Origin of the sequence: Halomonas marinisediminis (assembly GCF_004347715.1) — a bacterium.
Classification (GTDB): Bacteria; Pseudomonadota; Gammaproteobacteria; order Pseudomonadales; family Halomonadaceae; genus Halomonas; species Halomonas icarae.
Genome location: NZ_SLTR01000025.1, coordinates 1 through 46,875, shown reverse-complemented (window position 1 = coordinate 46,875; position 46,875 = coordinate 1). Strand labels below are relative to the sequence as shown.

The 46,875-nt window shown below is 65.3% G+C and carries 35 protein-coding genes and 1 tRNA gene; 11 read left to right on the top strand and 25 right to left on the bottom strand.

Translation table 11 applies throughout. The features are described 5' to 3' along the window. Nucleotides 1-194: 194 nt before the first annotated feature. Nucleotides 195-1,064, bottom strand: coding sequence for a CDP-diacylglycerol--serine O-phosphatidyltransferase (gene pssA / locus E0702_RS14890; protein ID WP_132045236.1), 870 nt, complete (start codon nt 1,062-1,064; stop codon nt 195-197). A 161-nt stretch (nt 1,065-1,225) separates the two neighbouring features. Then, a complete protein-coding gene (gene ilvC / locus E0702_RS14885; protein WP_132045234.1) occupies nt 1,226-2,242 on the bottom strand; it encodes a ketol-acid reductoisomerase in 1,017 nt (338 codons plus the stop codon). Between the two features lie 189 nt (nt 2,243-2,431). On the opposite strand from ilvC, the gene ilvY reads away from it, so the two are divergent. Continuing rightward, nucleotides 2,432-3,319 carry an HTH-type transcriptional activator IlvY gene (ilvY, locus tag E0702_RS14880; protein ID WP_132045232.1) on the top strand — a complete coding sequence of 296 codons (888 nt, stop codon included), beginning with the start codon at nt 2,432-2,434 and terminating at the stop codon, nt 3,317-3,319. Nucleotides 3,320-3,470: 151 nt separating this feature from the next. Here the strand turns inward: ilvY and ilvN are convergent, their stop codons facing one another. The 5 genes from ilvN to rluD all read right to left on the bottom strand — a co-directional run bounded on the left by ilvN (nt 3,471) and on the right by rluD (nt 10,973). Next, nucleotides 3,471-3,962, bottom strand: a complete 492-nt coding sequence (gene ilvN / locus E0702_RS14875) for an acetolactate synthase small subunit (RefSeq protein ID WP_132045230.1) — start codon at nt 3,960-3,962, stop codon at nt 3,471-3,473. Then, complete coding sequence (locus E0702_RS14870; RefSeq protein ID WP_132045228.1) at nt 3,962-5,686, bottom strand: acetolactate synthase 3 large subunit; 1,725 nt, start codon at nt 5,684-5,686, stop codon at nt 3,962-3,964. Before E0702_RS14870 ends, ilvN begins: the two co-directional genes overlap by 1 nt. A 495-nt stretch (nt 5,687-6,181) precedes the next feature. Further along, complete coding sequence (clpB, locus tag E0702_RS14865; RefSeq protein ID WP_132045226.1) at nt 6,182-8,818, bottom strand: ATP-dependent chaperone ClpB; 2,637 nt, start codon at nt 8,816-8,818, stop codon at nt 6,182-6,184. Between the two features lie 413 nt (nt 8,819-9,231). Then, nucleotides 9,232-9,987 carry a peptidoglycan editing factor PgeF gene (gene pgeF / locus E0702_RS14860; RefSeq protein WP_132045224.1) on the bottom strand — a complete coding sequence of 252 codons (756 nt, stop codon included), beginning with the start codon at nt 9,985-9,987 and terminating at the stop codon, nt 9,232-9,234. Between the two features lie 26 nt (nt 9,988-10,013). Next, nucleotides 10,014-10,973: a 23S rRNA pseudouridine(1911/1915/1917) synthase RluD gene (gene rluD / locus E0702_RS14855; RefSeq protein ID WP_132045222.1), complete on the bottom strand. Its 960-nt coding sequence runs from the start codon at nt 10,971-10,973 to the stop codon at nt 10,014-10,016. Between the two features lie 135 nt (nt 10,974-11,108). Here rluD and E0702_RS14850 point away from each other — a divergent pair, with 135 nt between their 5' ends. Continuing rightward, a complete protein-coding gene (locus tag E0702_RS14850; protein WP_132045220.1) occupies nt 11,109-11,993 on the top strand; it encodes an outer membrane protein assembly factor BamD in 885 nt (294 codons plus the stop codon). A gap of 116 nt (nt 11,994-12,109) precedes the next feature. Here the strand turns inward: E0702_RS14850 and E0702_RS14845 are convergent, their stop codons facing one another. Beyond that, nucleotides 12,110-13,741 (bottom strand): NAD+ synthase, encoded by a 1,632-nt coding sequence (locus E0702_RS14845; RefSeq protein WP_132045218.1) that lies wholly within the window; start codon nt 13,739-13,741, stop codon nt 12,110-12,112. 96 nt (nt 13,742-13,837) lie between these two features. Between E0702_RS14845 and E0702_RS14840 the strand changes: the two genes are divergently transcribed. Beyond that, complete coding sequence (locus E0702_RS14840; protein ID WP_132045216.1) at nt 13,838-14,134, top strand: PP0621 family protein; 297 nt, start codon at nt 13,838-13,840, stop codon at nt 14,132-14,134. 52 nt (nt 14,135-14,186) lie between these two features. On the opposite strand, the gene E0702_RS14835 is transcribed toward E0702_RS14840, so the two are convergent. The 8 genes from E0702_RS14835 to E0702_RS14800 form a co-directional block, all read right to left on the bottom strand. Then, a complete protein-coding gene (locus E0702_RS14835; protein WP_132045214.1) occupies nt 14,187-16,013 on the bottom strand; it encodes a DEAD/DEAH box helicase in 1,827 nt (608 codons plus the stop codon). Between the two features lie 130 nt (nt 16,014-16,143). Further along, nucleotides 16,144-16,734, bottom strand: coding sequence for a HupE/UreJ family protein (locus tag E0702_RS14830; RefSeq protein WP_132045212.1), 591 nt, complete (start codon nt 16,732-16,734; stop codon nt 16,144-16,146). 92 nt (nt 16,735-16,826) lie between these two features. After that, nucleotides 16,827-17,579 (bottom strand): urease accessory protein UreG, encoded by a 753-nt coding sequence (ureG, locus tag E0702_RS14825; protein WP_132045210.1) that lies wholly within the window; start codon nt 17,577-17,579, stop codon nt 16,827-16,829. A 22-nt stretch (nt 17,580-17,601) separates the two neighbouring features. After that, on the bottom strand, nt 17,602-18,459 hold the full coding sequence (locus E0702_RS14820) for an urease accessory protein UreD (protein ID WP_165927538.1): 858 nt from the start codon (nt 18,457-18,459) through the stop codon (nt 17,602-17,604). 85 nt (nt 18,460-18,544) lie between these two features. Continuing rightward, nucleotides 18,545-19,219 (bottom strand): urease accessory protein UreF, encoded by a 675-nt coding sequence (locus E0702_RS14815; protein ID WP_132045206.1) that lies wholly within the window; start codon nt 19,217-19,219, stop codon nt 18,545-18,547. Between the two features lie 12 nt (nt 19,220-19,231). Then, on the bottom strand, nt 19,232-20,941 hold the full coding sequence (locus tag E0702_RS14810; protein WP_132045204.1) for an urease subunit alpha: 1,710 nt from the start codon (nt 20,939-20,941) through the stop codon (nt 19,232-19,234). Next, complete coding sequence (locus tag E0702_RS20095) at nt 20,934-21,419, bottom strand: urease subunit beta (RefSeq protein WP_306766920.1); 486 nt, start codon at nt 21,417-21,419, stop codon at nt 20,934-20,936. Before E0702_RS20095 ends, E0702_RS14810 begins: the two co-directional genes overlap by 8 nt. 38 nt (nt 21,420-21,457) lie before the next feature. Further along, nucleotides 21,458-21,760, bottom strand: coding sequence for an urease subunit gamma (locus E0702_RS14800; protein WP_132045202.1), 303 nt, complete (start codon nt 21,758-21,760; stop codon nt 21,458-21,460). Between the two features lie 285 nt (nt 21,761-22,045). Here E0702_RS14800 and E0702_RS14795 point away from each other — a divergent pair, with 285 nt between their 5' ends. Next, on the top strand, nt 22,046-23,194 hold the full coding sequence (locus E0702_RS14795; protein ID WP_132045200.1) for a PQQ-dependent sugar dehydrogenase: 1,149 nt from the start codon (nt 22,046-22,048) through the stop codon (nt 23,192-23,194). A 177-nt stretch (nt 23,195-23,371) separates the two neighbouring features. Here E0702_RS14795 and purL read toward each other — a convergent pair whose 3' ends face one another. Further along, nucleotides 23,372-27,334 (bottom strand): phosphoribosylformylglycinamidine synthase, encoded by a 3,963-nt coding sequence (gene purL, locus E0702_RS14790; RefSeq protein WP_132045198.1) that lies wholly within the window; start codon nt 27,332-27,334, stop codon nt 23,372-23,374. 176 nt (nt 27,335-27,510) lie between these two features. On the opposite strand from purL, the gene mltF reads away from it, so the two are divergent. Continuing rightward, nucleotides 27,511-28,941, top strand: a complete 1,431-nt coding sequence (mltF, locus tag E0702_RS14785; RefSeq protein WP_132045238.1) for a membrane-bound lytic murein transglycosylase MltF — start codon at nt 27,511-27,513, stop codon at nt 28,939-28,941. Nucleotides 28,942-28,944: 3 nt separating this feature from the next. Here mltF and tadA read toward each other — a convergent pair whose 3' ends face one another. Then, nucleotides 28,945-29,403, bottom strand: a complete 459-nt coding sequence (gene tadA, locus E0702_RS14780; RefSeq protein ID WP_132045196.1) for a tRNA adenosine(34) deaminase TadA — start codon at nt 29,401-29,403, stop codon at nt 28,945-28,947. Between the two features lie 87 nt (nt 29,404-29,490). Between tadA and E0702_RS14775 the strand changes: the two genes are divergently transcribed. The 3 genes from E0702_RS14775 to E0702_RS14765 all read left to right on the top strand — a co-directional run bounded on the left by E0702_RS14775 (nt 29,491) and on the right by E0702_RS14765 (nt 34,158). After that, complete coding sequence (locus E0702_RS14775; RefSeq protein WP_132045194.1) at nt 29,491-30,318, top strand: acyl-CoA thioesterase; 828 nt, start codon at nt 29,491-29,493, stop codon at nt 30,316-30,318. A 35-nt stretch (nt 30,319-30,353) separates the two neighbouring features. Beyond that, nucleotides 30,354-30,429 (top strand) — tRNA-Thr (locus tag E0702_RS14770). Nucleotides 30,430-30,561: 132 nt separating this feature from the next. Further along, nucleotides 30,562-34,158 (top strand): EAL domain-containing protein, encoded by a 3,597-nt coding sequence (locus tag E0702_RS14765; RefSeq protein WP_132045192.1) that lies wholly within the window; start codon nt 30,562-30,564, stop codon nt 34,156-34,158. Here E0702_RS14765 and E0702_RS14760 read toward each other — a convergent pair. Next, nucleotides 34,119-36,791 carry a bifunctional diguanylate cyclase/phosphodiesterase gene (locus E0702_RS14760; RefSeq protein ID WP_132045190.1) on the bottom strand — a complete coding sequence of 891 codons (2,673 nt, stop codon included), beginning with the start codon at nt 36,789-36,791 and terminating at the stop codon, nt 34,119-34,121. The two genes, E0702_RS14765 and E0702_RS14760, sit on opposite strands and share 40 nt — an antisense overlap. A 142-nt stretch (nt 36,792-36,933) precedes the next feature. Between E0702_RS14760 and E0702_RS14755 the strand changes: the two genes are divergently transcribed. Beyond that, nucleotides 36,934-38,214, top strand: a complete 1,281-nt coding sequence (locus E0702_RS14755; protein ID WP_132045188.1) for an MgtC/SapB family protein — start codon at nt 36,934-36,936, stop codon at nt 38,212-38,214. Between the two features lie 118 nt (nt 38,215-38,332). Here the strand turns inward: E0702_RS14755 and E0702_RS14750 are convergent, their stop codons facing one another. Continuing rightward, nucleotides 38,333-38,782, bottom strand: a complete 450-nt coding sequence (locus tag E0702_RS14750; RefSeq protein WP_132045186.1) for an META domain-containing protein — start codon at nt 38,780-38,782, stop codon at nt 38,333-38,335. A gap of 153 nt (nt 38,783-38,935) precedes the next feature. After that, nucleotides 38,936-40,126: a M24 family metallopeptidase gene (locus E0702_RS14745; protein ID WP_132045184.1), complete on the bottom strand. Its 1,191-nt coding sequence runs from the start codon at nt 40,124-40,126 to the stop codon at nt 38,936-38,938. Nucleotides 40,127-40,262: 136 nt separating this feature from the next. Between E0702_RS14745 and E0702_RS14740 the strand changes: the two genes are divergently transcribed. Continuing rightward, the gene (locus tag E0702_RS14740; RefSeq protein WP_132045182.1) at nt 40,263-40,988 is read left to right on the top strand and encodes a YebC/PmpR family DNA-binding transcriptional regulator; all 726 of its coding nucleotides are present in this window, start codon (nt 40,263-40,265) and stop codon (nt 40,986-40,988) included. A gap of 89 nt (nt 40,989-41,077) precedes the next feature. Here E0702_RS14740 and E0702_RS14735 read toward each other — a convergent pair whose 3' ends face one another. The 3 genes from E0702_RS14735 to E0702_RS14725 form a co-directional block, all read right to left on the bottom strand. Continuing rightward, complete coding sequence (locus E0702_RS14735; RefSeq protein ID WP_132045180.1) at nt 41,078-41,980, bottom strand: PA4780 family RIO1-like protein kinase; 903 nt, start codon at nt 41,978-41,980, stop codon at nt 41,078-41,080. A 68-nt stretch (nt 41,981-42,048) separates the two neighbouring features. Further along, a complete protein-coding gene (gene dbpA / locus E0702_RS14730) occupies nt 42,049-43,452 on the bottom strand; it encodes an ATP-dependent RNA helicase DbpA (protein WP_240721774.1) in 1,404 nt (467 codons plus the stop codon). Nucleotides 43,453-43,622: 170 nt separating this feature from the next. Beyond that, nucleotides 43,623-44,015 (bottom strand): HIT family protein, encoded by a 393-nt coding sequence (locus E0702_RS14725; protein ID WP_132045176.1) that lies wholly within the window; start codon nt 44,013-44,015, stop codon nt 43,623-43,625. Nucleotides 44,016-44,210: 195 nt separating this feature from the next. On the opposite strand from E0702_RS14725, the gene E0702_RS14720 reads away from it, so the two are divergent. After that, nucleotides 44,211-44,528, top strand: a complete 318-nt coding sequence (locus E0702_RS14720; RefSeq protein ID WP_132045174.1) for a hypothetical protein — start codon at nt 44,211-44,213, stop codon at nt 44,526-44,528. A gap of 250 nt (nt 44,529-44,778) precedes the next feature. Here the strand turns inward: E0702_RS14720 and E0702_RS19065 are convergent. Then, nucleotides 44,779-46,875, bottom strand: a 2,097-nt coding sequence (locus tag E0702_RS19065; protein ID WP_165927537.1) for a hypothetical protein, incomplete at its 5' end; no start/stop codon positions are given.

Below are 46,875 nucleotides of genomic sequence, written 5' to 3'. Positions count from 1 at the left end.
GACACCTTCCGAAAAACCCATTGCAGAACAGTCACTTCTGCCACATTCACCGCCGGTAACGTTTGCCCGTCGCCGGCAGCGGATGCGTACTTTACGGTTTTACCGGCAGGCCCGCAAGCCCTTCCTGTAAAAAAGTTTCAAAACCGACGACGCCCGCACGGGGCGGGCGTCGATATATGCGGCGTGAGCGCGGATCAGCCCGATGGAGGCGCATGACGCAGCTTGCGCATCGTCGCCATCAACGGACCCGAGGTGACATAGGCCCCAAACAGCAGCAGCAGCATCACGGAGGGCTCCAGGGAGATCACCACGAAGCCCAGCACGATGGCGAGCAGCACCACGAAGGGGACCGGTCCCTTGAAGTCCACATCCTTGAAGCTGTAGTAGCGAATATTGCTGACCATCAGGACCCCGGCGGCACCGACGATCACCAGCATCAGCAACTTGTAGCCGAAGGCCTCGGCATCGAAACTATGGAAGGTCCAGACACTGGCCGCCACCAGCGCCGCTGCCGAGGGGCTGGGCAGGCCGATAAACCACTTCTTGTCGACGCTGCCGATCTGTACATTGAAGCGGGCCAGCCGCAAGGCGGCACAGGCAACATAAAGAAAGGCCACCACCCAGCCGGTCTTGCCGATATCCTGAAGAATCCAGGTAAAGGACACCAGCGCCGGCGCCACTCCGAAGGAGAGCATGTCGGAGAGGCTGTCATACTCGGCCCCGAAGGCACTCTGGGTGTTGGTCATCCGGGCCACTCGGCCATCCAACCCATCGAGTACCATGGCGATAAAGATCGCCACGGAAGCCGCGGCAAAGTCGCCATTGATACCGGCGACAACGGCGAAGAAGCCGGCGAACAGGGCCGAGGTGGTAAAGAGATTGGGCAACAGGTAGATACCCTTGCGCCGGACGGTGCGTCCATCCTCTTCGGCTTCCTCGATCACCTCCGTCTCGCGCAGAAAGACCGACGCCAGGTCCTCCTCCCGTTGGACGCCCTGCTCTTGGGGCGGGCCCTCGCCATGCGGCGTGTCAATATGCTCGTTGTTACGGGAATCCTGACTCATTGTCCCACCCATTGCCTGGAAGTCATGCCGGTCATTCTTGCACGACCACCCGCAAGCGCAAAGCCGGGTCGCTGTCATTCGGCGTCGGCCACACGAAAACGACCAGGGGCGCGGTCACCCGCGCCCCTGGTCGTGTTGCCGCTCTCGACCGAGCCGATCGATCAGTTCTTGGTCTTGTCGACCAGCTGGTTGGCGGCGATCCACGGCATCATGCCGCGCAGCTTGGCCCCCACCTGCTCAATCTCATGCTCGGCGTTAAGGCGACGACGGGCGGTCATCGAGGGGTAGTTGCTGTTGCCCTCGTTGATGAACATCTTGGCATACTCGCCGGTCTGGATACGCTTGAGAGCATTGCGCATGGCAGCACGCGACTGCTCGTTGATCACCTCGGTGCCGGTAACGTATTCGCCATACTCCGCGTTGTTGGAGATGGAGTAGTTCATGTTGGCGATGCCGCCCTCGTACATCAGGTCGACGATCAGTTTGAGCTCATGCAGACACTCGAAGTAGGCCATTTCCGGTGCGTAGCCTGCCTCGGTGAGGGTCTCGAAACCGGCCTTGACCAGCTCGACGGCGCCACCGCACAGCACGGCCTGCTCGCCGAACAGGTCGGTCTCGGTCTCATCCTTGAAGGTGGTCTCGATGATACCGCTGCGACCACCGCCGATGGCTGCCGCGTAGGAGAGCGACAGCTCCTTGGCGTTGCCGGTAGCGTCCTGATGAATGGCGATCAGGTCGGGGATGCCGCCGCCACGCACGAACTCGGAGCGCACGGTATGGCCCGGGGCCTTGGGGGCGATCATCACCACATCCAGGTCGCTGCGCGGCTCGATCTGGTTGTAGTGGATATTGAAGCCGTGGGCGAAGGCCAGGGTCGCGCCCTGCTTCAGGTTGGGCTCGACCTGGTTCTCGTAGATCGCCTTCTGGTTCTCGTCAGGCGCCAGGATCATCACCACATCGGCGCTCTTGCACGCCTCCTCGACGGAAGCCACCTTGAGGCCAGCACCCTCAGCCTTGGCGGCAGAAGAGGAGCCTTCACGCAGGGCGACGGTAACGTCGACACCCGACTCCTTAAGGTTGTTGGCATGGGCATGGCCCTGGGAGCCGTAACCCACGATGGTGACCTTCTTGCCCTGGATAAGGGAGAGATCGCAATCCTTGTCGTAATAAACGTGCATCTCGTGCTCCTGGAAACGTGATCTGGAAAACATGGTTGAGTAATGCGTGTCAGCGTCGATGGCCACCCGCCCCGTCTATCGCAGGGCTGGGCTTGCGGCATCCGATGACCCAACCATACGTCAGCCCAGCCATTGCGTAAAACGCTATATTTGCAACGACACATCCCGATTTATGCAATAATAATGGCCATGGACATGCGCCCCCTCAACCACTTCCTCGCCCTGGCGGAATCCCTGCACTTCGGGCGCGCCAGCGAGGCGTGTCACATCAGCACCTCCACCCTCTCCCGCTCCATCCGACATCTGGAGGAGAGCCTGGGTGTCACCCTCTTCGAGCGCGACAATCGCCACGTGGCTCTGACCCGTCAGGGCGAGATCTTCCAGCACTATGCCCGCGAGACCCTCGAGCGCTGGGAAGAACTTCGCCAATCGCTGATGAGCGAGGCCCGACGATTGACCGGCAAGATCAGCGTCTACTGCTCGGTCACCGCCAGCTACAGCTTTCTCTACGAGCTGCTTAGCGAGTTTCGCAGCCACCACCCCGGCATCGAGCTCAAGCTGCACACCGGTGATCCCGCCGAAGCCATGAACCGGGTCCTGGCCGGTGACGAGGACATGGCGATCACCCCTCGCCCGCGCCAACCCCCGGAGGCCCTCGCCTTCAAGTCGCTGACCCGAGCCCCGCTGGTGTTCATCGCCCCCAGGGAGGCACCGGAGTGGATCCCCTCCAGACCCGAGACGCCCTGCGCAGAGCAGTGGCGCGAGGTACCGATGATCCTCTCCGAGGCGGGGCTCTCGCGCAGCTACGCCGATACCTGGTTTCGCGCCCTGGGCATCGTGCCGAGGATCTATGCCCAGGTCGCCGGACACGAGGCGATCGTCAGCATGGTCGGCCTGAGTTTCGGCATCGGCGTGGTACCTCGGATCGTGCTCGACAACAGCCCGCTGCGTGAGCGGGTCCGCGTGCTGCCCGTGAAACCGGAACTGCCCCATTACGACGTCGGCCTCTGCGTGCTGGAACGGCGCCTGAAGAGCCCGCTGATTCGGGCGCTCTGGGATGAAGTGGCGGAAAGGTAGGAAATGGTGGAAAGGTAGACGAGGCAGGAAAGCCCAGAGGGTGAAATGATGATGAGGTGGGATGATGGGTGAGCTGGAAAGGGACGGCCCAAAAAGCAGAAGGCCGCCTCTCGAGGCGGCCTTCGCATACCAGCAACAACCAGGAGTCGAGCTAGAGGCTCAACACCTTGTCGCCCCGGGCAATCCCCGATACCCCGGTACGCGCCACCTCCAGCACCCCGACTGGCTCCATGGCCTGCAGGAAGGCGTCGAGCTTGCCGGCATCGCCGGCGATCTGCACGGTGAACAGGCTCGGGCTCACATCGACGATCTGCGCACGGAAGATATCCGCGGTGCGCTTGACCTCGTCGCGGTTCGCCCCCAATGCCTTCACCTTCACCAGCATCAACTCCCGCTCGATATGGTTGCCCTCGGTGAGGTCGACCAGTTTGACCACATCGATCAACTTGTTGAGATGCTTGGTGATCTGCTCGACGACCCGGTCGTCTCCCACGGTCGTGACCGTCAGGCGCGACAGGGTCGGGTCCTCGGTGGGCGCCACGTTCAGCGTCTCGATATTGAAGTTACGCTGAGAGAAGAGCCCCACCACGCGAGACAGGGCGCCCGGTTCGTTTTCCATCAGAATCGAGATGATATGGCGCATCAGGTCCGCTCCGTCTTGGAAAGCAGCATGTCACGCATGGAGCCAAGGGGCACCTGCATCGGATAGACGTGCTCGTGCGGGTCAACCGCAACGTCGAGGAACACCAGCTCGTGCGGATCGGCGAAGGCACGCTCCAGTGCCGGCTCGAGCTCGTCAAGGGTCTCGACCTTCAGCGCAGTGAAGCCATAGGACTCGATCAGCTTCTGGAAGTCGGGCAGCGACTCCATGTAGGAGTGCGCATGACGCGACTTGTAGTTGAGGTCCTGCCACTGGCGCACCATGCCCAGTGACGCATTGTTGAGGTTGACGATCTTCACGCCGCCCCCGAACTGCTTACAGGTGGAGAGCTCCTGCATCATCATCTGGAAGCTGCCCTCCCCGGTCACACAGATCACCTGCTCATCCGGGAAGTTCTGCTTGATGCCCATGGCGGCCGGGAATCCGAAGCCCATGGTGCCAAGCCCCCCCGAGGTAATGAAGCGGTTGGGCTTGTCGAACTTGTAATACTGGGCCGCGAACATCTGGTGCTGACCAACATCGGTGGTCACATAGGCCTCGCCGCGCGTCACCCGGCACAGTGCCTCGACCACCTCCTGGGGCTTGAGCGTCTCACCGGGCCTGGAGGGCTCATAGAGCTTGCCCGCGCGCTCTTCGCGCCAGCCTTCGATCTTCTGCCACCACTCCTCGAGGGCCTCCGGATTGGCGATCTCCTTGCCCTGCACCAGGCTGATCATCTCGCTGATCACGCTGCCCGCCGGCCCCACGATGGGCACATCGGCTCGCACGGTCTTGGAGACCGAGCTGGGGTCGATATCCACATGAATGACCTTGGCGGTGGGACAGAACTTCGAGGTGTTGTTGGTCACGCGGTCGTCGAAACGCGCGCCAATGGCGATCACCAGATCGGCATGGTGCATGGCCATGTTCGACTCATAGGAGCCGTGCATGCCCAGCCACCCCAGGCACTGACGATCGCTCTGGGGGTAGGCGCCGATGCCCATCAGGGTGGTGGTGATGGGGTAGCCCAGTCGCTTGACCAGGTCGGTCAGGCCTTCGCTGGCCCGCCCGGTAATCACACCGCCGCCGGTGTAGAACACCGGGCGCTTGGCCTTGAGCATCAGCTCGACGGCCTTCTTGATCTGACCGCTATGGCCGCGGGTCACCGGATTATACGAGCGCATCTTGACCTTCTTGGGGTAGACGTACTCGTAACGCTCGGTGGGGGCCGTCATGTCCTTGGGAATATCCACCACCACCGGGCCAGGACGCCCGGACGCGGCCAGGTAGTAGGCCTTCTTGAGGACTTCCGGAATTTCGGTCGGGTGCTTGATGGAGAAGCTGTGCTTCACGATCGGCCGAGTCACGCCGATGATGTCGGTTTCCTGGAAGGCATCATCGCCGATCAGGTGACTCATCACCTGGCCACACAGCACCACCATCGGAATCGAGTCCATGTAGGCGGTGGCGATGCCGGTGACGGCGTTGGTAGCGCCGGGACCGGAGGTCACCAGTACCGTACCTGGCTTGCCGGAGGCTCGCGCATAGCCATCGGCGGCATGGGTGGCGGCCTGTTCATGGCGTACCAGGATGTGCTTGACCTTGTCCTGGCGGAACAGGGCGTCATAGATATGCAGCGCCGCGCCACCGGGATAACCATAGATATATTCGACGCCCTCATCCTGCAGGAAGCGGGCGATCATGTCCGCGCCGGAAAGCAATTCCACGTGTTTTTCTCCCCTGGAGGTCTCGAGTGCGATCCGTCACCACTTGGGGCAACGGTGTCGAGTGCGGCGGTATGCCGCTGCCGGAAACACCGGCACCTGATGCCAAACCCTGGCAAGAAGCCCTGTTAGGGCCTGCACTCTCATCACGGCGGTTTGCCGCGTCGGGGCGTTGGCCGACCCGGGCGGTGAGCCCGCAATCGGAAGTCCTTCGGCGAGTAGAGGCCACTGGCCTACCCGTCACACGGTAAAGGGGGATTGCCCGCTGGGTCCGTGTCCGTATCAGGAAGGGTCAAGATTCCATTAGCGCCAAGGGCGTGTCAACCGCGGAAACAGCGTGGGTAGCCCATGGCAGGGCATTCAGCAAGGCTGAGCTTGTGAGCCGACGTCGAAAAAAGCCCGCACTCTCGGGGTGAGAGGCGGGCAAGGAGGTTACAGGACGCAACCTATCAATCAGTCTAGACCGTCAGGCCCAGGTGGCGAGTGCCGACAACCGCCTCAGCGTGCGCCGGCACCCGCTTCGTTTCCTTTCTGTATGGCAGCACCGTCCCGAGACTTGCCGAACACCAGCCGATCCTCCTCGGCCTCCACCTCGATGGTGTCGCCGGGCGAGAACTTCCCGGCCAGCAGATCCTGGGCCAGCGGATTCTCGATACGCGCCTGAATGGCCCGCTTGAGCGGCCGCGCGCCGAACACCGGATCGAAGCCCACCACCGCAAGTTGTGCCATGGCCGCATCGCTGACCTCCAGGGAGAGCTCATGCTCCGCCAGCCGCGCCCGCAGGCGATCGAGCTGGATCCCGGCGATGGCCTGGATCTGCTCCTGACCGAGGGCATGGAACACCACCACCTCATCGATGCGGTTGATCAGCTCGGGCCGGAAGTGAGTACCGACCACCTCCATTACCGCACTCTTCATCTGATCGTAACCGGTGTCGCCACCGCCCATGCGCTGGATAATGTCCGAGCCCATGTTGGAGGTCATCACGATCACCGTGTTGCGGAAGTCCACGGTGCGTCCCTGGCCATCGGTGAGGCGCCCATCTTCCAGCACCTGCAGCAGGATATTGAAGACATCCGGGTGAGCCTTCTCCACCTCGTCGAGCAGCAGCACCGAATAGGGCTTGCGACGCACCGCCTCGGTCAGATACCCCCCCTCCTCGTAGCCGACATAGCCGGGAGGGGCACCGATCAGCCTTGCCACGGAGTGCTTCTCCATGAACTCCGACATGTCGATGCGCACCATTGCCTCCTCGGTATCGAAGAGGAAGTTGGCCAGCGACTTGCACAGCTCCGTCTTGCCAACCCCGGTGGGACCGAGGAACAGGAACGAGCCATTGGGGCGATGTGGGTCGGCCAGCCCTGCCCGGGAGCGACGCACGGCATTGGCCACCGCGGTCACCGCCTCGTGCTGGCCGATCACCCGCTCATGCAACGCCTCCTCCATGCGCAGCAGCTTGTCACGCTCACCCTCGAGCATCTTGGCCACCGGGATGCCGGTCCAGCGCGAGACCACCTCGGCGATCTCCTCCTCGGTGACGTTGGAACGCAACAGAGTATGCTTCGAGGTATCCGACTCGGCCTCGCTGAACTCGGCGATCTTCTTCTCGAGCTCGGGTATCACGCCGTACTGCAGCTCGGACATCCGCGCCAGATCCCCCTGCCGCTTGGCCTGTTCCAGATCGATGCGGGCACGGTCGAGCTCCTCCTTGAACTGTCCCGCTCCCTGGATGCTGGCCTTCTCGGCCTTCCACACCTCGTCGAGATCGGCGTACTCGCGCTCGAGCTCGCCAATCTGCTCCTCCAGCCCTTCGAGGCGCTTCTTCGAGGCCTCGTCGGTCTCCTTCTTGAGGTGCTCGCGCTCCATCTTCAGCTGAATCAGCCGACGGTCGAGACGGTCCATCTCCTCGGGCTTGGAGTCGAGCTCCATGCGGATGCGCGAGGATGCTTCATCAATCAGGTCGATCGCCTTGTCGGGTAATTTGCGATCGGTAATATAGCGAGTGGAGAGCTTGGCCGCGGCGATGATGGCACCATCCGTGATATCGACCTTATGGTGCACCTCATAGCGCTCCTTGAGCCCACGCAGGATCGCCACGGTGTCTTCCTCCGAGGGCTCATCCACCACCACCTTCTGGAAACGCCGCTCCAGCGCCGCATCCTTCTCAACGTACTGACGATACTCATCGAGGGTGGTGGCACCCACGCAGTGCAGCTCGCCGCGCGCCAGGGCCGGCTTGAGCATATTGCCGGCATCCATGGCCCCCTCGGCCTTGCCGGCCCCCACCATGGTGTGCAGCTCATCGATAAACAGGATGACCCGGCCCTCCTCCTGGGCGAGCTCCTTGAGCACCGACTTGAGACGCTCCTCGAACTCACCACGGAACTTGGCCCCGGCCAGCAACGCGCCCATATCCAGCGACAGCACGCGCTTGTCCTTGAGCCCTTCGGGCACCTCGCCATCGACGATGCGCTGGGCCAGCCCCTCGACGATGGCGGTCTTGCCGACCCCGGGCTCACCGATCAACACAGGGTTGTTCTTGGTGCGCCGCTGGAGTACCTGAATGGTGCGGCGGATCTCGTCGTCACGACCGATGACCGGGTCGATCTTGCCGCTTGCGGCCCGCTCGTTAAGGTCCAGGGTGTACTTTTCCAGCGCCTCGCGCTGATCCTCGGCATTGGGGTCGTCGACCCTCTCGCCACCGCGCACGCTATCGATCGCGGTCTCCAGCGCCTTGCGCGAGAGGCTGGCCTGGGTCAGCAGCTTGCTGACCGCGCCCCCCATCTCCAGCGCGGCGAGCAGCACCAGCTCGCTGGCGATGTACTGATCACCACGCTTCTGGGCCTCGCGATCGGTAAGATTGAACAGCTTGATCAGGTCGCGTGAGGGCTGCACCTCGCCGTCGAACTGGGCGACCCTGGGCAGGTCGTCGAGATGCCCAACCAACACATCGCGCAACCGGGCGGCATCGCCACCGGCCCTCTGAACCAGCGCCTTGGCACCGGTGTCGGTGGCGTCGAGCAGTGCCAGCAGCAGATGGCCGGGCTCGAGCTGGTTATGACCGTGCCCCACCGCCAGCGACTGTGCATCGGCCACGGCGTTCTGCAGCTTGGCGGTAAACTTGTCGAAACGCATATCACGTCCTCCATCGGGATGGCGAGGCGATCGGACGCCCCGCTTGACCCTGTGAATGTCTTGACATGATAAATGGCGTCAAGTCAGGCCGGTTTCAAGTCGGCCGTCGGGAGGAAGTGCATGACAAGTTGACGCGGATCAAGCGACAAGGGGTTGCGCGAGGCTGTTCCGGCGACAGGCCTTCGAGGGGGCGCTGTAAATACTTCCCTGTACGCTACCTCGGCCCTGCGGCGCTCTCGCGTCCCGCTCCGCTTGCAGGTCCGGTGCTGGCCATCCATGGCCAGCCCGTTCGGAGCAGTGCTCCTCACCCCTGGTCCTCGGCCCCCCCCTCTGCGACCTATCCCCGGCGCCTCTAGCTTAGTGCGTCTGCGATAGCCGCGGGTTTCCTTGAGCCTTGAAGCTTGTAGCTCGCTTCAGCGCAGCCAGATCACGCTGGCCATTCTTCCCGTGCTGCCATTGTCGCGACGGTGGGAGTAGAAGCGTGACTCGCAGGCGGTGCAGAAGTGGCCGCCGCTGATATGGGAGACGCCCAGACGCTCCAGACGCAAGCGCGCCAGGCGGTAGAGATCGGCCATGTAGTGGCCCAGGCGATAGGGGCTGGGGTCGAAGGCATCGGCGGCCTCGGGGTGCACGCCGACGAAGGCCTGATAGACCTCGGGTCCCACCTCGAACTGGGCATTGGAGATCGCCGGCCCCAGCCAGGCCAGCTGCTCCTCGGGCGGCACACCCAATGCCGCCACCGTGGCCTCCAGCACCCCGCCCGCCAGCCCACGCCAGCCGGCATGGGCCAACGCCACGCGCTCGCCGCGGCGGTCACAGAAGAAGACCGGCAGGCAGTCGGCAGTAAGGACCACACAGGCATGGTCACGATCGAAGGCGACCGCGGCATCGGCCTCCGGCGACTCGTCGGTATAGCCTTGCTGCACCCGCGCGCCGTGCACCTGATTGAGCCACAGCAGCGGTCGTTCGCCATCGACCTGCTTGTGCAGCAGGCGACGGCACAGCGCCACATGGGCGGGATTGTCACCCACGTGGTCGGCCGGGTTGAAGCAGGCAAAGTCCCCCTGGCTGGGACCGGTCTCGCGGGTGGTGACGAAGGCCCCCACGGAGGTGGGTGCCGGCCAGTCGGGCAGAACCAGGGTGGGCCGCAGGTCGGGGGCGTCGCTCATGACAGTATCCTCGGTGCCACAGGGGGTCAGCGCATCGTCTCGTGATCGTCACGCAGGTAGTCGAGCAACATCAGCAGGTCGTCAGGCAGGGCCGCCCGGAAGCTCATCGTCTCTCCACTGCCCGGATGCACGAAAGCCAGCCGGCGGGCGTGCAACGCCTGGCGCGGAAACTCGCGCAGAATCTCCTTGAGCGTATCCGAGGAGCCAGCGGGCAGCTTGAGACGACCACCGTAGACGGGATCGCCGACCAGCGGGTAGCGCAGGTGCGCCAGGTGTACGCGGATCTGGTGAGTACGCCCGGTCTCCAGCCGGCAGCGCACATGGGTGTGAGCACGGAAGCGCTCGACCACTCGGTAGTGGGTCACCGCCGGCTTGCCGGCGGCGGTCACCGCCTGGCGCTTGCGATCCTTGGCATGTCGGCCGATCGGCGCATTCACCGTACCGCCGGCGGTCATCACCCCCACACAGATGGCGTCATACTCCCGTGACACCGTGCGCGCCTGCAGCTGCTCCACCAGCGACGTCTGGGCGGCCAGCGTTCTGGCCACCACCATCAGGCCACTGGTGTCCTTGTCCAGGCGATGCACGATGCCGGCCCGGGGCACCGACGCCAGCGCCGGGTCGTGATGCAACAGCGCATTGAGCAGGGTGCCATTCGGATTGCCTGCGGCGGGATGCACCACCAGCCCGGGTGGCTTGTTGATCACCAGCACCTGCTCATCCTCGTACACCACCTCGAGGGGAATATCCTCGGGCTCGAAGCGGGTATCGTCCTCGACTTCGGTACAGAGGCGCAGCCATTCGCCTCCGTAGACCTTGTCCCTGGGCCGTGCCGGCTGGTCATCCAGGGTCAGGTCGCCGGCCTTGATCCAGGCCTTCAGGCGCTCGCGGGAAAAGTCGGAGAAGAGCTCCGCCGCGGCCTGGTCGAGCCGCTGGCCGGCCATGGCATCGGGAACACGCTGCTGTGCTTCGAAGGTCTGAGACATGAAGAGAGTGACCGTTTCGGGGATCGGAATCGGGCGCCGCCGATGACTGCGTTTTGCCACGCAGTGCTTTATAGTGGACGGGTTTAGGGCCGATTCTAACACGGCCAGTCCGCGTTGTTTGCCACGAGGATCACGATGCGCGTTTCCAATACCCCTGTCCGTTTCGCGGCCCTGCTTCTGGCTACCAGCCTGCTGACCGGCTGCTCACTGTTCGGCGGTGGCTCCGACGCCTCGAGCGACGAGGCCGCCAGCAGTACACAAGCCAGCCCCTCACAGCGGGCCGCGGAGGAAGAGGTCGAGTATGCCAACCTCGGTGAGCGCGAACTCTACGAGGAGGCGCGCGACTCCCTGGACCGCGGCAACTTTACCGCTGCGATTTCCCGGCTCGAAGCACTCGATACCCGCTTCCCGTTCGGTGGTCACGCCGAACAGGCCCAGCTGGAGCTGATCTACGCCTACTACGAGACCGGCAACTGGGAGGCGACCCGAGCAGCGGCCAACCGCTTCATTCGCCTGCACCCCAGCCATCCCCAGGCCGACTATGCCCTCTACATGCGGGGGCTGGCCGCCTGGCAGGCCGGTCGTTTCAGTCTCGAGCGCCTCAAGCTGATCGACATCTCCAAGCGCGACCTGGGCGCCTCCCGTGATGCCTACAGCGACTTCCGTGAGCTCGCTCGACTCTACCCCAATAGCCAGTACGCACCGGATGCTCGCCAGCGCATCGTCTATCTGCGCAACCTTCTGTCGCGCCATGAGTTACATGTCGCCGACTATTATATGCGCCGCGGCGCCTACCTCGCCGCCGTGGAGCGCGGTCGCTGGGTGATCGAGCACTACCCCCAGAGCGAGGCGACTCGCGACGCCCTGGCGGTCATGGTCGAGGGCTACCTGGGCCTGGAGATGCGCGACCGCGCCCGCGAGACCCTGCGCGTGCTGATCGACAACGCCCCCGACCACGAGCAGCTGCGGGGCCGCACCTTCACGCCCCGCCACGTCGACGCCGACTCGATCTCGGCCTGACCGGCGGCAAGCGGCACGTCAGAATCACGTGATCGTTCGAAGTAAAAGAAAACCCGGAGGCCTTGGCCTCCGGGTTTTCTTGTCGCTCGGCACTTGTAGCTCGTAGCTCGTCGGCGCTATTCGCCGGGCTGCCAGCCATTGACGATAGGGTAGCGGCGATCGCGACCAAACCCGCGGCGGGTTACCCTCACCCCCACCGGTGCCTGGCGACGCTTGTACTCGCAACGGTCCACCAGCTTGACCACCCGGTAGACATCATCGCGGTCGAAGCCCGCCTCGATGATCGCCTCGGCACTCATGTCGCCCTCGATATAGCGCACCAGAATGGCATCCAGGGTGTCGTAGTCGGGCAGCGAGTCGCTGTCCTTCTGGTCGGGTGCCAGCTCCGCGGAGGGCGGACGCTCGATCACCCGCTCGGGGATCGCCGGCGACTGGGTGTTGCGCCAGCGCGCCAGACGGTAGACCCAGGTCTTGTAGACATCCTTGATGGCGTTGTAGCCGCCCACCATATCGCCATAGAGCGTGGAGTAGCCCACCGCCATCTCGCTCTTGTTGCCCGTGGTCAGCACCATCAGGCCCTTCTTGTTGGAGATCGCCATCAGCAGCACGCCACGACAGCGGGACTGCAGGTTCTCCTCGGTGGTGTCCCGCGTCGTGCCCTCGAAGGCACCGGAGAGGGTCTCCATGAACGCCTCCACCATCGGCTCGATGGGCATCACCTCGTAGTGCACGCCCAGCATGTCGGCCTGTTCGGCGGCATCCTGCCGGGAGATGTCGGCGGTATAGTGGTAGGGCATCATCACCGCCTGTACCCGCTGGGGGCCCAGGGCATCCACGGCAATCGCCAGTGACAGGGCGGAGTCGATGCCCCCCGAAAGTCCCAGCACCACGCCCTCGAAGCCGCTCTTGTTGACGTAGTCGCGCAGCCCGGTAACCAGCGCACAGTAGAGGTTCTCCTCCGGCTCGACGTCGGGCTCGGTCTCGCCGGCCTGAGGCACCCAGCCGCCCTGGCGGTGAATAAACTGCACCGGCATCACGCCCACGGCCCAGTGGGGCGCCTGCACGCACAGCTCGCCGGAAGCGTCCACGCAGGCCGAGCCGCCGTCGAACACCAGCTCGTCCTGACCGCCGATCTGGTTCACATAGACGATAGGCAGCGACACCGCCGCGGCACGCTCCTCCAGCAGACGCAACCGCTCGGCAGGCTTGTCCTGATGGAAGGGCGAGGCATTGAGGCTGATCAGGATCTCGGCACCGGCCTCCTTCGCCAGACGCGCCGGAGCTTCCTCCCAGAGATCCTCGCAGATCAGCAGACCCAGCTTCGCGCCTCGATGCTCGATCACCAGAGGCTCGCTGCCCCTAGCAAAGTAGCGCTGTTCGTCGAACACCTCGTAGTTGGGCAACGCCTGCTTGGCATATTCACCCAGCCACTCGCCATCGAAGAGCGCACCGGCCAGGTTCCAGAGCTGCCCCTCGCGACGGCCGGGATAACCGACGATCACCAGCACATCACGCACGACCTTGGCCGCCATCCGAGCGCGAGCCTCGCGCAGACGACTCTCCATGGAGGGTCGCAACAGCAGGTCCTCCGGCGGATAGCCGGTCAGACAGAGTTCGGGCAGCACCACGATATCGGCGCCATGCTCGATGCGCGCCTCGCGCACCGCCTCGATGGCGCGATCGGTGTTGCCGGGAATATCCCCTACCAGGGGGTCCAGCTGAGCCATCACCAGCGTCAGGTCTTGCATGGGCTTGGAAATCTCTCGAGAATCAATGAATACCCTCATTGTCCCGCATGGGCGGCCGACTGGCAAAGCCGACCACCCCACCTGGGAGTCACCCGGATGAACCTCTTGATAATACGCCTGATCATCTTCGCCGTGCTGTTCTTCGCTGGCCTCAAGCTATACCGCATGTACCGCGAGTGGAAGCTGGACCGTGAAGCGCTGCTGGAGGACGACCGAGACGACTCCCGGGGCAACCAGATGGTGCGCTGCGCCTGGTGCCAGGTGCATGTACCCGAGAGCGAAGCCCAGCGCGCGCAGGGCGAGTGGTTCTGCTCCAGCGCCCACCGGGACCGCTATCTTCAGGAGCAGAGGGAACATGACGAACCGGGAAGCGACGACGACCCGCACGCCTGAAGCGCCGACACCCTGGATGCGGCTCGCCTGCTCCCCAGACTAGCCAGCCGCCCTACTCCGCCTCAACCGCCCGGCGAAAGCGCCCGACATAGTCGAACAGCTTCTCGCGCACCTGCCAGTGGCGCCCCACCCTGCGTCCCACCACGAAGTCGGGATGACGCAGGCGGTGACGCTCGGCGATCACCTGCTCGGGGGTCTCGGGCCGAAACGGCACCCCCGGGGCGCGCAGATGCTCACGCAGGAAGGCCGCGGCGAAGGCGCCGCGCTGGGCTGGGGTCTCGAGGGCGAACCACTCGGCTAGCGTCGTGCCATCCTCGTCATGGTAGGTGACCTTGAGGCGAGGCAGGCCGCGGCCATTGACGGTGGACTCCAGCTGCATGCCGGCGACTCGCAGCACCCGGGCGTCACGCAGGCGCAACGCCTCCTTGAGCTTGTCGTCGGCATCCACCAGCTGGATGCCGCAGCCATGGCAGCGCCGGGCGGCAATATCGTTCTCGGCGCCGCAGTCGCCACACACCTTGAAACGAAAGCGAAACGAACATTGCTCCATCGCCGCCGTCGTCGACGTTGAATTTACGCTTTTCGCGCGGGGTCGGGCGCGACTGGAAAGCACCAGCCCCTGGCAGCGACGCCCGAAATGCTCGATCACCAGGTCACCGTCGCGCTTGCCCCAGAACAGGTTGGCATGACCGCAGGCCGGGCACTCCACCTGCACCGGTTCGCTGTCGCCTGCCGGCTTGGGCGATCCCACCTCGGGGGCGTAGAGATCCCAGGGGTTGCCCGCGTAGTCGAGGATCAGGCAGTCGCGCTTGCCCGGCGAGAGGCGCAGCCCGCGACCGGCGATCTGCTGATAGAGGCTCACCGACTCGGTGGGTCGCAGGATAACGATCAGGTCGACATGCGGCGCATCGAAGCCGGTGGTCAGCACCGCCACATTGACCAGGTACTTCAGCTTACGTGCCTTGAAGGCGTCGATGATCCGTTCACGTTCTGCCGAGGGCGTCTCGCCGGTGATCAGCGCCGACTCTTCTGCCGGCAGATAGCCGAGGATCTCCTCGGCATGGGCCACGCTGGCGGCAAACAGCATCCCCCCCTGGCGATCCCGGGCTCTCTCGACCACCTCGGCAATGATGCCCGGCGTGGCACGATGGCCCGCGACCACTCGATTGAGCTCCTCCTCCCGGAAGAGCCCGCTCGTGGTCGGCGTGAGTGCCGAGAAGTCGTAGCGCTCCACCGCCGCATCTACCCTCACCGGCTCGGCCAGGTAACCCTGCTTGACCATCAGCCTCAGCGGCTGCTCGAAGACACACTCCTGGAAGAAGCAATCGGCCTCACCGCGCACCATGCCGTGATGGTGGCGGTGGTAGATGAACCCCTGGCCGAGGCGATAGGGCGTTGCCGTCAGCCCCAGCACCTTGAGCCGGGGGTTGGCGGAGCGCAGCCGCTCGATCACCCGACGGTAGCTGGCATCCTCCGCCGGTGAGACCCGGTGACACTCGTCGATCACCAGCAGGGTGAAGCTGCCCTGCCCCGAGGCCGGAGAAGCGAAACGATCCAGGCCACGCACCACCGACTGAACCGAGCCGAACACCACCTGGCGTTCGGCCTCCTTGCGCCCCAGGCCGGCGCTGAAGATATCGGCCTCGAGGCCGTAGGCCAGATACTTGGCGTGGTTCTGCTCCACCAGTTCACGCACATGAGCCAGCACCAGCACCCGCCCGCGTGCCAGGCGCGCCAGCTCGGCGATCACCAGCGACTTGCCGCTGCCGGTGGGCAGCACCACCACTGCCGGGTCGTCGGTCTCACGGAAATGCTCGATGACACGCCCCACCGCCTCCCGTTGATAGGGGCGCAGGCTTGGAACAGGCTTTTCGGTCATCAGGCACCTCCACACTGAGGGGGCGCCAGTCTACCGGGCGACGGTGGCCTCGTCAGCTCGTCTCGCACTGCTCGACAACGCAGCGGACAGGGTCACCCCCGCCCGCTGCGTTCGGTAGACCACACAAGGGTCAGGCGAAGCCGAGATAGAGTCCGAAGGCGGCAATCAGGGCACCGGCGTATTGCGCGATACGTGGGCTGTCCCAGCGCCTGGCGAGGTGGCCCAGGCCCACACCACAGCCATGCAGAGCCGCGGTGGCGAGCACAAAGCCGATACCGTAGGCCAACCCCGACGCCATCGCCGGCATCTCGGTACCATGAGCATGGCCATGAAACACCGCAAACAGGCCAACCAGGACACTACTCGCCAGCAGCGGCAGACGCACTGCCGCCGCCACCAGCAGGCCGAGGACAAGCACCGACGCCACGATGCCCGGCTCGACCCATGGCAGGGCGATCCCCGCCATGCCGATCGCGCCGCCGAGCAGCATGACCGTCATGAAGCTGACGGGCACGGCCCAGATGGCACGCCCGCCTCGCTGGGCGGCCCAGAGGCCGACCGCGAGCATGGCGGCCATGTGATCGATGCCCATCCAGGGGTGCAGGAAGCCCTGCGCCATCCCTCCCGAATATCCGCTGCCGACATGGGCATAAGCCAGCGCTGGCAGCAACAGAAGGGCCGCACCCCACCCGATGCGTCGCGTCAATTCATGTGATTGCATGTTACTCCTCCTACCTTGACCCAAGGGTATGATCTCAACCGCCTGTGGTGCTGATCGCCGTGTTGAGCCTGGTGGCCCCGTATCTCCATGCGTCACTCATGACCATGATGGTGATGGGTATGCCCCCCTTCGTGGCTGTGTACGTGACCGCCATCGTCTGTTGCATGAAAGTGCGGCGCCATGGGGCCGGGGTCGACCGGGGCATGGCTGCCATCGACGTAGGCGCGATGAAGTTGCCGAACCCAGTTGCACAGCTGGCTCGTGGTCTCGGGGCGCTTGCGTGATATCGCCAGTACCGGGCGCCCCTCGCGGGCCTTTTCGGCATCCGCGACCATTTGCTCGACGTCGACATCGACATGCTCGGCGAGATCGACCTTGTTGATGACCAGCAGATCGGCCCCACCGATGCCGGGGCCGCCCTTGCGTGCCACATCGCCACCTCCGGCGACGTCGAGCACGAAGAGTTGTGCATCGATAAGCGCCGGCGAGAACGTCGCGGTGAGGTTGTCTCCGCCACTCTCGACGAGCACGATGTCCAGCGGGGCAAAATCACGCTCGAGATCCTCGATGGCGATCAGGTTCATGGTCACGTCATCGCGAATCGCGGTATGGGGGCAGGCGCCCGTCTCCACCGCACGGATTCGCTCGGCCGGCAGCACGCCCTCGGAGCGCAGGAAGCGCGCATCCTCGTCGGTGTAGATATCGTTGGTGATCACGCCGATGACGAATTCATCGCTGAGACTGCGGCACAGCGTCGCGATCACCGAGCTTTTCCCGGTTCCCACGGGACCGGCGACACCGATCCTCAGTGCACGATGCTCGTTCGTCGGGGTTGTCTTCGCCATGCTGTTCTCCTCCATGGCCGGCTTATCCGGCACCAGTGTGCTCAGTTTCGCTGACCACCTCATCACGGTGGTCCTCGGATTCGGGCAGGGGGGCATCCCTGGGTGCCCACGGCGCCCCAAGCGTGTCGAGCCCGGCGCTCAGGCGCCGGCGAAGCTGCAGGCTATCGGGTGCCACGGCGCTGACGACCATGCCTGGCCCCGGCAGTGGCGCCAGGATGGCGCTGGAATGAAAGGTGGAGGTGGCCGGGGTCCCGCTCTCCCATGCAGGGTCGACCGCAATGATCGATCCGACGGCACCGTTCTCACCCACGACCGCGGCACCACGCCAGCCATCGGCCTGCGGTCCAACACACAGCTGCTGGTGATATAGCGGGGCATCGTCATAGGTCACCCGCAGGGTGGTGCGGAAATCTCCCGGCGGTTCGCGGTGCCTCCCGAACAGCGCCTCCTCACGCATCACCAGCCGGGCACCGCGCTCGAGGCGAACCCGTACGTCATGCTCATGGTCGCAGCCACGAGCCGCGATGATCGGCTCCGGCAGCCAGACGAAGGTGGCGCCCTCGCCGACATGCACATTGATTCGCATATGCGAACGCCCACCACATGGGCCCGGCAGCACCAGCATCGCCGAGGCCTCGGTCAGCACCAGTGTGCTGCCTGCCCCGACATGCACATCGAGCGCATAGTCGTCGCCGCCGAGCGGGCCGGCGGCGCCGGCGGCCAGCATGACACGCGCCACCTCGCGACGACGATGGGTCAGCGGCTCCGACTCCTTGGGATGGGCCGGACGCAGGACGAGTGCCCCCTGCGAGCGCAATACACCAACCCTCGAGCGTGCCCGGGCGTCTGTCTCGGTGGTCAGCACCGCCCGTGACGACATCGCACCCGGCCGCCTCGCACCCTGATCACGAAGCACATGCTCACGAGGCGAATATTCATGAGGTGAATGCTTGTGAGATGAATGTTCACGAGGCAAAGAGGCGTACATTCCAGCTCCTGTGGTGTTCGGCCGCGATATCGCTCAAAGGAGCCCCCCGTGAAGGCAGCTCGCTTGCGGGAACATCGGCGTGATCGGCGGCGGCGTCTGCCAGGCGGTCGAGCCGTTCGGTGGCCCGCGCGAGGGCGGCGTGGACATCGAAGGGGTCGATTCGCATCAGCTTCGCCGCGGCCGCGGCCGGCCCCGCCACGCTCTCGTGCAGGATGGCCAGCGCGGCGTCGCGAGGGCCGAGGCCAAGCGCCGCGGCGGCCACCCCCATGACCACAGGCTGATGGGGGGCGGTGCCGAGCAGCGCGAAGTGCGGATGGGGGTGAATGGTGCTCATCACTCGAAGCAGCTGCCTGCCGAGCGTTCGCGACACCGAGCGCAGCTCCGGGGAGGGTGTGCGTGCGTCGAGCTCGGACTCCAGCGCCGGCAGTGCCGCGGTGTCATCCCGCGCCGCACGCTCACAGGCGGCGGCGGCGAAGGCCGCGGCAACGAAGCCCGTGGTTTCGGCTCGCCCGACAAGAAACCGTTCGAGCCCCGCCGCGTCCGACACCCTGCCCGCCTGAACCGTCGGCTCTAGCCCGCCGGAGTGCGCATAGCCGCCTGCCGGCAAGCGACCATCCGCGAGCAGAAGCAGCGCCGCCTGTCCCTGTGCCATATGCCTTCCTGCCTAGAAGAGAAAGTATCGCTGCGCCATCGGCACGTCATCGGTGGGCTCGTGGTCGATAAGCTCGCCATCGATCTTCACCGCATAGGTGTTGGGATCGACCTCGATCCTGGGCAGCGCCTGGTTTTCGGGCATATCCATCTTGGTCCTGCCGCGGCAGCTCTCGATGGCGACAAACTGTCGATGGGTATTCACACGCCCGGGCAGCCCGTCATCGATCGCCGCCTGAGAGACGAACGCCATGCTGGTCGCCCCGGCCGCGGGGGAGTAGACATTGAAGCCGAGTCGCTCGAGCACGGGCTGAGGCGTAGGAATCGAGGCATTCGGGTCACCAAGCGCGGCCGTCGCGGCCATCCCTCCCGTAAAGACGATAGTGGGTCGAATGCCGAAGAGGGCCGGCTGCCACAGCACCAGATCGGCCTTCTTGCCCACCTCGATGGAGCCGATATGCTTCTCGAGCCCATGGGCCATCGCGGGGCAGATCGTGTACTTCGCCACATAGCGGCGCGCCCGGTGATTGTCGGCGTTGCTGTCCCCCGCCAGGGGCCCGCGCAGCTTCTTCATCTGGTGCGCGGTCTGCCAGGTACGGATCACCACCTCACCGATCCGCCCCATCGCCTGGGCGTCGGAGGACATGATCGAGATCGCACCGAGATCCTGCAGCACGTCCTCGGCCGCGATCGTTCCCGCGCGGACCCGGCTTTCGGCGAAGGCGAGGTCGTTGGGCACCTGCGGGTTGAGGTGGTGCGCCACCATCACCATATCGAGGTGCTCGTCCACGGTATTGCGAGTGAACGGCCGTGTCGGGTTGGTCGACGCCGGCAGCACATTGGCCTCGCCCGCGATGCGGATGATATCCGGCGCGTGGCCGCCACCGGCACCCTCGGTATGAAAGGAGTGGAAGGTGCGACCGTCTACCGCCTTGAGCATATCTTCGACAAACCCGGCCTCGTTGAGAGTGTCCGAGTGGATCGCGACCTGAACCCCCGAGGCGTCGGCCACCTGCAGCACGGCATCAATGACCGCTGGCGTCGCCCCCCAGTCCTCATGCACCTTGAAGCCGCCCACGCCACCGCGGAGCTGCTCCCACATCGCCTCGTGGGACATGGTGTTGCCGCGCCCGAGAAACAGCACGTTGACCGGCCAGGGATCGAAGCTCTCCAGCATTCGCTCCATCCACCAGGAACCGGGAGTCGCGAGGGTGGCCTTCGACCCTTCGGTGGGCCCCGTGCCACCGCCCAGCACGGTAGTGGTACCCGACGCCAGGGCGATCTGCATCATCTGGGGGCCGACGAAGTGGACATGGGTGTCGATCGCCCCCGCCGTGGCAATCAGCCCGTTGCCCGCCATGATCTCGGTCGAGGGACCGATCACCAGGTCGGGGTGCACACCATCCATGGTGTCGGGATTGCCGGCCTTGCCGATCGCGGTAATACGGCCGTCACGCACCCCGATGTCGGCCTTGATCACGCCCCAGTGGTCGAGTATGACCGCACCGGTGATCACCAGATCCGGGGTGCCCTCGGCACGCGTCGCCGTGGACTGTCCCATCGACTCACGCACCGACTTGCCGCCGCCGAATACCGCCTCGTCACCGCCACCACAGCGATCCTCCTCGACCTCGATGACCAGATTGGTATCGGCGAGGCGAATGCGATCGCCCTTGGTCGGACCATACGACGCCACATATTCCGAACGGGAAATCTTACCCATCGAGACCTCCTCGGCAGAGCCCACGCAGACCGGGCACGATGCGTCGCCCCCGAATAGGGATCAGTTCGACCTCTTCCACGGCCCCGGGCTCGAAGCGTACGGCGCCCCCCGAAAGCACGTTGAGTCGCTTGCCCCAGGCCGCCTCCCTGTCGAACTCGAGCGCCTCGTTGGCCTCGGCGAAGTGATAGTGCGAACCGACTTGCACCGGGCGATCCGCGGCATTGATCACCCTGATCGTGGTGACAGGTTGCCCGGCATTGATCTCGACATCGCCCTCTCCGTAGAGGACCTCTCCGGGTACCAGAGGATCGCTCTCCTCGAGCCGCTCCATCGACTCCCGACGCGGCGCCTGGCGCGCTCCGGAACCGGGCCGACGGGGCTCGCTTGGCGAATGGGCACCCGAGGAGCGTGTCCGCTTCTCGATCTTGTAACCGGGCGCATCGGAGGCGTGCTCCGCCTTCGGCGAATCGGCAGCCATCTTTTCGGGTGGCCCGAATGGATTGGATGGTTTTCTGGTCATTGTACCGGCCCCGTTACCGTCACGAGTTTAGTGCCGTCGGGGAAGGTCGCCTCGACCTGCACTTGAGCGAGCATCTCCGGCACTCCCTCCATCACATCATCGCGGCTCAGCACGTGACGCCCCGACTCCATGAGGTCGGCAACCGTTTCGCCATTGCGAGCCCCCTCGAGCAGATACGAGGTGATGAGTGCCGTGGCCTCGGGAAGGTTGAGCTTGAGGCCGCGCTCCTTGCGCTCCAGCGCCAGCTTGCCGGCCGTGTAGATCATTAGCCGCTCTTGCTCGTGCATACTGAGAAACATGGGACTCCCCCTGAGCGTTATGGCAAGAGTCGAGACGACGCCTTTGTCCAGCTGTCTTGCTGACTCCAGCGTGCCGTTCGGATAAACAGCCACTCCTCAAGCAAGCTAGCACACCCCCAAGAGGCCACAGCGTTGAATTGCCGCTTCTCAAACGGGGCCAAGCCATGCTACCGAGCCATGTCGAAGGGCCGGGACACCCTCCCTTCGCCCACCCGCCGCACGACTTGCGGGTGCCGGTCTATGCTGTTCTGTGAGAACCCGAATCGATTCTGGAGGAGGCCCGATATGCCGGTCATGTTGCGCAGGCTGACCCTCACCCTGCTAGTGAGCGGCCTGACCCTCGGCGCCTGGGCCCAGGCGGCCGAGACCCTGATCGAGGGCCTGGAGAGCGATCATCACACGCTGCGCCTTGAGCGCATCGCCGCCGGTCTCGAACACCCCTGGTCGCTGGTCTTTCTGCCCGACGGCGACCTGCTGGTCAGTGAACGCCCGGGGCGTCTGGCACGCATCGACCAGGCGGGTCGGATGACCCGCCTGGAGGGTGTCCCCGAGGTGAGCACTCGCGGCCAGGGTGGCCTGCTCGATCTCGCCCTGCACCCGCGCTTCGGCGATGGTGAGCACGACTGGCTCTACTTCACCTGGAGCCAGCCCGGCAGCGGTGGCACCGCCACCACTCTCTCCCGGGCGCGGCTGGGCGACGACTCCCTGACCCATATCGAGACGCTTTTCGAGCAGGGCCGTTTCTCCGCCCCCGGGCGCCACTATGGCTCGCGACTCGCCTGGCTGCCCGACGGCACGCTGCTGATGAGCATCGGTGACCGCGGGCGCGAGCCACCCCGCGCCCAGGATGGCGGCGATCATGCCGGCAGTGTGCTGCGCCTGACCGACACCGGCGGCGTGCCGCCCGACAACCCCTTCGTCGACGACGCCGCGGTGCTCGACGAGCTCTTCACGCTGGGCAATCGTAACCCCCAGGGTCTCACCGTCGCAAAGGATGGCACCCCCTGGTCCACCGAACACGGTCCGCGTACCGGAGACGAGCTCAACCGCCTGGTGGGCGGCGACAACTATGGCTGGCCGGTGGTCAGCCGCGGCAACGACTACGGTACCAATCAGCCCATCGGTCGTGACAGCGCACCGGGCATGCGTGATCCCGTGCATGTCTTCGACGGACGCTTCGCCCCCTCGGGGCTGGTCGAGGTCAGCGGCGACACCTTCACCGCCTGGCAGGGTCACTTTCTGGCCGGTGGCCTGGCCAGTGAACGCCTGATCCGCCTGGCGCTGGAAGGAGATGAGGTGGTGGAACACGAAGTCCTGCTGGAGGGCGAGATCGGACGCATCCGCGACGTCCGTCAGGGACCCGACGGCACCATCTATCTGCTCGAGGACGCCACGAATGGTGCGCTCTACCGGCTGACGCCGGTAGCCCCTTAACGTAGCCCCATAGCGCCCCGGGGCCGCCTTGTCGCGACTCGACTGGATCGCGATAACGACCGGCATGCCGAGTGCGCCTTGACTTGCTACTGGAAGACCGACGTGAGCCAGAATGACGACGCCCGGGGCAGAACAAGTGCTCCCGGGCGTCGCAAGGTACGGAGGGTTGCTAAGCGATCAGTCGAGCCAGACGCGGGCGTTGCGGAACAGCCGCTGCCAGGCACCGTCCTGGGTCCACTCGGCGGGACGCCAGGAGTTGGTCACCGCACGCACCACCCGCTCCGGATGGGGCATCATGATGGTGACCCGGCCATCCGGAGTAGTCAGCCCGGTAACGCCGGAGGGCGAGCCGTTGGGGTTGGCCGGGTAGCGAGTGGTGACCTGGCCGTAGTTGTCCACGTAGCGCAACGCCACCTCGCCGCTGCCCTGCAGCTTGCGCAGATGGGCGCTGTCACGGAACTCGGCGCGCCCCTCGCCGTGGGCCACGGCAATGGGCAGCCGCGACCCCTCCATGCCGGCCAGCAGGATCGAGGGGCTCTTCTCCACCTGGACCATGGCCACGCGAGCCTCGAACTGCTCCGACTCGTTGCGCACGAACCGCGGCCACGCGTCGGCCCCGGGGATCAGCTCCTTGAGCTGGGCAAGCATCTGACAGCCGTTGCACACGCCCAGCGAGAAGCTGTCCTCGCGCTGGAAGAAGGCCATGAACTGGTCGCGGGCACGCTCGTTGAACAGCACCGACTTGGCCCAGCCGCCGCCGGCACCCAACACGTCGCCGTAGGAGAAGCCACCGCAGGCCACCAGGCCCTTGAACTCATCCAGCGACACCCTGCCTGCCAGGATATCGCTCATATGCACGTCCACCGACTCGAAGCCGGCGCGGTCGAAGGCCCAGGCCATCTCCACCTGGCCGTTGACCCCCTGCTCGCGCAGCACCGCCACCGGTGGCCGTGCCAGGTTGAGCCCGGGGGCCTGGAGATAGCGAGCCGCGATATCCTCGTCGACATCGAAGGTGGGGGTGGCAGAGAGCCCCGGGTCGCGATCGTCGAGCAGGCCGTCGAACTCGCTCTTGGCACACTCGGGATTGTCGCGCAGCGCCTGCAGGCGATAGCTGGTCTCGGCCCAGGTGCGCTGGGTCCGTAGCCGCGTGGTCTCGAGCAGCGGCTCCTCGAACAGGGTCACCCGCACCTGGTCGTCATAGCGCGGCCGCGCTATGACCCCACAGGTCTCGAGCCCCGCCGCGGCAAGCTGGGCCAGCACCTCCTCGGTGTGCTCACGGCTCACCTGGATCACCGCGCCCAGCTCCTCGGCGAACAGCGCGTTGAAGGCCTCCACCGGCTCGTCCACCAGCCAGTCGAGCTTGATCTCGAGACCGGCATGGGCCGCGAAGGCCATCTCCAGCAGGGTCACCAGCAGGCCACCGTCGCTGCGGTCGTGGTAGGCGAGCAGCTTGCCCTCGACGTTGAGTCCCTGGATCACCGCGAAGAACGCCTTGAGGTCCTCCGGGTCGTCCAGGTCGGGACACTCATCCCCCACCTGACCGTAGACCTGGGCAAGGGCCGAGCCACCCAGGCGATTGCGACCTCCACCCAGGTCGATCAGGATCAGGTCGGACTCGTCCTGCTCCAGATTGATCTGGGGTGTCAGGGTGCGCATGGCATCCGTGACCGGGGCAAAGCCGGTGATCACCAGCGACAGCGGCGAGGTCACACTCTTCTCCTCGCCCTGACCATCATCAGAGTCGCCCTCCTCCTGCCAGGCGGTGCGCATGGACATGGAGTCCTTGCCTACCGGCACGGCGATGCCCAGGGCCGGACAGAGCTCCATGCCCACGGCATGCACGGCGTCGTAGAGCGCCTGGTTCTCGCCGGGATGGTCGGCGGCACTCATCCAGTTGGCGGAGAGCTTGATGTCGGAGAGCTTCTCGATGGGCGCGGCGGCCAGGTTGGTGATCGCCTCGGCCACCGCCAGGCGGGCACTGGCGGCCGGGTCGATCAGTGCCACAGGCGGTCGCTCGCCCATGGCCATGGCCTCGCCGGCATGGGTGTCGAAGCTCGCCGTGGTCACCGCCACATCGGCCACCGGCACCTGCCAGGGCCCGACCATCTGATCGCGGGCCACCTGGCCGGTGATCGAGCGGTCACCGATGGTGATCAGAAAGCTCTTGGAGGCCACGGTGGGCAGGCGCAGGACACGATCCATGGCCTCGCGCAGGTCGAGGTTGTCGAGCATAACGCCCGACAGCTCATGGCTCTGCCGCTGGAAGTCACGGGTCATCTTCGGCGGCTTGCCGAACAGCACGCTCATCGGCAGGTCGACGGGCCGGCTCTCGAAGTGGCCGTCACGCACCGTCAGGTGATGGGCCTCGGTGGCCTCGCCAACCACGGCGTAGGGGCAGCGCTCACGAGCACACAGGGCCTCGAAGGTCGCGAGATCCTCCGGCGCCACCGCCAGCACATAACGCTCCTGGGCCTCGTTGCACCAGATCTCCAGCGGGCTCATGCCCGGCTCGGCGTTGGGTACCGCACGCAGGTCGAACAGGCCACCGCGCTCGCCATCCTTGACCAGCTCCGGCAGCGCATTGGAGAGACCGCCGGCGCCCACGTCATGGATAAAGCACATCGGGTTGTTCTCGCCCAGCGCCCAGCAGCGGTCGATCACCTCCTGGGCCCGGCGCTCCATCTCGGGATTGCCACGCTGCACGGAGGCGAAGTCCAGGTCGGCGCTGGAAGCACCGGACGCCATGGAGGAGGCCGCCCCGCCGCCCAGGCCGATCAGCATCGCCGGGCCGCCCATCACGATCAGCTTGCCGCCTACCGGGATCTCGCCCTTCTGCACGTGGCCATCGCGGACATTGCCGTAGCCGCCGGCGATCATGATCGGCTTGTGGAAGCCGCGGCGCTCGATGCCATTGGCCCCCATCGCCTCCTGCTCGTAGGTACGGAAGTAGCCGGTGAGATTCGGCCGACCGAACTCGTTGTTGAAGGCTGCACCGCCGATGGGGCCCTCGAGCATGATCTCAAGCGCCGAGACGATACGTTCGGGCTTGCCATAGTCGAACGCCTCCCAGGGCTGCACGAATTCGGGGATGCGCAGGTTGGAAACGGTAAAGCCGCTGAGACCCGCCTTGGGCTTGCCGCCGATGCCGGTGGCCCCCTCGTCACGAATCTCGCCACCGGCGCCGGTGGCCGCTCCGGGGTGTGGAGCGATGGCCGTCGGGTGGTTGTGGGTCTCCACCTTCATCAGGATCTGGATCGGCTCTTTATGGCCGGCGTAGGTGGCACGCTCCCCTTCACGACCGGTCAGCGGGGCCGGGAAGAAGCGTGGTGCCTCGCTACCGCGGATCACCGCGGCGTTATCGCTGTAGGCGGAGAGGATATCGTCCGGCGAGGCCTGATAGGTATTCTTGATCATCTTGAACAGCGAGTGCGTCTGCGCCTCACCGTCGATCACCCAGTCGGCATTGAATATCTTGTGACGACAGTGCTCGGAGTTGGCCTGGGCGAACATCATCAGCTCGACATCCGTGGGGTTGCGCCCCAGTTCGCGGAAGGCTTCGACCAGGTAGTCGATCTCGTCATCCGCCAGGGCCAGGCCAAGCTCGGCGTTGGCGGTCACCAGCGCCTCGCGCCCACCCTCGAGAAGGTCGACGCTACCCAGGGGGGCCGGCTCATGGTGAGCGAAAAGCTGCGCCGCATCGCTGGAGTCGGTCAGCACCGTCTCGGTCATGCGGTCGTGCAGGATGGCGATGATCTTCTCGAAGGCCTTCTCGGAGAGCATGCCCTTGAGCTTGACCCGGTAGGCGATGCCGCGCTCGATGCGATTCACCTGGGACAGGCCGCAGCTATGGGCGATATCGGTGGCCTTGGAGGACCAGGGCGACTGGGTGCCGATGCGCGGCACCACCAGGAAGAGCTGGCCCTCGCCGGCATCACCGCCAGCGCTCTGGGGTTCGGCCCCGTAATCGAGCAACTGCTCCAGCACGGACAGGGCCTTGCCGGAAAGCTCACCCGCATGGTCGACGAAGTGCACATACTCCGCACCCAGCGAGGCAACGTCACCCACGTCATCACGCAGGGCAGCCAGCAGCTTGGCATGACGGAAGGCGGAGAGGGCGGGGGCGCCGCGCAGTTCGAGCATATCCAGGAGCCTCTGAGAATCTTTACGATCGGGGGCCGCGGCCTGCGGCACAGAGCGCATATGATACTGGAAAGCCAGTGGCGGAAGAAATCCGGTTGAGCAAAGAGGCAAGCGCACGGATGACAGCCGCAGCAGGGCTGGGTATCGTGAAGGGCCTCACTGCAGCCGATCACCGCATGCCACTGATTCCGAGTGCACCCCTGAGGCATACCGCCATCGCGCTGCTGGCGATAGCGGTGCTGACCCTGCTCCCCGAGCCGCCACGCACGGCCAGGCAGGGCCTGCTCGACACCATCCTCATCCGGGAACTGCTCAGCGTGCACACCCGCAACACCCCCACCACCTACTACGAGGGGCGCGAGGGTCCCACCGGGTTCGAGTACGAACTGGCGCGACGCTTCGCCAGGCAGCTGGGCGTCAGCCTGACCATTCGTGCCGATCACCATATCGAAAGTGCCCTCGAGGCGGTGCGCCAGGAGGGCGACATGGCGGCGGCGGCCCTGCCCCTGGAGCCCGACCTGCCAGGGGTGGTCTTCAGCCGCCCGATCATCGAGCTGCAACCGGTCGTCGTCTATCGTCGTGGACTTCCCCCGGTGGAGACCGCCGACGACCTGCCCGGCCTGACTCTGGGCGCCATCGGCGGTGCAGGCACCGGTCGTGTACTGAACGAACTGCAGGCTGACTATCCGGATCTGCGCTGGGAGGCCTCCTCCGAGGTGGAGGTCGCCGAACTGCTCGGCCAGGTGGAGGATGGCGAACTCGACGCGGCGGTACTTTTCGACCACCAGTTTCGCCTCAACCGGCTTTTCTTTCCCGACGTGGAGCGCGGTTTCCTGCTCGGCGATCCGCTCTCCATGGCCTGGGCCTTCCCGGCCGATCACAGCCTGACGCTGGTCGAGGCCGCCAACCGCTTCCTCTCCGAACTGCACGAGAGCGGCGAGCTCGAGGCGCTGGTGGCCCGCTACTTCGGCCATGACGACTTCCTGGAGTACGTCGGCACGCGCACCTTCCTCGACCATGTCGAGGCGCGCCTCCCCCAGTACACCGAGCTGTTCCGGGAGGCCGCTCGGGCCTCGGACTTCGACTGGAAGCTGCTGGCCGCCGTGGGCTACCAGGAGTCGCACTGGGACCCCCAGGCCACCTCCCCCACCGGCGTGCGCGGCTTGATGATGCTGACCAATGCCACCGCCGGCGACCTGGGAGTCAGCGACCGTCTCGACCCCGCCCAAAGCATCCATGGCGGGGCCCGCTATCTGCGCCAGTTGCATGACCGCCTCCCCGAATCGATCCAGGGCAAGAACCGTCTCTACATGGCCATGGCGGCCTATAACGTGGGGCTGGGGCACCTCTACGATGCCCGCCGAATCACCGAGCAGCGCAGCGGTGACCCGGACCTCTGGACCGATGTTCGCGAGTCGCTGCCGCTGCTGCAGCAGCGCGAGTGGCACAGCCAGACGAAGTACGGCTACGCCCGGGGCGGCGAGCCGGTGATCTATGTCCGCAATATCCGCCGCTATCACGAGATTCTCAGCTACGTGGAGCGCAGCCGGCGTGAGTTCCCTCGGCTTAACGCCCGCACGACGCAGCCCGCCCCCATCGACCCATAAGGTCTATGAGGAGCGGCGTGTGGCGAAGAACTCCTTGAGCAGGCGCGACGCACGCGTCGCCAGCACCCCCCCTTCCACCGCCACTCGATGGTTGAACCAGGGCTGGGCAAAGAGGTTGGCCTTCGACTCCACCATGCCGCTGCGCGGCTCGGCGGCGGCATACACGAGGCGCGCGATGCGGGCGTGAATGATCGCCCCGGTGCACATCAGGCAGGGCTCCAGGGTCACGTAGAGGGTACAGCCATCTAGACGATAGTTGCCGAGTCGCCCGCTGGCATCACGCAGCGCACGGATCTCGGCATGGGCACTGGGGTCGTGCCCGCCTACCGGCGCATTGTAGCCGACGCCGAGGATCTCACCGGCGGCATCCACCACCACCGCCCCCACCGGCACCTCGCCCGCGGCGAGCCCTAGCCGAGCCTGGTCCAGGGCCCGGTGCATATAGAATTCATCGCTGCGCACTGCCCGGAACTCCCGTAGACTGAGTGGCTGGCAGACGATCGTATGATATCGATGGCCACCCTGCACGCCATCCTCCGGAGGAGACCGATGACGCCCGACGCCCTGAACGACCTGGTGGACCTGCTTGGTCTGGAGCCTTTGGAAGAGAACCTGTTCCGCGGCCGCAGCCAGGACCTCGGGCTGCCCCAGCTGTTCGGTGGCCAGGTGCTCGGTCAGGCGCTCTCGGCGGCCACGCAGACCGTCGCCGCGGCTCGCCGCCCCCACTCCCTGCACGGCTACTTCCTGCGCCCAGGGGACCCGCACCGTCCGGTGGTCTATCAGGTCGAGGCGGTGCGCGATGGCGGCAGCTTCGCGACGCGCCGGATCACCGCCATCCAGAAGGGGCGCCCCATCTTCTTCTGCAGTGCCTCCTTCCACGATGCTGAGCAGGGTTTCACCCATCAGACGGCGATGCCGACGGTCTCATCACCGGAGCGCCTGATCGAGAAGGGTGCCGAGCTGGCCCGCTTCGACAACCATCCCATCGAGTTCCTGCTCGACAGCGAGGAGTGTCAGCCCGGCCAGCCGGCTCGCAAGCGCATCTGGTTCCGGCTGGTGGGCGACCTTCCCGACGACCCCGCAACACACCGTGGCCTGCTGACCTACAGCTCCGACTTCAACCTGTTGACCACCTCCCTGGTGCCTCATGGCATCGGCTTCCGTGATCCCAAACTGCAGATCGCCAGCCTCGACCACGCCCTCTGGTTCCACCAGGAGGTCAGGGTCGACGACTGGCTGCTCTACGACATGGATAGCCCCTGGGCCGGCCAGGCACGGGGCTTCGCCCGTGGCAGCATCTACGACCGCGAGGGCCGGCTGGTCGCCTCCAGCGCCCAGGAAGGCCTGACCCGACTACACGACAAGCCCCGGGGCTAGTCCGCGAAACCTCCCGGCGCTACCATGACGGTCAGGCCGCAATAGCTCAGTTGGTAGAGCAACGCACTCGTAATGCGTAGGTCGGAGGTTCGACTCCTCTTTGCGGCACCAGATCCTCGTACAAGAAAGCACCCTGTGAAGCGGCCACTCGCGAACCCTCGCGGTGGCCGTTTACATTTCTGCTACTTAATTAGCCCTCCCCGGAGACGTTATCTCCTCGAGCCGTTATGCTGAAGCTAAGGCATGGACGACCAACGGAGTAATGCCAGCGGCATGGCACGCCTATCCCACTCTCCCCCTTGGCTTTGGTTGATTGCCATCGCCGGCATCATGCTGACGCTGGCTTCTGCCCAACAGGCGCGTCACGACGTCGAGTCCGAGGCACGGCAACGTCTGGCCTTCGGCGCCGACCAGATCACCCTGCGTGTCGAGGAGCGCCTGGCGGCCTATGCGTTGATCCTGCAGGGAGCCTCGGCACTGTTCGACGCCTCGGAGACGGTGGACCGTAGCGAATGGCGCGCCTTCGTCGAGCACCTGCACTCCTCGCCGCTGCTGGGGAATATCGAGGGGATTGGCTTCGCTCGCCATATCCCTGCCGAGCGCATGACCACTCATCTCGCCAGCGTGCGTGCCGAAGGCGTGGCCGACTACATGATCACGCCTGCCGGCGAGCGTGAGGTCTATGGCCCGGTCCACTACTTCGAGCCCTTCACCAACCGCCACCGGCATGCCCTGGGGTACGACATGCTCTCCAATCCCACGCGACGCGACGCCATGGAGCGCGCGCGTGACTCCGGTCAGGCGGCCCTGAGCGGACGGGTCAAGCTGGTCACCGAACAGGGCGAGCCGCAGCCGGCCACCCTGATGTACCTGCCTGTCTATCGAAGCGGCACGCCCCTGGAGAGCATCCAGCAGCGCCGCAATGCCTTGCTCGGCTGGACCTACATGCCCTATCGCATGCACGACCTGATCGCCGGCATCCTGGCCACACACGACTGGAGCGACAACCTGCCTTTGGCCCTGAGCCTGTACTCAGACGGCAGCAACACCCAACAAGAGTTGCTCTATCGTAGCCACACCGAGCCGCTTCCCGCGACAAACCTCGAGCAGATCCGTCGGATCAAGGTCGCCGGGCAGACCTGGAAGCTGGTCTTCCAGTATCGCACCCCCGATGCCGCAACCCCTCTTACCACTCTCTGGTGGCGGCTGGCAGGCGGCCTCACCCTCACCCTGCTGCTCTGCGCCCTGATCGCCTCGCTGCTGAGCACTCGAGCCCGTGCCCAGCAGATGTCCCAGACGCTGACCCAGACCCTTCGCCAGCGCGAGACGCAGCTCGAGCGAGCCGTCTCTCGCCTGCAGACCATCGCCGGCCGCCTGCCCGGGGTGGTCTATGAGTACCGTCTCGAGCCCAATGGAGACTCGCACTTCCCCTATGCCAGCGAAGGCATGCGACGGATCTACGGGGTACCACCCGAGCAGGCCAGGCAGGACGCCACTCCGATATTCAACACCATCCATCCGGATGATCGAGATGTCGTGGTGCGCTCCATCAACCACTCCGCCGAGTCCTTGACCCCATGGCGCCAGGAGTACCGGATCCAGCTGGCGGATGGCGAGATTCAGTGGGTGTTCGGCGATGCCCTGCCTCACCTGGAGCAGGATGGCGCCATCACCTGGTACGGCGTGATCATCGATATCTCGGAGCGCAAGCAGGCCGAATCGGCCCTCTACGCCGCGCACCTCGAGACTCAGCGGTTCCGTGAGGCTCTCGACCATGTCGACGCCTATATCTACATGAAGGACCATCACTACCGGTACACCTACGCCAATCGCGCCACCCTCGAGCTGCTGGGTTGTGACAGCGAGACCCTGGTGGGCAGCAGGGATGAGCACTTCCTCGACGCCGAGAGCGTCGCCCGTCAATCCGGACTCGACCGGCGAGCGCTCGCCGGCGAGCAGATTACCGAGGAGGTGGTCAGTCACGACGCCGAAGGCAATCGCCGGGTCTACCTGGAGATCAAGGCCCCCATCCGGGACGGCAGGAAGGTCACCGGGCTGCTCAGCACTTCCAACGATATCACCCTGCTCAAGGAGCACGAACAGCAGCTGGAGTACCTGGCCCACTACGACCCACTCACCGGCCTGCCCAACCGGGTGCTGCTCGCCGACCGCCTGAGCCAGGCCATGGCCCATGAGCAGCGCCTGTCACACCAACTGGCCGTTCTCTACCTGGATCTCGACGGTTTCAAGGCGATCAACGACCGCTTCGGCCACGCCGCCGGCGATCATCTGCTGGTGACCCTCGCCCATCGTATGAGCCTGGTGCTACGGGAGGGGGACACCCTGTGTCGCCTGGGCGGCGACGAGTTCGTGGCGGTCCTGGCAGACATCACCGACACCCAGAGCATCGAGCCCCTGCTGCGCCGGCTGCTCAAGGTGGTCGCCCAGCCGGTGTGGTACGAGAGTCAATACCTCAAGGTCAGCGCCAGCCTGGGGGTGACCTTCTACCCCCAGGCGGAGAGTGTCGAGGCCGACCAGCTGCTGCGCCAGGCCGATCAGGCCATGTACCACGCCAAGCTGGCCGGCAAGAGCCGCTACCACCTCTTCGATGCCGACCTCGACCGCTCGATCCGCAGCCACCACGAAAGCCTGGAGCGCCTGCAGCAGGCGCTGGAGCAGGAGGAGTTCGAGCTCCATTACCAGCCCAAGGTCAATATGCGCAGCGGCGAGGTGATCGGAGTCGAGGCGTTGGTGCGCTGGAATCATCCCACGCGTGGCCTGCTCCCCCCGGACCAGTTCCTGCCCATCATCGAGGAGCACCCGCTGATCGAGGCACTGGGGGAGTGGGTGATCCGCCAGGCCCTCGCCCAGGCCGCCGCCTGGCACAACACCGGCCTTCCTCTGGCGGTAAGCATCAACATGGCGGCCCATCACCTCAACCAGCGCCAGCTGCCGGAGCGACTGACGGCGCTGCTCGCCGAACAGCCCGAGCTGCCCGAAGGTAGCCTGGAGCTGGAGATCCTCGAGACCAGTGCCCTGGGCGATCTCACCCAGATCAGCGGATTGCTGGAGGCATGCCAGCACATCGGCGTGCGGGTCTCGCTGGATGACTTCGGTACCGGCTACTCCTCGCTGACCTACCTCAAGTGGCTGCCGGCGGGCACCGTCAAGATCGACCAGAGCTTTATCCGCGATCTTCTCGACACGCCCGAGGATCTCAAGATCCTCGCCGGCGTGCTGGGCCTGGCCGAGGCCTTCGAGCGCCAGGTGATCGCCGAGGGGGTCGAGACCCTGGAGCACGGCCAACTGCTGCTTCGCCTGGGCTGCGAGCTGGGCCAGGGCTACGGCATTGCCTACCCCATGCCGCCGGAGGCGATCCCCGCCTGGTGCGCCGAGTGGCGCCCGCCGGCCCAGTGGGCCGGGCAGATGCCGCTACCAGCGAACCGACTGCCACTGCTGAGTGCCGGTATCGAGCATCGCGCCTGGTGTCGCCAGCTGCATCGCGATCTGGAGGCCGGTGACAGCCCGCTGTCCTCACCGCTGGCAGGCTCGTCCTGTCACTTCTGCGACTGGCTGGCCCGGAGTCATGTGCGGAAGCTACCCGATCTGCGCCACCTGGCCAGACTACACCAGGAAGTTCATCGTCTGGTGGCTAACCTGATCGAGTGCGGCCCCGAGGAGGATGCCGCGCGGCAACATCGCCTCCTCGATGCCACCTTTGCGCCACTGCTCGCCGAGATAGAGAGCCTCATCTCAGGGTCTGGGGCCCGGAGCGGGCCGGGTCAGGGCTTGTCGCTGGTTCAGACGGAGAGCGACAGGGGCAACCGCTCGAGTGGTTGAGGACGGCTGAACAGATAGCCCTGGAAGCGTGTGCATCCATGGGTAGTCAACCAGTCACGCTGCGCCTCGGTTTCGACCCCCTCGGCGATCACATCCAGCTCCAGGCTGCGTGCCAGGGAGATGATGCTGATCACGATGGCCGCCGAGGTCTGATCCTCCAGCAGATCGCGTACGAAACTCTGATCGATCTTGAGCTGTGCCAGCGGCAGGCGCTTGAGATAGGAGAGCGAGGAGTAGCCGGTGCCGAAGTCGTCCAGGGAGAAGCGAACGCCACGCTCGCTCAGGCGCAGCATCTTGGCCCTGGCATCATCACGCTCCTCCATGAACAGGCTCTCGGTGACCTCCAGCTTGAGACGCTTGGCTGGCGCCCGGGTGGCATCGAGAATCGCCAGCACCTGCTCGACGAAATCGTCCTCGCGAAACTGGACGGGGCTCACATTCACCGCCATGACCAGATGCTGTCGCTCAGGGTCGGCGGCCCAGACGGCCAGCTGACGGCAGGCGCTCTCCAGTGCCCAGCCGCCGATCGCCAGGACCATGCGATTCTCTTCGGCCAGGGGAATGAACTCCCCCGGAGAAACGACACCCCGCCCGGGGTGCTGCCAGCGCAGCAGGGCTTCCACACCACACATCTCGCCGTTGGCCGTGATCTGAGGCTGATAGTAAAGTTGAAACTCCCCCCGTGGCAGCGCCTGACGCAGGTCGGACTCGAGTCGAGCCCGCGCCTGCAGACGCGCCTGTATCTCCGGGTCGAAGAAGCTCAGGGTGTCCCGGCCCGCCACCTTGGCCTGGAACAGCGCCGTATCGGCCTGCTGGAGGATGCCATCCAGGTCGACCTCATGTTCATGGAACAGCGTCACCCCCAGGCTGCCGGTCACCACCAGCGGCTCACCCTCGAGCACCTGAGGGGCCTGCAGAGCGGACAGCAGCTTGAGCGCGACCTCTTCGGCGTCCTTCGCGGCCTCCTCGAAACACTCTCCGAGGCCTTGCACCAGCAGCGCGAACTCATCGGCGCCCAGGCGCGCCAGGGTATCGGTTTCACGCACCACCGCGTGCAGGCGCTCGGCGACCTGGCGCAGCAGTTGATCTCCCCTTCGATGGCCGAGGGTGTCGTTCACCCGCTTGAAGTTGTCGAGATCGAGGAAGATGAGCGCCGCGAAGCAGTCGCCGCGCTCATTATCGCGCTGCATGCCTTGCAGGCGATCCATCAGCAGGCGTCGATTGGGCAGCCCCGTCAGCGGGTCGAAGAACGCCAGCTGATGGATCTTTCGCTCGGCGGCCTTGCGCTCGGTGAGGTCACTCAGGGTCGCCACATAGTGGGTCAATTCCTTCTCGGCATTACGCACCGCGCTGATGGTCAACCACTCGGGAAACACCTCGCCGTTGCGTCGACGATTCCAGATCTCACCCTGCCAGCTATCGCGGCACTCGATGCTCTCCCACATCTCCGCATAGAAGGCCTCGTCATGCAGTCCGGAGCTGAGCAGATGCGGGGTCCTGCCCAGCACCTCAGCTTCGGCATAACCGGTAATGCGGGTGAAGGTGGCGTTGGCACGCAGGATGATGCCCTGGGCATCGGTGATCAATATCCCCAGGTGTGTCTCGAAGGCAGCGGCGGCGATCCTCAGCTGGGCTTCATGTCGAAGCGACTCCCCCTCCAGCCACAGCCGATTGAAGTAGTGACGCAACAGCAGCCCGCCAAGCGCGATCACCGTCACCATGATAGCCAGATAGAGCCATAGCCGCTGGACCCAGCCCGCCAGCGCCACCGTCACCTCCTCGCCAACCACCGTCATGAAGGGCAGCTCACCGATCAGCCCCGCATCGAAGAAGCGCTCCTCGTCATCCAGGGCCGAGCGATAACGATAGCTGCCTCGTTGCTGCCCGCTCTCGAGAAAGGTCTCGATCAAGGCCCCATGAACCATCTTGCCGAGCCCACCCTGGGAGCCATCGTCTTCGAAGGCGGGAAATCGGGCGACCAGCTGCTTCTCGGTATCGATGATGGCAGTGCTCTGCCCCGCAGCCATGTTCATCGATGCCAGGCCGTGGTAGAAGAGCTCAGGCTTGAGCTCGACGCTGACGACTCCACCACCGGCCAGGCCCCGAGCATGCACCACTCGGTACCCACGATCCGTGGATGACCAGAAAAGCGGGGTAACGGCCTGCTCACCGGGCGCTAGCGTCAGCAGCCGATGGTAATAGGGAAGCCCCCCCAGGGGGCGCCCCGGTGGGTAGTCGCCGCGGGAGGAGGCCAGGACCCGCCCCTGGGCATCCAGCACGCTGATCCTGTCAAGGAGCCCCAGGTCGGCATCCAGGACACCCAGCCAATCTGCCAACGCCCCAGAGGCATCGTCCTCGGTACCCGCTTCACCCTCCAGATGCGCCGATACGCTGGCCAGCACCACCTCGCTGGAGGAGAAGATGCTGGACACCCACTCCGCCACCAGGTCGGCCCTGGCGGAGTTGCGCTCCTCGGCGGCCTGGATATCACGGCGATACTGTTCGAGGGCAAAGGCACCGATCACCGCCAGCAGCAGTAGTATGCCCCCAACATAAACGACAAGGGCGCGGCGCCTGTCGCGTTGGAGGTGATGCTCGGTATCGAATGGCGCAAGGTCTAGAGAGTACGGCATGCTGATGGCAGTCTTGTCTGATGACGTATCGGGTGAATTCTGCCCGTAGATTAGCAGCTCGTCGGGGGTGTTCGGGCGGTTTCCGCGCTATCCACCCTCCCCACCCCTCCCCCGTTTCCACTGCCAGCTGGAGCACTTTCTCATGGAAGAGGCCACCCGCCATTTTCTCGATGCCAATCAACCGCTGCTCCGTCTGGCCGTGGCCCTGCTGCTGGGCGCGCTGATCGGCATCGAGCGCGGCTGGGTCGCCCGCGAGCAGCAGGCCGGCGAGCGCATCGCCGGTATCCGCACCCATGCCCTGGTGGGGCTGCTTGGCGGTATCGCTGCCCTGCTCTCCACCACCCTGAGCGCCTGGGCGTTTCCCTTGATGTTTCTGGCGGTGGCGGGCACCGCCCTGGTGGCCTGGCGGGCACGCCTCACCGAGCGCCAGGACTACAGCATCACCGGCCTGGTGGGGCTGCTGCTGACCTTCTGCTTCGGCGCCGTGGCCGTGGAGGTGGACCCGGCCCTGGCCACCACCTGTGCCGTGGCCACGGCGCTGATCCTCGACAACAAGCGCGAGATACACGGTCTGCTCGCCAAGCTGCAGGCCCACGAGCTCGACGCCGGCCTCAAGCTGCTGGTCATCAGCGCGGTGATGCTGCCGCTGCTGCCCGACCAGGCCATGGGGCCCGGTGGTTCGTTAAACCCCTATGAGATCTGGTGGATGGTGGTGCTGATCGCCTCGGTCTCCTTCGTTGGCTACTTCGCCATCCGCATGGGCGGCGCCGAAAAGGGCATCCTTTTTACCGGGCTGTTCGCCGGCCTCAGCTCCTCCACCGCCCTGACCCTGCACTTCGCCCGTCAGTCACGGCTGACCCCGGGGCTCTCGCCGATGCTCGCCGCCGGCATTCTGATCGCCTGCGGCACCATGTTTCCGCGCATCCTGCTCTACGCCGCGGTGATCAGCCCCGGCCTGCTGCCGGCCCTGCTGGTGCCGGTCGCGCTGATGGGCGCCACCCTCTATCTGCCGGCGCTCTGGCTGTGGCGTCGGCATCGCGGCGATGGCGCGGTACAGCAGCCGGGCTCCGGGCAGAACCCGCTGGATCTGCGCATGGCACTTTTCTTCGGCGCCCTGCTGGCAGTAATCATGTTGCTGGGTGAGTGGCTACGCGACGCGCTGGGCGACGCCGGCATCTATCTGCTCGCCACCACCTCGGGTATCGCCGACGTCGACGCCATTACCCTTTCCCTGACCCGCATGTCACTGGACGCCATCGGCCCCGACACCGCGGTGATCGGTATCATCCTTGCCGCCGCCACCAACAATCTGGTCAAGGCCGGCCTGGCCGGTGCCTTGGGCACGCGCCACACCGCCGGGCGGGTGGTCATGCCGATGCTCGCCTCCCTGACGATCGGCCTCGCCACGGCCTGGCTGCTGTAGTCGGTAGCGCGATCGGTAGCGCAAAAAAAAAAAAAACGACGCCCGTCACGGCGGTGACGGGCGTCGAGTGGGTCGCAGGGGGTAACTGACAAGAGCAGTGCTCAGTAGCGTATGGAGCTCAATAGAGATGTACCGCCTCGAAGTGGGCCAGCGCCTCGCCCTCGGCATCGACGAGGGTCAGTGCCTTGCCGTCGACCTGCCAGGTATCGACGCTGCCCAGGGCGTCGAGGAAGGCACGCTCGAGCGTCATCACCTCGCTGGGGCAGGCCATCATGGTGGTGGCCACCTGCGCAAAGCTCAGCCGATCTCCCTCGAGCTCGTACTGCCCCATCATGCGGTTGCACCCGGTGGAGCCGGCCAGGCGGCTATCCTCGGCGTGCAGCACCAGATGCGCCTCCCGCGCCTCGTCGATGGCAATTGCTTCACGATCACCCACCGTTTCCAGCTTCCAGTAGGTGTTCTCCAGCGGCTCGTCGCCGGGGCCATTGGAGGTGGCATCAAATCCGGCACAGCCGGCCAGCGTCACGGCACCCAACAGCAGGGCCGGAAGAGAGAGTCTGCGGATCATCGGTGGTCACTCCATTGCCATTTTCGGAGCCATGTCAGACACCTCTGAGCCATAAAGTTCCATCCCGCGCGGCATATGGTCTTTTCGGTCCGCGGGCCCTCAGTCGTTGACTTAGTCATTGACATGGCCACCGCCGGCCGGGGTGATCGCTCGTCAATCCCCGGTGTCACTCAGCCGCCAGTCGTTGTCGGTGATGGCTTCGCCGCCCTGGGGGGTGACACGCACCGTATCGCTGATGCCCACGCCCCACTCCCCCGGTCGGCGCAGGCAGAGCGGCAGATGAAAGACCATGTCGGCGGCGAACTCGCGCCGCTGGCCACGGGCAATATAGCCGGTCCCCTCTACCCAGCTGGGCGGGAACTGGGCACCCACGGCATAGCCGAACACTCCCGAGAAGAAGAGCCGGTCGGCATGAGGGACGAGTAGCGTCTCGGCGGCCCTGGCGGCATCGTCGAAGGTGCGCCCCGGGCGCATCTCGGCGATCAGACTCTCGAAGAGCGCCCGACATAGATCGCGCAGCGCCTGCATCTCGGCGCTGGCCCGCCCGGCTACGGCGGTGCGCATCATCGGTGCGGTATAGCGCTGGAAGGCAGAACCGAACTCCAGAAACACCGGGTCATCACGCTCGATCACGTTGCGCTTGTGGTTGACGTGAATGACGCTGATGCGCCGGCCGGTGGTGACGATGGGCTGCAGGCTCATGAACTCGCTGCCGGCCGCCAGCAACGCCCGGCTGCCCTCCGCGGCCACCTCGCTGTCGGTCACCCCCGGCGCGATCATCGCCTCGGCGGCGGCCAGTCCCGCCGCGGTGATCCTGGCGCTCTCGCGCAGGCAGTCGAGCTCCGCCGGCGTCTTGACGAGGCGAATGGCATCGAGCAGCGCGCCGCCGTCATCGCGGAAGCGCTCGGCTCCCAGCCGCGCCTGCAGCTCACGAATGACCCCCAGCCGAAGGCCGGCACCATAGAGATCCAGGCCGATGGCGCGATACGCCGCCAGTGTCTCGGCCAGCGGCGCGATCACCCCGTCGATGCCCTCCCAGCGGTAGCCGAGGATCTCGTCCACCGCGGCGGTGACCACCGCAGGCCCGGTCTCGATGGAGGGCACCTGCAGCACCAGCCGCTCGGCGCCGACCACCAGCGCGGTGTGCACCGAGACCTCGAAGGTGTGATAGCCGGTGAGGTAGAAGATATCCGCCGGGTCGGTCAGCAGCAGGGCGTCGAGGCCGGCCAACGACATCGCGTCACGCACCCGGGCCAGGCGGGCAGTGAGCTCGGCAGGGGGAAACGGCAGCTCGCTGCCGCCCAGGGCCCCGGCCAGGGCGTGACGATAGGCGTGATGGTCCATGCAGCCTCCGGATCCGGATGATGATTCCCGGAGTGTAGTCGTGACGGGCGCCATGTAGGACGGAAAAATAGCCCTGTTCGCGTCCCGCCCGGTCTCGTAGAATCCTCTCCCATGTTGAACTCGACAGGACAGTGATATGGGCAGGGCCTTCCAGAACCGCAAGGAATCCATGGCCAAGACGGCCGCCGCCAAGACCAAGGTCTACAGCAAGTACGGTCGCGAGATCTACGTGTGTGCCAAGCAGGGCGGCACCGACCCGGCCGGCAACCTCAGCCTGCGCGGTCTGATCGAGCGCGCCAAGAAGGACCAGGTCCCCTCCCACGTCATCGACAAGGCGCTGGACAAGGCCAACGGCGTGGGCGGCGAGGACTTCTCCCCGGCGCGCTACGAAGGCTTCGGGCCGGGCAACTGCATGGTCATCGTCGACTGCCTGACCGACAACCCCAACCGCACCTTCGGCGAGGTGCGCACCTGCTTCAACAAGACCAAGTGCAAGCTGGGCACGCCGGGCAGCGTCAGCCACATGTTCGACCACTGCGCCATCCTGGCCTTCCAGGGCAGCGACGAGGAGGCGGTGCTGGAGGCGCTGATGGAGGCCGATGTCGACGTCACCGACATCGAGAACGAGGAGGGACAGATCACCGTCTTCGCGCCCCATACCGAATACGCCAAGACCAAGCAGGCACTGCTCGACGCCTTCGGCGAGATCGACTTCGAGGTCGACGAGATCCAGTTCGTGCCCCAGACCACCACACCGCTGGAGGGGGACGACGTGGCCACGTTCGAGAAGCTGCTTGACGCCCTGAATGACTGCGACGACGTGCAGAACGTCTTCCACAGCGCCGAACTGCCCCAGGAGTAGTCGAGCGAAGAGCAAGTCGGGCGAAGGCTAATCCGCGTGAAGGCTAACCCGGGCGAAGAGCACCTCAGCCCGGGAGCAAGCTGATGTGTTCAGCGCCTGCGCTGGGACTCCTGCCACTCCGCGGCGGCTTCCTCCACGCCAGGCTCGTCGCCGCGGTTGAGCGCCGCCTGGCGGCTGGCCTCCTCCTCGCGCACGTCATCGATCACCGTCATCAGCTCGTCGACATCGACGGGAGTGGTGTCATGCACGAAGCGGCCGGTCAGCTGGCTCTCCGGGTGAAGCTCCCCCGCCTCGTACAGCGCCCAGATCTCCTTGCCGTAGTCCGTGACCAGCAGCTCCGGCGCGAAGCGGCCGAAGTAGCGGCGCATATTGTCCACGTCACGCTCGAACATCCACTCGGCGCTGTTGTTGCCGGCGGCATCCACCGCCTGGGGCAGGTCGATGATCACCGGCCCGTCACTGGCCATCAGCACATTGAACTCGGACAGGTCGCCGTGCACCAGCCCGGCACACAGCATCTTCACCACGTCCCGGATGATCTTGGCGTAGGACTCGCGGGCCTGCTCGGCGCTCAGGGTCACGTCGTCCAGGCGCGGCGCGGTGAAGCCCTCGGCATCGCTGATCATCTCCATCAGCAGCACCCCATCGATAAAGCCGAAGGGCTTGGGCACCCGCACGTCCGCCGCGGCCAGCCGGTAGAGGGCGTCGACCTCGGCATTGAGCCAGGCCTGTTCCTGCTCCTTCTGGCCGTAACGGGTCTTCTTGGCCATCGCCCGCGAACGGCGACTGTTGCGCCCGCGGCGCCCCTCCTGGTACTGCACGGCCTGCTTGAAGCTGCGCTGCTTCGCCTCCTTGAAGACCTTGGCGCAGCGCCGCTCCCCGTGGGAGCGCACCACATAGACCTGGGCCTCCTTGCCGCTCATCAGCTGACTCTCGACCGCGTCGATCAGGCCGTCATCCACCAGCGGCTGCAGGCGCTTGGGTATCTTCATCTATTGTTCCTGGTATTGCTGAAACGAATCACTGAACCGGCTTGCCTAAGCGAGCGGCCGAGCCGCCATCAATGGCTGATGCGCCGGGCGCGAAAGCTGCGCCCCTTGATCCTGCCGTTGGCCAGCCGCTCGAGTGCCTGGTCGGCCACCTCGCGGCGCACCGCCACATAGGCGCTGTTGGCCAGCACCTTGATCTTGCCCACCTGGTCACCGGCCAGCCCCGCCTCGCCGGTCAGGGCGCCCAGGATATCCCCCGGGCGCACCTTCTGCTTCTTGCCGCCGCCGATCTGCAGGGTCGTCATGGGCGGCACCAGCGGCTCGCGGGAGAGCACCGAGCGCGGCGGCAGGCTGGCCTCCTCGAGGGGCTCGCCGAGGAAGTCGGTGAGGCGCTCCAGGCGGTAGCCCTCGCCCTGGCCGACCAGGGTGCAGGCGATCCCCGCGCTGCCGGCCCGGCCGGTGCGACCCACGCGATGCACATGCACCTCCAGGTCCCTGGCGATATGGTAGTTGAACACCGCATCCAGCTCGGCGATATCGAGCCCGCGGGCCGCCACATCGGTGGCCACCATGATCGAGGCGCTGCGGTTGGCGAACAGCACCAGCAGTCGGTCGCGGTCGGGCTGCTCCAGGTCACCATGCAGCGCCAGCGCCCCGAAGCCCGCCGCGTTGAGCGCCTGGGCCACCTCATCGGTCTCGCGCTTGGTATTGCAGAACACCACGCTTGAGGCGGGCCGAAAATGCAGCAACAGCCGACACAGCCCCTCAAGGCGCGCCTCGTCGCCATCGGCGACCCGGTAGACCCGCTCGTGGATGCTGCTGGCGTCGTGGGTCTCGGCGACCTCGACCCTCAGCGGCTGGCGCAGCATCGCCTCGGCCACGGGGCGCACCGCAGCGGAGAAGGTGGCGCTGAACAGCAGCGTCTGACGGCTGGCCGGCGTCTCGGCGACGATCGCCTCCAGACTCGCCTGGAAGCCCATGTCGAGCATGCGATCGGCCTCATCCAGCACCAGGGCCTCGAGCCCTTCCAGCCTGAGCGAGCCCTTGCGCAGATGCTCTTCCACCCGGCCTGGGGTGCCCACCACGATATGGGCACCATGCTCCAGGGAGGCGAGCTGCGGGCCGAAGGGCGCACCGCCGCACAGGGTCAATATCTTGACGTTGGGCAGGCTGCGCGCCAGCCGGCGCAGCTCGACGGCCACCTGGTCGGCCAGCTCACGGGTCGGGCAGAGCACCAGCCCCTGCACCCGGAAACTGGTCAGCGTCAGCCGTGAGAGTAGCCCCAGGCCGAAGGCGGCGGTCTTGCCGGAGCCGGTCTTCGCCTGGGCGATCACGTCGCGCCCGGCCAGGATCGGCGGCAGGCTCTCGGCCTGAATCGGCGTCATGGCGGTGAAGCCCAGCGAGGCGAGATTGTCGAGCAGCTCCGGCGCCAGCGGCAGCGCGGCGAAGGAGGCGTCGGAAGGGGTATCAGACAAGGGAGTATCCTGCACAAAGGGATGACCCGGACCAGCGGGTGAGCCGGGTCGTAAACGAACGGCGGTGCAGGCCGGGCGGCATGCACCTGAAGAATGGAAGATGGTTATGTTGCCAGCATAACAGAAAGCCCGCTTTGATACCGCGAGCGCCATTGGTCGCCCGGCTTGGCTCAGCCCAGCGCGGCGCGCAGCTTCTCGGCCGCCGCCGCCAGATCGGCCGAATCGGCCATGGGCAGGTTCTCCACCTGGATATCGCTCATCTCATCCAGCGGGGTCAGATGGATATGCACATGGGGCACCTCCAGGCCGACGATCAGCATGCCCACCCGCTCGCAGGGGAAGGCCTTCTTGATCGCCTTGGCAAGGCGCCGCGAGACCGTCATCAGGTGCTGGTAGAGCGGCTCGGGCAGGTCATCCCAGTGGTCGACCTCCTCCCGGGGAATCACCAGCACATGGCCGGGCTTCATCGGCTGGATGGTCATGATGACCACACACTGGTCATCCTCGTGAACGAAGTGTCCCGGGATCTCGTCCTGCATGATGCGGGTAAAGATGCTGGCCATGCTGCTCTCCTGACGATGACGATAATGGATGCTTGTGATTCAGTCGCGGTGCGGCAGACAATCCACGGGGCGAGTCACGACTAACGTCGCTTACCGCGACACCGGCGATCCAGTATGCTGGACGAGGCAGTACCGCACGACCAAGGAGCAGAATACACGATCGATCCCGCAATCCAAGCCAGCACGGAGGTTCACATGAAGGTCTATAAACCTGAATGGCGGTGCACGTTTAGCGTAAACGAAGGCGTGGATGAAGCAGCCGGCTGGAAGGCACGCATCGCCTGGCGCCTGCGCGATGTCGCCGACCGGCTCGAAGGTGGCGGTAGAACGTTGAAGGTCGACTGCGATGTGGTCCCGGCGGTGAGCCGGGAGGAAGTGGATACCTGCCTGGGCAAGGGCTTCGCCGTGACCCAGGGCCTGCTCACCCAGCTCGCCCACCAGGCGGCCTGCGAGGACGTAATGCGTGATGCCAAGGCAGAACTGTTCGAAGAGGAGAACGCCTCGCGACACTGAGGCCTGCGCGACTCCTTCACACCCCGGGCACCGCTCGGGGTGTTTTTGTGATGCATAGCACTGTTCCGATAAGTGCACATAAGGGGGTTACCGAGACGTGGCGACTCACTAGCGCGCGAACAGGCGAATCAAGCTGAGCATTTGACAACAAACCATATAACTGACCGTGTCAACGCAGGAAGGGCCACTAATGGCCCTTCCTGCGTTGCTACTCGGTCTTTCCTTGGGAAGATCGATTGGTGGCTTCTCCTCAGGGATTGAAGACCCACTGATCACGGTTCTCTGTGTCTTTCTGGAAGCCCAGCGCGGAAGGCCTATTCCAGTCCAGAATAAGCTCGAAGGGCTGCGGCAGAGAAGTCAAATCGGCGACGAACTCGGAGTCCTCCGTGATTTTACCCCCCAGTGTGCGCCCATTCATCGACACTCGAGATTTATTGCCAACAATATCCACAAGGTACTCGACATCCGCCCACTGAGAGTCGGCCAAATCGAACCGAATCTCGCCACCGTTCAGGGAACCACTACTACCAGCGTTGCTCTTGAACGCCCCCCCTTCCAGTGTGATGCGACCGCCATCCAGCCCTTCCGCAGTAGTGATTTCATTAACCGTAAGCGTGCCACCGGCACGATAGTTCACGTTGGTCATAGCCTCCGTCTGCACCCCCGGAGCCATGGTCACGTCACCAAGGCCGCTCACATTGACGTAGCTTGAGCTATTGATGTCACCGCCCTGCACTACATCACCAGCGGCTCGCAGAGAAACACCGCTACCGCTCACCGTTGTGGACAGGTCCAGATCGCCCGAAGTCTTCAGGTCAACGTTGCCGCCGCCGGCCAGCTTGAAGATAGTAAGCGGGTCGGTTCCACGGTTATTAATGTAGACACCGCCACTGCCGCCATCGGCGCGCAGAGAGCTGACGCCCACATCGAGCGGATCGCTGGCGCGAGCGATGCCCTTGGCGGCACTCAGTTCCAGCAGCGAGGCTACAATGTTGTTGGCCTCGGCATTACCATCCAGGATGGTGCCGGCCATCGCCGAAAGTACTACCGCGTTGCCCGGAGTAAGCGCTTCTACTTCATTGACGGTCAGATCGCCTGCCAGGGTGCGCACGCGGATGTCGCCGTCAGTGGCGGAAGCGCTCAAGCCGGTCAGGCCATCCTGCTCCAATACATTAATATTGCCGTTCTCGACAAACAGCTCCAACTGATCCGCTTTGGTATTGATTGCAGTGCTGTCTGTACCGATACCATCCCGGCCGTTCAGGGCGACCTTGGCACCGGTGATCCGGGTGCTAGCGTCGTTGTCGTCGACCAGTGCACCATCCATCGCCATCAACGCCACATCGCCTTGGGCGTTGATGTCACCCAGAGTCGCATCGCCGCCTTCGACCAGTATACCGACTCGACCATCACCGGTACGGGCCTGGCTGATAAATACCGGGCCCTGCTGGCGAAGGATAACGTCACCGGCATCGCTGAGTGCATCGATACGCTCGGCGCGCAACGTCAGCAGATCGCCCAGATTAGTGCTCTTCGGCTCGCCGCCAATGCCTTCACCCGCACGCAGCGTCACGTTGGTGCCCACGATTTCGCCAGCGCCGTCCTGGCGGATGGCGCCGTCAGCGGCTAGGGTCACGTCATCACCGCCGGAGACGACCCGGCCGATACCCAGATTGCCGACGGTGTTGACGTCGATGCCGCCGTCGGCGGTGGTGGCGCCGTCCAGGCGTAGGTCGCCCTGGTTAGCCAGACGGATGGCGCCGGTGCCGGTGACCGCCAGATTGGCGCTATCCAACTCCCCGTTGAGATGGATGCCACCGTCCGCGATGCCCTGCAGGTCGTGGGCCCTGAGGTGACCATCGGCACCGGTGGTCAGCCGACCGTCGCTATCGAGCACTGCGTCGCCGTTCACCGCCAGAGCGTCGATGGTCAGATCACCACCAGCACCCAGGTGGACGTCGCCGTCCGCCAGACTGCTGTCCTTGACGGTAAGGGCGTCAACGTCTTGCAGGTGCAGGTCGCCGGTACCGGTGATGGTGGCGAAGAGGTTTACCACCCGGGTCTTCAGCTTGGAGCCGATACTCTTGACCGCGGACAGGAACAGGTTGTCGCCGTGGATATGCTCCTCGATGGCCTGATTCGCCTGTATGCCGCCCTCCTTACTGGTGAGGGTGACGTCACCGCCGGCCCGCAGGGTTGACACAGCCATGTCACGCTTGGCCTGGAGACTTAGTCCATCGCCAGCGCTCATGGTACTGGTGGCGTCCATGGTGAGCACGCCTCCGGCGGTCATCGCCAGGTTACCGGTGGCGGCTTCGGCACTGCTGTCGTCGAGCGTGATGCTGCC

Excerpts from the sequence above, each read along its gene's own strand:
- pssA (WP_132045236.1), bottom strand. The coding sequence starts at position 1,064 with ATGAGTCAGGATTCCCGTAACAACGAGCATATTGACACGCCGCATGGC.
- ilvC (WP_132045234.1), bottom strand. The coding sequence starts at position 2,242 with ATGCACGTTTATTACGACAAGGATTGCGATCTCTCCCTTATCCAGGGC.
- ilvY (WP_132045232.1), top strand. The coding sequence starts at position 2,432 with ATGGACATGCGCCCCCTCAACCACTTCCTCGCCCTGGCGGAATCCCTG.
- ilvN (WP_132045230.1), bottom strand. The coding sequence starts at position 3,962 with ATGCGCCATATCATCTCGATTCTGATGGAAAACGAACCGGGCGCCCTG.
- clpB (WP_132045226.1), bottom strand. The coding sequence starts at position 8,818 with ATGCGTTTCGACAAGTTTACCGCCAAGCTGCAGAACGCCGTGGCCGAT.
- pgeF (WP_132045224.1), bottom strand. The coding sequence starts at position 9,987 with ATGAGCGACGCCCCCGACCTGCGGCCCACCCTGGTTCTGCCCGACTGG.
- rluD (WP_132045222.1), bottom strand. The coding sequence starts at position 10,973 with ATGTCTCAGACCTTCGAAGCACAGCAGCGTGTTCCCGATGCCATGGCC.
- E0702_RS14850 (WP_132045220.1), top strand. The coding sequence starts at position 11,109 with ATGCGCGTTTCCAATACCCCTGTCCGTTTCGCGGCCCTGCTTCTGGCT.
- E0702_RS14845 (WP_132045218.1), bottom strand. The coding sequence starts at position 13,741 with ATGCAAGACCTGACGCTGGTGATGGCTCAGCTGGACCCCCTGGTAGGG.
- E0702_RS14840 (WP_132045216.1), top strand. The coding sequence starts at position 13,838 with ATGAACCTCTTGATAATACGCCTGATCATCTTCGCCGTGCTGTTCTTC.
- E0702_RS14835 (WP_132045214.1), bottom strand. The coding sequence starts at position 16,013 with ATGACCGAAAAGCCTGTTCCAAGCCTGCGCCCCTATCAACGGGAGGCG.
- E0702_RS14830 (WP_132045212.1), bottom strand. The coding sequence starts at position 16,734 with ATGCAATCACATGAATTGACGCGACGCATCGGGTGGGGTGCGGCCCTT.
- ureG (WP_132045210.1), bottom strand. The coding sequence starts at position 17,579 with ATGGCGAAGACAACCCCGACGAACGAGCATCGTGCACTGAGGATCGGT.
- E0702_RS14820 (WP_165927538.1), bottom strand. The coding sequence starts at position 18,459 with ATGTCGTCACGGGCGGTGCTGACCACCGAGACAGACGCCCGGGCACGC.
- E0702_RS14815 (WP_132045206.1), bottom strand. The coding sequence starts at position 19,219 with ATGGCACAGGGACAGGCGGCGCTGCTTCTGCTCGCGGATGGTCGCTTG.
- E0702_RS14810 (WP_132045204.1), bottom strand. The coding sequence starts at position 20,941 with ATGGGTAAGATTTCCCGTTCGGAATATGTGGCGTCGTATGGTCCGACC.
- E0702_RS20095 (WP_306766920.1), bottom strand. The coding sequence starts at position 21,419 with ATGGCTGCCGATTCGCCGAAGGCGGAGCACGCCTCCGATGCGCCCGGT.
- E0702_RS14800 (WP_132045202.1), bottom strand. The coding sequence starts at position 21,760 with ATGTTTCTCAGTATGCACGAGCAAGAGCGGCTAATGATCTACACGGCC.
- E0702_RS14795 (WP_132045200.1), top strand. The coding sequence starts at position 22,046 with ATGCCGGTCATGTTGCGCAGGCTGACCCTCACCCTGCTAGTGAGCGGC.
- purL (WP_132045198.1), bottom strand. The coding sequence starts at position 27,334 with ATGCTCGAACTGCGCGGCGCCCCCGCCCTCTCCGCCTTCCGTCATGCC.
- mltF (WP_132045238.1), top strand. The coding sequence starts at position 27,511 with ATGCCACTGATTCCGAGTGCACCCCTGAGGCATACCGCCATCGCGCTG.
- E0702_RS14775 (WP_132045194.1), top strand. The coding sequence starts at position 29,491 with ATGACGCCCGACGCCCTGAACGACCTGGTGGACCTGCTTGGTCTGGAG.
- E0702_RS14765 (WP_132045192.1), top strand. The coding sequence starts at position 30,562 with ATGGACGACCAACGGAGTAATGCCAGCGGCATGGCACGCCTATCCCAC.
- E0702_RS14760 (WP_132045190.1), bottom strand. The coding sequence starts at position 36,791 with ATGCCGTACTCTCTAGACCTTGCGCCATTCGATACCGAGCATCACCTC.
- E0702_RS14755 (WP_132045188.1), top strand. The coding sequence starts at position 36,934 with ATGGAAGAGGCCACCCGCCATTTTCTCGATGCCAATCAACCGCTGCTC.
- E0702_RS14750 (WP_132045186.1), bottom strand. The coding sequence starts at position 38,782 with ATGATCCGCAGACTCTCTCTTCCGGCCCTGCTGTTGGGTGCCGTGACG.
- E0702_RS14745 (WP_132045184.1), bottom strand. The coding sequence starts at position 40,126 with ATGGACCATCACGCCTATCGTCACGCCCTGGCCGGGGCCCTGGGCGGC.
- E0702_RS14740 (WP_132045182.1), top strand. The coding sequence starts at position 40,263 with ATGGGCAGGGCCTTCCAGAACCGCAAGGAATCCATGGCCAAGACGGCC.
- E0702_RS14735 (WP_132045180.1), bottom strand. The coding sequence starts at position 41,980 with ATGAAGATACCCAAGCGCCTGCAGCCGCTGGTGGATGACGGCCTGATC.
- E0702_RS14725 (WP_132045176.1), bottom strand. The coding sequence starts at position 44,015 with ATGGCCAGCATCTTTACCCGCATCATGCAGGACGAGATCCCGGGACAC.
- E0702_RS14720 (WP_132045174.1), top strand. The coding sequence starts at position 44,211 with ATGAAGGTCTATAAACCTGAATGGCGGTGCACGTTTAGCGTAAACGAA.